The organism is Cellulomonas sp. P4_H12 (assembly GCF_056400905.1).
The window spans coordinates 1-56,029 of the sequence record NZ_JBFUKJ010000024.1 but is presented as its reverse complement, the minus strand read 5'-3'; the positions used below and the strand labels follow the sequence as shown (position 1 = coordinate 56,029).

Genomic DNA, 56,029 nt, shown 5'->3' with positions numbered 1-56,029 from the left:
CGGCCGAGCTCACCCGCGGCACGCACGTGCCGCTGCTCGGGGTGAACCTCGGCCATGTCGGGTTCCTGGCGGAGAGCGAGCGCGACGACGTGGGCGAGGCGGTCCGCCGGCTGACCGCCGGCGACTTCGACGTCGAGGAGCGCGTGACGCTGGACGTCCGCGTGATCCGGCCCGACGGTAGCGTCGGCACCGGGTGGGCCCTCAACGAGGCCGCGCTGGAGAAGGTGGACCGGTCGCGCATGCTCGAGGTGCTGCTCGAGGTGGACGGGCGCCCGCTGTCCTCGTTCKGGTGCGACGGGATCGTCGCGGCCACCGCCACCGGCTCGACCGCGCACGCGTTCTCCGCGGGCGGCCCCGTCGTGTGGCCGGACGTCGACGGCATGATCCTGGTGCCCCTGTCCGCGCACGCGCTCTTCGCGCGCCCGCTCGTCGTCGGCCCGCGCAGCCGGCTCGCGGTCGAGGTGCTCGAGCGGTCGCCTGCGGCGGGCCTGGTCACGCTCGACGGCCGACGCCGGCTCGAGGTGCCGCACGGCTCGCGCGTCGAGGTCACGCGGAGCGCGATCCCGGTGCGCCTGGCACGCCTGTCGCCGGCGCCGTTCACCACGCGGCTGGTCAACAAGTTCGACCTGCCCGTCGACGGGTGGCGCGGTCGGCCGAGCGCGCCGCGTCCCACGTTCCCGCGCAGCCCGGAGGTGACGCCGTGATCGAGGAGATCCGGATCCAGAACCTCGGGGTGATCGGCACCGCGCACGTGGAGCTCGGGCCGGGCCTCACGGTGCTGACCGGCGAGACCGGCGCCGGCAAGACGATGGTGCTGACGGCGCTCAACCTGCTGCTCGGCGGCAAGGCGGACCCCGCGACCGTTCGCGTCGGCGCGGCGTCGTCGGCGGTCGAGGGTCGCGTCGTGCTGACGACCGGCGCACCGGCGCTCGGGCGGGCGCTGGAGGCCGGCGCGGAGCTCGACGAGGACGGCTCTCTGGTGCTGCTGCGCACGGTCGGGGCGAGCACCGACGGCGCGGCCGGGCGCTCGCGCGCCTACGTAGGCGGTCGGTMGGTGCCGCAGGGTCTGCTGGCGGAGCTGGCCGACGAGCTCGTCACGGTGCACGGGCAGGCGGACCAGGCACGCCTGCGCTCGCCGGCGGTCCAGCGGGAGGCGCTCGACGAGTTCGTCGGACCCGACCACGGTGGGCTCCTCGCGCGGTACCGGACGGCGTGGGCCGACCGCGCGCGGGTCGACGCGGAGCTGACGGACCTGGTGGACCGGGCGCGCGACCGGACCCGCGAGGCGGAACTGCTGCGGCTCGGGCTGGCGGAGGTCGAGCGGGTCGACCCGCAGCCCGACGAGGACGTCACGCTGGCCGAGGAGGTGGACCGGCTCTCGCACGCCGAGGACCTCCGGACGGCCGCGGCAGGGGCCCACGCCGCGCTCGTCGGCGGCGACGACGCGACGGACGACTCTGCCGCGATCGGGGCCATCGAGCACGCGCGGCGCCTGCTCGAGCACGAGGGCGCGCACGACCCGGCCCTCGCCTCGCTCGCGACGCGCGTCGCCGAGGCGGGCTACCTGCTGGCGGACACGTCGACCGACCTCGCCGCGTACCTCGAAGATCTCCAGGCCGACCCGCTGCGGCTCGACGCCGCGCAGCGTCGCCGCGCCGAGCTGGGCAGCCTCACCCGGAGCTACGGCTCGACCGTCGCCGAGGTGCTCGCCTGGGCGGACGCCGCGGGACGGCGCCTGCTCGACCTCGACGGTGGCGACGAGCGGATCGAGGCCCTGCGCGCGGAGCGGTCGCGGCTGGACGACGAGCTCGTCGGGCTGGGGCAGCAGCTGTCGTCCGGTCGGCAGGAGGGCGCCCGACGGCTCTCGACCGTGGTGTCCGACGAGCTGGCCGGGCTGGCGATGGGCGGAGCCGAGCTCCGGGTCGTCGTCGAGCCCGCCGACGAGCCGGGACCGCACGGCGTGGACCGGGTCGAGATGCTGCTGGCCTCGCACGCCGGTGCGCCTGCGCGCCCGCTGGGCAAGGGTGCGTCGGGCGGCGAGCTCTCCCGCGTGATGCTGGCCATCGAGGTGGCACTCGCGACGGCGCCCGGCGCCACGCGACCGGGGACGTTCGTCTTCGACGAGGTGGACGCGGGCGTGGGAGGTCGGGCGGCGATCGAGGTCGGACGGCGCTTGTCGGCGCTCGCGCAAGGGAGCCAGGTGCTCGTCGTGACACACCTCGCGCAGGTCGCAGCCTTCGCCGACCGGCACCTCGTGGTGACCAAATCCACCGCCGACGGGGTCGACGTGGTCACCGAGTCCGACGTGCGCTTGGTCACGCAGGACGACCGCGTGCGCGAGCTCGCCCGCATGCTGTCCGGTCAGGAGGACTCGGACGCCGCGCGGACGCACGCCGCAGAACTGCTCGAGCTCTCGTCCGTGGGACGATGAGCGGCGATGAGAGCCTCCCTGCGCAAACGCACCGCCCTGCCCGAAGCCGGCGCCGTGGCCGGTCCGGCACGTGTCGACCCCCGGACCAAGGCGCTGACCAAGCGGCTGCGCCCGGGTGACGTCGCGGTCATCGACCACCTGGACCTCGACCGTGTCTCGGCGGAGGCCCTCGTCGCCTGCCAGCCGGCCGCCGTGCTCAACTCTGCGCGGTCCACGTCGGGGCGCTACCCCAACCTCGGCCCCGAGATCCTCGTCGCGGCGGGCATCCCGCTGATCGACGACCTCGGTGCCGACGTCATGGCCGTCACCGAGGGGCACCGGCTCCGCATCGTCGACGGCGCGGTCTACGACGGCGACACCCTCGTCGCGGAGGGCGTGCTGCAGACCGCCACGACCGTCGAGGCCGCGATGGAGGAGGCCCGCGCCGGCCTCTCGGTGCAGCTGGAGTCGTTCGCCGCGAACACGATGGACTACCTGCGTCGCGAGCGGGACCTGCTTCTCGACGGGGTCGGCGTGCCCGACATCTCGACGGTGATCGACGGTCGCCAGGTGCTGATCGTGGTCCGCGGGTACCACTACAAGGAAGACCTCGTCACGCTGCGCCCGTACATCCGCGAGTACCGCCCGGTGCTCATCGGTGTCGACGGCGGGGCGGACGCGATCCTCGACGCGGGCTGGAAGCCGGACCTCATCGTCGGCGACATGGACTCGGTCTCGGACCGCGCCCTCACGTGCGGCGCCGAGGTGGTCGTGCACGCGTACCGCGACGGGCGCGCGCCGGGCCTCGCGCGCGTCGAGCAGCTGGACGTCAAGCACGTGGTGTTCCCGGCGACGGGCACCAGCGAGGACGTCGCGATGCTCCTGGCCGACGACAAGGGCGCCGAGCTCATCGTGGCGGTCGGCACGCACGCCACGCTCGTCGAGTTCCTGGACAAGGGACGGTCGGGCATGGCGAGCACGTTCCTGACGCGCCTGCGGGTGGGGAGCAAGCTGGTCGACGCCAAGGGCGTCTCGCGGCTCTACCGGAACCGGATCTCCAACGTCCAGCTCACGCTCCTCGTCCTCGCCGGCCTGCTGGCCCTCGGCGTCGCCCTCGCCTCGACGGCGGCCGGGCAGACCCTCATCGGCCTGCTCGGCGCCCGCCTCGACGACATCACTTCCTGGGTGAGCGGTCTCTTCGGATGACCGCCGCCCGCACCCTGCACCCGGTCCCGGCTCCCGCCGGTGACGTACCCGACGGAGACCTCGCACCGTGATCGACTTCCGCTACCACATCGTCTCGCTCATCTCGGTCTTCCTGGCGCTGGCCGTCGGCATCGCCCTAGGCGCCGGACCGCTCAAGGAGACGATCGGTGACACCCTCACCGGTMAGGTCGAGCAGCTGCGCGGGGAGAAGGACGCGCTGCGCGCGGAGCTCGACGCCACGTCGGGCGGCCTCCAGGACGCCGAGACGTACATCGACGCGGCCGGTCCGCAGCTGCTCGACGGCAGCCTTCGGGACCGCCGGGTCGCGGTGATCACGCTCGGCGAGGTCGACGAGTCCACCCGGACCGCGATCGACACCCGCCTCGGCCAGTCGGGCGCGTCGGTCACCGCACACGTCACGCTCACCGACACCTGGTCCGACCCGGACGCGCGCACGTTCCGGCAGGCGCTCGTCGGGCAGCTCCTCACCTACCTGGACCCGGTGCCCGCGGACGACGCCGGCGTCGAGGGAGAGCTCGCGTCCGCGCTGGTGCAGGGCCTGGTCACCTCGGACCCGACCAACCCCGACGCCCTCTCGGACGACGCGTCGGTGCTCCTGGAGCTGCTGTCGTCGAGCGAGAGCGACAGCCCGCTGGTCACGGTGGCCGACCCGGTCACGGTCCCCGCGGACGCGATCGTCGTGATCGGTGTGCCGCTCGAGGTGGCCGCCGACAACGCGACCCCGAGCCCCGAGCCGTCGGCCTCCGTGGTGGCGTCGCAGCTGGCCGTGCTCACGGCGGCGCAGCAGCTCTCGTCCGGCGCGGTGCTGGCCGACGGCCCGCGCGGCAAGGGCAGCCTGACGGACGCCGTGCTCGCGGACCAGGACCTGGCGTCGACCGTCACCACGGTCTCCGGCACCGAGCTCGTCACCGGACAGGTGAACGTGCCGTTGGCCCTCGCCGGCCGGATCGCGGGCACCAACGGCCACTACGGGTTCGGCGACGGCGAGACCCCGATCCCGGCCGCTGTCGTGCTGCCGCCCGTCGACCGCACGCCCCGTGCGCCTGACAGCGCGGATACGTCGGGTGGGACCGAGGGATGACGGTCGGGCTGCTGCGACGCGCCCTGGCCGCGACCGTGGCGGGCGCAGTGACGGCCGTCGTGCGCGGCGCGCTCGACCACCAGGCGCCGGGCGGGCAGGCGCGTTGGGTGCGGACGAACCACCGCGGTGAGCCGATCAGCCTGCTCGAGGGACCTGCGGTCGCCGCAGGGTTGCTGGCCGGGGGGCTCGTCGGTGCTCCGTCGTCGCGCGGCGCCGTGGCGCTGACCGTCGCGACGGCGTCGGGCGCGGCGTTCGGGCTGGTCGACGACCTCGGCGAGGACACGTCGTCGCGGCGCAAGGGTCTGCGCGGCCACCTCGGTGCCCTCGCCCGTGGCGAGCTGACGACCGGTGGCCTCAAGGTGCTCGGCATCGGCGCCGGCGCGCTCGTCGCCGCCGCCGTGGCCACGCCGACGCACCGGGCCGACGGCAGCCGGCGGTCCACGTTCGGCTGGCTCGCCGACGTCACCGCGTCCGGGGCGCTCGTCGCGTCGAGCGCCAACCTGGTGAACCTGCTCGACCTGCGCCCGGGCCGCGCGCTCAAGGCGGCCACCGTCGTCGCGGCGCCGCTGGCGCTGGGACCGGGTGGTGCCGGGGGAGCGTCCGCAGTGCTCGGCGTGGTCGGCGCTGCCCTGGACCAGGACCTGGCCGAGGCCGACATGCTCGGCGACGGGGGAGCCAACGCCCTCGGCGCCACGCTCGGCACGGCGGTCGTGCTGAGCGCGCCCCGGCCGGTGCGGCTCGCCGTGCTCGCGGTCGTGCTCGGCCTCACCGTCGCCAGCGAGAAGGTCAGCTTCACGCGCGTGATCGAGCGCACCCCCGTGCTGCGCGAGGTGGACGCGTGGGGCCGGCGGCCCGTCGGGACCCCGGTGGACCGGTCCGCGTGAGCCCCGCCGCGCGGCGCACCCTCGCCGGGCTCGGCGGCGCAGCCGCCATGATCGCGGCCGTGACCGTCCTGAGCCGCGTGCTCGGGTTCGCGCGCTACCTGGTCCAGGCGCACGCGTTCCAGGCGGGGAGCATCGGCGGCGTCTACAACACGGCCAACACGCTGCCGAACGTCCTCTTCGAGGTCGCCGCCGGCGGTGCCCTCGCCGGCGCGCTCGTCCCCGTGCTCGCCCTGCCGGTGTCCCGCGCGCTGCGCAAGGACGTGGACGCGATCACGTCGGCCACCTTCGGCTGGACCCTGCTGGTCCTCGTCCCGCTGGGCGCAGGGCTGGCCGCTTGCAGCGGGCTGATCGCCGCGGCATGGCCCGGGCAGCTCGGCGACGCCGAGCGTGACCTCCTGCAGTACTTCATCGCGGTCTTCGCGGTCCAGGTGCCGATGTACGGCGTCGCGGTGCTGCTCTACGCCGTGCTTCAGGCGCACAAGAGGTTCTTCTGGCCGGCCTTCGCGCCGGTGCTGTCGTCGCTGGTCGTCATCGCGACATACCTCGTCTACGCGTCGCTGGCCGACGGCGAGCTCGACGACCCGGCGGCCGTCACCAGCGGGGCGCTCGCCGTCCTCGGGTGGGGCACCACGCTCGGGGTCGCCGCGATGTGCTTCCCGATGTTCGTGCCGGTCCACCGCCTCGGCGTCCGCATCCGGCCGACCCTGCGGTTCCCGGTCGGCGTCGGCCGTCGCCTGGCCGTCCTCGCGTTCGCCGGGGTCGGCTCGCTTGTCGCCCAGCAGCTCTCCGTGCTGGTCAGCCTCGTGGTCGCGAGCGCCCGGGGGAGCGTCGGCACCTGGTCGGTCTTCCTCTGGTCGCAGCAGGTGTACCTGCTGCCCTACGCGGTCCTCGTAGTCCCGCTGGCCACCTCGACGTTCCCCCGGCTCGCGGCCCGCGCCGCGGCCGGTGAGCACGAGGGGTTCGCGCGCATGGCCTCGGGGACCACCCGTGCGGTGCTCGCGGCGGCGGCGCTGGGCAGCGCGGCCCTGGTCGCGGCGGCACCGGCAGTCACGGACATCTTCGTGGGGATCGCGGACGGCGGCGCGGGCATGCGTGCCATGAGCACGACGATCACGTGGTTGATGCCCGGCCTGCTCGGCTTCGCGCTCATGTTCCACGCGTCGCGCGCCCTGTACGCCCTCGAGCGCGGCCGGTCGGCGATCGCCGCCAATGTCGCCGGGTGGGGCACCGTCGCGGTGGCGACCCCCGTGATCGCGGCCGCGCTGGCCCCGGCCCGCCACGACCCGGACGCGACGCTGCTCGCGCTCGCGCAGGCCAGCTCGCTCGGCATGCTCGTCGGCGGCACCGTGGCGGTCGTCCTGCTGCGGCGTGCCGCCGGCCGGGCCGCCACCGCCGGTCTGCCGCGAGCCGCGGTCGTCCTCGTGCTCGGCGCCGGCCTCGGCGCCCTCACGGGCCGCTGGGTGGTGGACGCCGTCGCCCAGGTGGCCGGCCACGGCGTGCTCACGGCGATCGGTGCGGCGGCGGGCGGCGGGATCATCGCCGCGCTCGTCGTCGCCGGTGCCGTGCTCGTCGGGGACCGCGGGACGCTGCGCGACTTCCGGAGCCTCGAGGCGCAGCCGCGGCCGCTCGTCGACGCCCGCGTCACGGACCCCGCCAACCCGAACGCGCCGCTGACCTGACCTCCGACGTGTCCCGACTCACCCCGCGGGCCCCTCCGGCTCAACGGGTTCGTCGGGTAGGCTGGAATCCCGTGACAGAGCGCGCGCATCGACTCTCCGGGCGGTCGGATTCCACGACCCGGCACATCTTCGTCACCGGGGGTGTCGCCTCCTCCCTCGGTAAGGGTCTGACGGCGAGCAGCCTCGGCCGACTCCTCCGCTCCCGTGGCCTCCGCGTCACGATGCAAAAGCTGGACCCGTACCTCAACGTGGACCCGGGCACCATGAACCCGTTCCAGCACGGCGAGGTCTTCGTCACCGAGGACGGCGCCGAGACGGACTTGGACGTCGGCCACTACGAGCGGTTCCTCGACGTGAACCTCGTGGGCTCGGCCAACGTGACCACCGGGCAGGTGTACTCGCAGGTCATCGCCAAGGAGCGGCGCGGCGAGTACCTGGGCGACACGGTGCAGGTCATCCCGCACATCACCGACGAGATCAAGACCCGCATGCGCCAGCAGGCGGAGTCCGACATCGACGTGATCATCACCGAGATCGGCGGCACGGTCGGTGACATCGAGTCGCTGCCGTTCCTCGAGGCCGCGCGTCAGGTGCGCCACGACCTCGGCCGCGACAACGTGTTCTTCCTGCACGTGTCGCTGGTGCCGTACATCGGCCCGTCGGGCGAGCTGAAGACGAAGCCGACGCAGCACTCGGTGGCCGCGCTGCGCAGCATCGGCATCCAGCCCGACGCGATCGTCCTGCGCGCGGACCGCGACGTCCCGGACGCCACCAAGCGCAAGATCGCGCTGATGTGCGACGTGGACGTCGAGGGCGTCGTCACCGCCAAGGACGCCCCGAGCATCTACGACATCCCGCGCGTGCTGCACTCCGAAGGGCTCGACGCCTACGTCGTGCAGCGGCTGAGCCTCCCGTTCCGGGACGTCGAGTGGAAGGGCTGGGACGAGCTGCTGCACCGCGTGCACCAGCCCGCCCACCGCGTCGAGGTCGCGCTCGTCGGCAAGTACATCGACCTGCCGGACGCGTACCTGTCCGTCACCGAGGCCCTGCGCGCCGGCGGCTTCCACCACGACACCAAGGTCGTCATCCGCTGGGTCACGTCGGACGACTGCCAGACGCCCGAGGGTGCGCGGCTCGCGCTCGAGGGCGTCGACGCCGTGCTGGTGCCCGGCGGCTTCGGCGTGCGCGGCATCGAGGGCAAGCTCGGCGCGCTGCGCTGGGCGCGCGAGAACCTCGTCCCCACGCTGGGCATCTGCCTGGGCCTGCAGTGCATGGTCATCGAGTACTCGCGCACGGTCCTGGGCCTCGACGGCGCGTCGTCGTCCGAGTTCGACGCCGACCCGTCGCACCCGGTGATCGCGACGATGGCCGAGCAGCTGGCGATCGTCGGTGGCGAGGGCGACCTCGGCGGGACCATGCGCCTGGGTGCCTACGAGGCCGTCCTGACGCCCGGGTCCGTCGTCGCCGAGGCGTACGGCGCCACCCGCGTGTCCGAGCGGCACCGCCACCGCTACGAGGTCAACAACGCGTACCGCGACAAGCTCGAGGACGCCGGCCTGGTGATCTCCGGCGTCTCGCCCGACACCTCGCTGGTCGAGTTCGTCGAGCTGCCGAAGGACGTCCACCCGTATTACGTGTCCACGCAGGCGCACCCCGAGTTCAAGTCGCGCCCCACGCGGGCGCACCCCTTGTTCGCGGGCCTCGTCGAGGCTGCGCTGGCTCAGCGCGGCGACGAGTCCTGATGGGGGAGCCGCTCGCCGACGTGTCGGCGCTGCGGTCCGTCCTCTCGCACGACGTCATCCACGAGGGCAAGATCTTCGACCTCGTGGGCGACGTGGTGGATCTCGGGGACACGCAGGTTCTGCGGGAGTACGTGGCGCACCCGGGAGCCGTCGCCGTGATCGCCCTCGACGACGACGACCGCGTGCTGCTGCTGTCGCAGTACCGGCACCCGGTGCGCTCGGAGCTCTGGGAGCCGCCGGCGGGCCTGCGGGACGTCCCCGGCGAGGAGCTCGTCGTCGCGGCCGCTCGCGAGCTGGCCGAGGAGGCCGACCTGGTCGCGGGATCGTGGTGGCGGCTGGTCGACTTCTTCACCAGCCCGGGCGGGTCGAACGAGGGGATCCGGGTCTTCCTCGCGCGGGACCTGCGCCCCGTCGCCGACGCCGAGCGGTACACCCGCACGGACGAGGAGGCGTCGATGGTCCCCGTGTGGGTGCCGCTGGACGAGGCCGTCGACGCGGTCTTCGCCGGTCGCCTGCACAGCCCGACCGCGGTGACCGGCGTCCTGGCCGCCGCGGCGGCGCGGGCGCGCGGCTGGTCCACCCTGGAGCCCGTGCAGGTCTGAGCCGTACGACGAGGCCGCCCCCCGTGCTCGGAGGGCGGCCTCGTCGTCTCGAGGCTCAGCGGCTGGTCGAGCGCCGGTACTGCAGGTTGGCGAGCGGCACGAACACCAGGATGAAGATCGCCGCCCAGATCAGCGTGTAGAGCTCCGCGTGCTGCAGGGGCCACGCGGTCGGCGGCGGGACCTCCGGCGGGATGTTGCCGAAGAGCTCGCGGGACGCCTGGGTCACCGCGGACACCGGGTTCCACTCGGCGAACGTCTGCAGCGGCGCCGGGAGCGTCTCCAGGGGCACGAACGTGTTGGCGACGAACGTCAGCGGGAAGATCACGATGAACGTCGCGTTGTTGAACACCTCGGGGCTCGGGACCAGCATGCCGAGCCACGCCATGATCCACGAGATGGCGTAGGCGAACACGATGAGCAACAGGTAGCCGAGCGCCGCCTCGGCGACCGAGCTGTGGATGCCCCAGCCGACCAGGAGGCCCGTCAGGGACATCACGATCAGCACGAGCACGTTGTTGGCGACGTCGGAGACCGTCCTGCCCGTCAGCACCGCCGACGGCGCCATCGGCAGCGACCGGAACCGGTCGATGATCCCCTTCTTCAGGTCGTCCGCCAGACCCGCGCCCGTGATGGTGGCGCCGAAGATCACCGTCTGGGCGAAGATCCCGGCCATGAGGAACTCGCGGTACGCGTCAGGGTCGCCGCCGCCGGGCACCGCGATCGCCCCGCCGAACACGTAGGCGAACAGCAGGACGAACATGATGGGCGACAGCGTGGTGAAGACCAGGAGGTCCGGGACGCGCTTGATCTTGATGATGTTGCGCTTGGCGACGACGTAGGAGTCGGAGAAGACGGTCGGCGCGGCCATCAGGCACCTCCGTGGGGAGCGTCGGCGGTCGCTGCGTGACGGCCGGGGGCGGGCGGTGAGGGCGGTGATTCCTCCGCGTCCTCCTCGGCGGCGCGTCCGGTGAGGGACAGGAACACGTCGTCCAGCGTCGGGCGGCGCAGTCCGACGTCGTCGATCACGATCCCGGCGTCGTCGAGGACGCGCAGCGCCTCGGTGAGCACCTGCGCGCCGCCGCTGATGGGCATGAGCAGCGTCCGCCGACCCTCGTCGAGACCGGCCTTGCCGACGCCGAGAGGCTCGAGGAGGTCCCGTGCGTCCAGCAGCCGCGCCGGGTCCCGCACGGTGAGCTCGAGCCGCTCGCCACCGACCTGCGTCTTGAGCTGGTCGGCCGTGCCCTGCGCGATGATCTTCCCGTGGTCGATGACCACGATGTCGTCGGCCAGGAGGTCGGCCTCCTCCAGGTACTGCGTGGTGAGCAGCAGCGTGGTGCCGCCCGCGACCAGCCCCTGGATCACCTCCCACATCTCCGTGCGGCCGCGAGGGTCCAGGCCCGTCGTCGGCTCGTCGAGGAAGATGATCGGCGGGTCCGCCACCAGCGCGCCCGCCAGGTCGAGCCTGCGGCGCATGCCGCCGGAGTAGGTCTTCGAGGGCCGGTCGGCGGCGTCCTCCAGCCGGAACGAGGCGAGCAGCTCACGGGCCCGCTCGCGGGAGCGCTTGACGCCCAGGTGGTAGAGCCGGCCGATCATGTCGAGGTTCTCGAACCCCGTCAGGTACTCGTCCACCGCCGCGTACTGGCCCGAGAGCCCGATGCGCCGCCGGACGTCGCGGGGCCGCGCCAGGACGTCGACGCCGGCCACCGTCGCCGAGCCCTCGTCGGGCTGCAGCAGGGTGGTGAGGATGCGGACGATCGTGGTCTTGCCGGCCCCGTTGGGACCGAGCAGACCGAGCACCGAGCCGGTGGGCACGGCGAGATCGACCCCCGCGAGGGCCGTGACGTTCTTGTAGCGCTTGACGAGCCCGTGGGCCGTGATCGCGTCTGCCATGTACCGAGGCTAGATGTGACCTCCGACACACACCCGGACAATTCGTCTCAGAGTGCGGTGGCCGCCCGCTCGCCGGCGTCGGCCGGCACCGTGGCCGGGCCGCGGGTCCGGGTGGACCAGACGAACGACGCCACGCCGGCGGTCAGCAGAGCGGCGCCGAGCATGTGCAGGTTGACCAGGCCGATCGGCAGGCCGGTGACCAGCTGCACGTACCCGATCGCGCCCTGGGCGAGCGCCACGCCGAGGAGCAGCAGCGCGGTCCGCCACAGGCGTCCGGTCGTGCCGGCGCGGCGCAGCCGCACGAGCAGGACGACCAGCACCAGCAGGAACGCCCACACGGCCGCGGCGTGCACCTTGGCCATGAGCCACGGGTCGACCGCGAACCGGTAGCCGACGTTCTCGTCGCCGGAGTGCGGTCCGGCTCCGGTGACCACGACGCCGAGCGCCAGCACGATCGCGGTGAGCGCCACGAGGACGCGGACGAGCACCCGGTCCGTCGCGTCGACGAGCGAGGACGCCGGCGCGTCGCCCTCCCGGAACCGGAGCACGAGCCACGTCGAGAGCGCCACGAGCGTCATCGAGATCAGCAGGTGGATCCCGACGAACGCAGGGTTCAGGTCGAAGATCACGATGATCCCGCCGAGCACCGCCTGCGCGAGGACCAGCAGCAGGGGAGCCATCGCGAGCCACCGGTACGAGCGCGGCCGCCGACGGTCCGTCGCGACGAGCAGCGCCACCACGACCGCGATGACGAGCAGGACGCCCGTGAGCGTCCGGTTGCCGAACTCGATCAGCGGGTTGATGGCCATGGCGGCGTGGATCTGCGGCGTGAAGTGGCCCGGCTCGCACTGCGGCCAGGTCGAGCAGCCGAGGCCCGAGCCCGTCAGCCGGACCGCCCCGCCGGTCACGACGATCCCGATCTGCGCGACCAGGTTGGCCACCACGACCGGCCAGCCCCACCGCGCGCGCAGCCGGTCGAGGACGTCGAGGACGGAGGACAGGCTCACGTGGACCAGCCTAAGGTCCGGCCGTCGGCCGCCCCGCCTCCTGCGCGGCGAGACGCGTCACACGCGGTCGCCTCAGTGCCAGCGGAACAGCCGGCCCGCGCCCCAGCCGAGCGCGGCGGTCCACCCGACGAGGATCACGACGGACCACGGCGGCAGGGTCCCGTGCAGGAGCGACTCGCGCATCGCCTCGCCCAGGGCACCGGACGGCAGCAGCAGGGCGACGTGCGACATCGGCCCGGGCAGCTGGCTCGCCGGGATCACGACGCCGCCGGCCACGGCCAGCACGAGCAGCAGCAGGTTGGCGACGGCCAGCACGGCCTCGGCGCGCAGCGTGCCGGCGACGAGCAGCGCGAGCGACGTGAACGCCGCGGTGCCCAGCACCACCGCGACCAGCGCGAGCGGGATGCCCGCGGGCACCGGGTGCCAGCCGAGCAGGAGGGCGGTCAGGCCGATGACGGCGATCTGCACCACCTCGACGACGAGCACGCCGAGCACCTTGCCGGCGAGCAGCCCGCCGCGCCCGAGCGGCGTCGTCGACAGGAGCCGGAGCACCCCGTTGCGCCGGTCGAACGACGACGCGATCGCCTGGGAGGTGAACGACGTGGTCATGACGGCGAGGGCGAGGATGCCCGGCGTGAGGAAGTCGATCCGGGTCGCGCCACCGGTGTCGAGGTCGATGGCGGTCGCCTTGGTCAGCCCGATCAGCACGAGGACCGGCACGACGATCGTCACGAGCAGCTGCTCGCCGTTGCGGAGGATGGCGCGCGCCTCGAACGACGTCTGGGCGGCGACGCGCTGCCTGGCGGGGGCAGAGGCGCTCATCGCAGGTTCCGTCCGGTGAGGTCGAGGAAGACGTCCTCGAGCGTGCGACGACCGACGGACAGCTGCGTGACCAGGACGTCCTGGTCGGCGAGCCATGCGGTCAGGGCGGCGACGGACCGCGCGTCGACGGCGCCGGTCACCGTGTAGACGCCGTCGCGCGGCTCGGTCACCACGAACCCGGCACCGAGCGCCGGGGCGAGGTCGAGGCCGCCGGCGGCCTCGAGGCGCAGGGAGCGGTCGTCGGCCGAGGCGACGAGCGACGGCACGGAGCCCTGCGCGATCACCCGGCCGTGGTCGACGACGACGACCTGGTCGGCCAGGTCCTCGGCCTCGTCCATCAGGTGCGTGGTGAGCAGCACCGCGACGCCCTCGTCGCGAAGCTCCCGCACCAGGTCCCACACGGCGTGCCGGGACTGCGGGTCCATCCCCGCGCTCGGCTCGTCGAGGAACACGACCTCGGGCCGGCCGACGATCGCGGCGGCGAGGGCGAGGCGCTGGCGCTGGCCGCCGGACAGGCGGCGGACGGTGGTGCGGGCGAAGGATCCCAGCCCGAGCCGCTCGGTGAGCTCGCCGAGGTCCCGCGGCTCCGCGTACATCTTGGCGACGTGCGCGAGCATGTCGTGCGCGCGGACGCCGGTGGGCAGGCCGCCGTCCTGCAGCATGACCCCGACGCGGGGGCGCAGGTCGCGGGCCTGCGTGAGCGGGTCCTGACCCAGCACCCGGACCGTGCCGCCGTCGGGCGCGCGCAGCCCCTCGCAGCACTCGATGGTCGTGGTCTTGCCCGCGCCGTTCGGGCCGAGGACCGCGGTCACCTGGCCGCGGTGGGCGACGAGGTCGAGCCCGTCGACCACGGCGCGATCGCCGTAGCGCTTGACGAGCCCGGAGATCTCGAGCGCGGGGGAGTCGGGCACGAGAGGGAAGTCTAGGGCGCCCGCGCGGCCCCTCCGGTGTGAGGGACGCGACGCCCAGCGAAGGGTCTCCTTGCTTGCAGGGATGGATATTGGCAACAAGGATGTTGCCAATATCGCGGCCACTCCCACGTGCCTTCCCGGCGCGGTCGGTCGCTCGATCCGGACCAGTCCCGACGGAGGTGTGGCATGAGCGCGACGCTGCCCTCGGTCGAGCACCCTTCCGTCGCGGCGGGCCACGAGTCCGACGCGGGCACCCGCCAGCGGGTGCTGCAGATCGTCGCGACCGCGGGCCCCGTGTCCGCCGCCGAGCTCGCGGCGCAGCTCGACCTCGCGCCCGCCGGGATCCGTCGGCACCTCGGGGTCCTCGAGGCCACCGACCAGATCGCGGTGCACGAGGCGGCTCGCGGCCCGCAGGGCCGAGGCCGTCCAGCGCGCCGCTACGTCGTCACGAGCCGCGGCCAGGCCGCCCTGTCGCACCGCTACTCGGAGATCGCGGCGCAGGCGCTGCGCTTCCTTGCCGAGACGGCGGGGCCGGAGGCGGTCGAGGGATTCGCGGAGCGGCGGGTGCGTGACCTCGAGGAGCGGCACTCCGCGGCGGTCCGTGCGGCCGGCGACGACGTCGCCACCCGCGTCCGGGTGCTCGCCGACGGCCTGGCCGCCGACGGGTACGCCGCCTCCGCGCGGCCCGCACCGGGCGGCGCGGCCATGCAGCTCTGCCAGGGGCACTGCCCCGTGCAGGACGTCGCCCACGAGTTCCCCCAGCTCTGCGAGGCCGAGGCGCGGGCGTTCTCCCGCATGCTCGGCGTGCACGTGCAGCGCCTCTCGACGCTGGCCGGGGGCGGCCACGTCTGCACCACGAACATCCCGATCTCGACCACGACCCCTGCCCACCCCGTGCCCTCCGTGGAAGGACATTCAGCATGAGTGCACAGACCGACAGCACTGCGGCGGCCACGCCGCAGGCGACGACACCGCTGACCCAGGACGAGGCCATCGCCTCCATCGGGAACTACAACTACGGCTGGCACGACGCCGACACCGCCGGGTCCGTCGCGACGCGCGGTCTGTCGGAGGCCAAGGTCCGGGAGATCTCCGCGCTCAAGAACGAGCCCGAGTGGATGCTCAAGACGCGCCTCAAGTCGCTGCGCCTGTTCGACAAGAAGCCCATGCCCTGGTGGGGCTCGGACCTGTCGGGCATCGACTTCGACAACATCAAGTACTTCGTGCGGTCCACCGAGAAGCAGGCCACCAGCTGGGAGGACCTGCCCGAGGACATCAAGAGCACGTACGACCGCCTGGGCATCCCGGAGGCCGAGAAGCAACGCCTCGTCGCCGGCGTCGCCGCGCAGTACGAGTCCGAGGTGGTCTACCACCAGATCCAGGAGTCGCTCGAGGAGCAGGGCGTCATCTTCCTCGACACCGACACCGCGCTGCGCGAGCACCCGGAGATCTTCGAGCAGTACTTCGGCTCGGTCATCCCGCCCGGGGACAACAAGTTCGCCTCGCTCAACACGGCCGTCTGGTCGGGCGGCTCGTTTGTCTACGTGCCGCCGGGCGTCCACGTCGAGATCCCGCTGCAGGCCTACTTCCGGATCAACACCGAGAACATGGGCCAGTTCGAGCGGACGCTGATCATCGCCGACGAGGGCTCGTACGTGCACTACGTCGAGGGCTGCACCGCGCCGGTGTACTCGAGCGACTCGCTGCACTCCGCGGTGGTCGAGATCATCGTCAAGAAGAACGCGCGCGTCCGGTACACGACCATCCAGAACTGGTCGAACAACGTGTACAACCTGGTCACCAAGCGGGCGACCGCGGCCGAGGGCGCCACCATGGAGTGGGTCGACGGCAACATCGGCTCCAAGGTCACCATGAAGTACCCGGCCATCTACCTGCTGGGCGAGCACGCGCGCGGCGAGACGCTGTCGATCGCGTTCGCCGGGGCGGGCCAGCACCAGGACGCCGGCGCCAAGATGGTGCACGCCGCGCCGCACACCTCCAGCTCGATCGTCTCCAAGTCGGTCGCGCGCGGCGGTGGCCGCACGTCGTACCGCGGCCTGGTGCAGGTGCTCGAGGGCGCCCACCACTCCGCGTCGAACGTGCTCTGCGACGCCCTGCTGGTCGACCAGATCTCCCGCTCCGACACGTACCCGTACGTCGACGTCCGCGAGGACGACGTGTCGATGGGCCACGAGGCGACCGTGTCGCGCGTGAGCGAGGACCAGCTGTTCTACCTGATGTCCCGAGGCATGCCCGAGACCGAGGCCATGGCCATGATCGTGCGCGGGTTCGTCGAGCCCATCGCGCGCGAGCTGCCCATGGAGTACGCCCTCGAGCTGAACCGCCTCATCGAGCTGCAGATGGAAGGGGCCGTCGGCTGATGACGACCACCACAGAGCCCACCAACCCAGTCTCCCTGGCCACAGATCATTCGCGGGCGGTCGCCGACGGGAGCCACACCCACGGCGTCGGACCGGCGCCCGAGGCGTCCCGCGCCTCGCGGCCCACGTCGTTCGACGTCGCCGACTTCCCCGTGCCGAACGGTCGCGAGGAGGAGTGGCGCTTCGCCCCGGTGTCGCGCCTGGCTCCGCTGTTCGCGGCGGACACCGACGGCGTGCTCGACGGCCACGGCGTCCTCACGACGGTCGTCGAGGCACCCGAGGTGCAGGTCGAGATCGTCGAGCGCGACGACGCCCGGCTCGGGAAGGCCGGCACGCCCGGCGACCGCGCCGCCGCCGTGGCGTGGGCGTCGTTCCCGCGGGCCACGATCGTCACGATCCCGCAGGAGGCCGTCGCCTCCGAGGTGACGTCGATCCGCATCGAGGGCGTCGAGGGTGCCGGCACGCACGAGGCCGCGCTCGAGCCCAGCGCCACGCACCTGCTGGTGCACGCGAAGCCCCTGTCGCAGGCCGTCGTCGTCATCGACCACGTCGGTCACGCCGCGCTCACCGAGACGGTCGAGATCGTCGCCGACGAGGGCGCGCACCTGACGGTCGTCACCGTGCACGACTGGGCCGAGGGCTCCGTGCACGCGTCGTCGCACCGCCTGCGGATCGGTCGCGACGCGACGGTCAAGCACATCGCGGTCACGCTCGGCGGCGACGTCGTGCGGATCACCCCGGACGCCGAGTTCGTCGGCGAGGGTGCGAACGTCAAGATGCTCGGCCTCTACTTCGCCGACGCGGGCCAGCACCAGGAGCAGCGCCTCTTCGTCGACCACGCGGTGCCCAACTGCATCTCGCGCGTCACGTACAAGGGCGCCCTGCAGGGCGAGGGCGCGCACACGGTGTGGGTCGGCGACGTGCTCATCCGGGCCGAGGCCGAGGGCACCGACACGTACGAGCTGAACCGCAACCTCGTGCTCTCCGACGGCGCGCGCGCCGACTCGGTGCCGAACCTCGAGATCGAGACCGGTCTCATCGAGGGCGCCGGCCACGCGAGCGCGACCGGCCGGTTCGACGACGAGCAGCTGTTCTACCTGCGCGCTCGCGGCATCCCGGAGCCGGACGCCCGTCGGCTCGTGGTGCGTGGCTTCTTCGCCGAGCTCATCCACGAGATCGGCGTCCCGTCGGTCGAGGAGCGGCTCATCGCGTCCATCGAGGCCGAGCTGGAGAAGTCCATGTCGGTCCTCGGCGCCACGCCTGCCGTCCCCGGTTCCGAGGCGACGGAGCTCGCATGACCGCGCAGCTCGCCTGCTACGACGAGGACGTGCCCGTCGAGGGAACGTTCCGCGTCGAGCTGGAGGCTGAGCACGGCACCGTCGAGGTCGCGCTGGTGCGCGACGAGGACGGCGAGCTGCACGCCATCAGCGACATCTGCTCCCACGGCGCCGTCTCGTTGTCGGACGGCGAGGTGGAGGGCTGCACGATCGAGTGCTGGCTCCACGGCTCGCGGTTCGACCTGCGCACCGGCAAGCCCACGGGCCCGCCCGCCGTCCAGCCCGTCCCTGTCTACCCCGTGACCGTCGACGGCCAGCGCGTGCTGGTCGACGTCGACGCCCCGCTCTGAAGAAGTCTGGAAGGAACAGCATGTCCACCCTGGAGATCCGCGACCTGCACGTCAGCGTCGAGACCAAGGAAGGCCCGAAGCAGATCCTGCGCGGCGTCGACCTGACCGTCGCGAGCGGCGAGACGCACGCCATCATGGGCCCGAACGGCTCCGGCAAGTCCACGCTCGCGTACTCGCTGGCCGGCCACCCGAAGTACCAGGTCACCAGCGGCACCGTGACCCTCGACGGCGAGGACGTCCTCGCGCTCTCCGTCGACGCCCGCGCCCGTGCGGGCCTGTTCCTCGCCATGCAGTACCCGGTCGAGGTCCCCGGCGTCAGCGTGAGCAACTTCCTGCGCACCGCGAAGACGGCGATCGACGGGCAGGCCCCGCCGCTGCGCACGTGGGTCAAGGACGTCCGCAAGGCGATGGACGACCTGCGCATGGACCCGGCGTTCGCCGAGCGCTCCGTCAACGAGGGCTTCTCCGGCGGCGAGAAGAAGCGCCACGAGATCCTGCAGATGGAGCTCCTCAAGCCGAAGTTCGCGATCCTCGACGAGACCGACTCGGGCCTCGACGTCGACGCGCTGCGCGTCGTGTCCGAGGGCGTCAACCGCGTCAAGGAGAACCCGGACGTCGGCGTCCTGCTGATCACGCACTACACGCGGATCCTGCGCTACATCACGCCCGACTTCGTGCACGTCTTCGTCGACGGCAAGGTTGCCGAGGAGGGTGGCCCGGAGCTGGCCGACCGCCTCGAGAACGAGGGCTACGACCGCTTCCTGTCGAGCGCCACGGTCCTCTGAGGCGATCATGACCAGCACCCTCGACACCGCGGCCCGGACGCTCGACGCGTCCGAGCTCGCGGCGGTGCGCGCCGACTTCCCGCTGCTGTCGCGGACCCTGCGCGGCGGGCGGCCGTTGGTGTACCTCGACTCGGGGGCCACCTCGCAGAAGCCCGAGGTCGTCCTCGACGCCGAGCAGGACTTCTATGTCCAGCGCAACGCCGCGGTGCACCGCGGGGCGCACCAGCTCGCGGAGGAGGCCACCGAGGCGTTCGAGGACGCGCGGGACCGCGTCGCCTCGTTCGTCGGGGTGTCGCCGGGGTCGCTGGTCTGGACGTCGAACGCGACGGCCGGCATCAACCTGGTGGCGTACGCGATGTCGAACGCGTCGCTGGGTCGCGGGGGAGCGGCCGCGCGGCCGCTCGCGCTCGGTCCCGGCGACGAGATCGTGGTCACCGAGGCGGAGCACCACGCGAACCTCGTGCCGTGGCAGGAGCTCGCGCTCCGCACCGGGGCTTCCTTGAGGTGGCTCGGGGTCGACGACGACGGCCGCATCCGGCTGGACGACCTCGGCACCGTGGTCACCGACCGCACCAAGGTGCTGGCGTTCACGCACGCGTCGAACGTCACGGGCGCGATCACGCCGGTCGCCCCCTTCGTCGCCCGGGCCCGTGCGGTCGGGGCGCTGACGGTCCTGGACGCCTGCCAGTCGGTGCCGCACCTGCCGGTGGACCTCACGGCCCTCGGCGTCGACTTCGCGGCGTTCTCCGGGCACAAGATGCTCGGCCCCACCGGCGTCGGCGCGCTCTACGGGCGGCGCGAGCTGCTCGAGGCCATGCCTCCGGTGACCACCGGCGGCTCGATGGTCGAGGTGGTCACCATGGAGTCGACCACCTACGCGCCGCCGCCGCAGCGGTTCGAGGCGGGCACACAGATGGTGTCCCAGGCCGTCGGCATGGGCGCGGCCGCGTCGTACCTGGCCGAGCTGGGGATGGACGCGGTCGCCGCGCACGAGGCGCACCTCGCCGGGCTGCTGCTCGACGCGGTCGCGTCGGTGCCCGGCGTGCGGGTGATCGGCCCGACCGACACCCGGGACCGCCTGGCGACCGTCTCGTTCGTGGTCGACGGCGTGCACGCGCACGACGTGGGCCAGGTGCTCGACGACGCCGGCGTGGCCGTCCGGGTGGGGCACCACTGCGCGCAGCCGCTGCACCGCCGGTTCGGGGTGGCGTCGACGTCGCGGGCCAGCGCCGCGGTCTACACGACCGACGAGGAGATCGAGGTCTTCCGGGAAGCACTGGCGGGGGTCCGGGCGTTCTTCGGTCTGGAGGTGTCATGAGCACGGGATCGATGGAACAGCTGTACCAGCAGGTCATCCTCGACCACGCGAAGTTCCCGCACGGCAAGGGGCTCGGCGCGGCGGGAGACCTGCACCTGCACACGGGCGAGTCGCACCAGGTGAACCCGACGTGCGGTGACGAGGTGACCCTGCAGGTGGACCTCGACGACGACGGCACGGTCCGGGACGTGCGCTGGGACGGACAGGGCTGCAGCATCTCGCAGGCCTCGGTCTCGGTGCTGCACGACCTGGTCGTCGGCAACGACCTCGCCACCGTCGACCAGATCGGCGGCACGTTCCGCGCGCTCATGCAGACGCGCGGCGCGGGGCTCGACGACGACGCCGAGGACACCCTCGGCGACGCCACGGCCTTCACCGGCGTGGCCAAGTACCCCGCACGGATCAAGTGCGCCCTGCTCGGCTGGGCGGCGCTGACCGACGCACTCATCAAGACCGGCGCACGGGAGAACTCATGAGCACGGACACGCCCGCACCCGTCACGGTGGCCGACGTCGAGGAGGCCATGCGCGACGTCATCGACCCCGAGCTGGGCATCAACGTGGTCGACCTCGGCCTGGTCTACGGGCTGACGATCGACCAGACCAACACGGCCGTCATCGACATGACGCTCACGTCGGCGGCCTGCCCGCTGACCGACGTCATCGAGGACCAGTCGGCGCAGGCCCTCGACGGGCTCGTCGACGGCTTCCGCATCAACTGGGTGTGGATGCCGCCGTGGGGCCCCGAGAAGATCACGCCCGACGGTCGCGAGCAGATGCGGGCCCTCGGCTTCAACATCTGAGCAGGACCCCGAGAGGCCCGCACTCGWCGWCGAGTGCGGGCCTCTCGTGGTCCGGGCGTCACTGCTTGATCAGGACGCCGATCTCCTTGTGGTCGTCGTTGTACACCGTCATCTCCTCGCCGTCGACGTTGGCCGACGTGGCTGCGGACAGCCAGGTGTTGACGTTCTCGCACGCCATCATGGTCGCGGCGAACGGACCGAGCTCGACCTCCGAGCCGTCGATCTTCCAGGGACCGTTCAGCTGGTTGCACCCGTCGGTGCCGCTGACTGTGCCGCCCTCGGCGAGCTCGAGGTTGACCGGAGGCTCGGAGTCCGTCTGCGACCACGTCCCGACGACGTCGCTGGACTCGAGGGCGGCTCCGGTCGAGTCTTCGCTGCTGGAACAGGCGGCCAACACCGCACCGCTCAGCGCGACCAGGAGGGCGGTCCGAACCAGAGCCGAGCGCGGTGTGCTCATGCCGCCGACGCTAGCAGCACGAACGCGCTGCTCACAGGGGTGGACGACCGTGTGCTGCGGGAGTGCGCACGGCGCCCGCGCGTGACCACGTCGTCAGGCAGGCCGCACCGTCAGAGCTGGTCGGTGGCGAACGTGTCGCACGCCGCGAGCGTGCCCTGCTCGTAGCCGGTGGTGAACCACCGCTCGCGCTGCTCGCTGGAGCCGTGCGTCCAGGTGTCCGGGTTGACGCCGCCGCCGGACTGCTGCTGGATGTGGTCGTCACCCACCGCCGCTGCCGCGTTGAGGGCGTTCTGCAGCTGCTCCTGCGTGATCGGCGCCAGGTAGGGCTCATTGGTCTTCGGGTTGATCGTCTCGGTCGCGTCGCCTGCCCACATGCCGGCGTAGCAGTCGGCCTGCAGCTCGACCCGCACGGAGTCGGAGTCGGCGCCGGTGCCGCCGCGCTGGGCCTTGTCCATCACGCCCGTGATCTGCTGGATGTGGTGGCCGTACTCGTGCGCGGTCACGTACTCCTCGGCGAGCGGACCGTCCTGCCCGCCGAACTGGCTCTGCAGCTGGTCGTAGAAGCTGACGTCGATGTAGATCGTCGCGTCGGGTGGGCAGTAGAAGGGCCCCGTGGAGCTGCTCGCGGTCCCGCAGCCGGTGGACTGGGAGTCGCTGAACGAGACGATCGCCGGAGGGGCGAACTGGCCGCCCGCGGCGGCCACCTGCGCAGCCCAGTACGTGTCGAGCGCGTACGCGGTGGCGCTGAGCCGGCACTCGCGGTCGGTGTTGGCCTGCTCGACGCTGCACGCGCCGACGGTGCCCTGGGTCTGGGGTGCGGGGTCCTGGCCGCCGCCCGTCAGCCCACCGAGGTCCACACCGGTGAACACGTAGATGAGCACGGCGAGCAGGCCGACGGCCCCGCCGCCCACGGCGATCTTGCCGCCGCCGCCGCGCTGGACGCGCCCGCCCTCGAATCCGCCATCACCCTGGAACGTCACGGAACGGAACCGTAGTCGCGCCGCGACGCCTTCGCCTGTCGAGACGTGGACGCCGGTCCATGTCCACCCGGTCAGCCTTCGCCGAGGCCCCGGGCGGCCAGCGCGTCGCCCGTCGCGCGGGCGTGCGCGACCATCCGGACGGCGGCCGGCACGAGGATCGCGCGCGGCTCGCGGTCCAGGCCGCGGGCGCGGGCGGCGTCGCGCGTCTCCATCGACATGCGGGCGAGGACGGGGACGGTACGCAGGAACAGGCCGACGACCATGGCGAACGTCTCGGGCGCGAGCCCGACGTGCCGCAGGGGGCGGGCGAGCCGGGCGAGCACGTCGAGGAGGCTGTCGGCCCGGGTAGTCGCGGTGACGACGGCGGCCATGAGCACGAGGGCGAMCAGGTCGACCGCGACCTCGACGGCCGTCGCCCAGCCGCGGGCCCACCACTGGTAGGCGCCCACGAGGGCCGCGGTCACCAGCGCCGGCACCAGGCCGCGGGTGGTTCGATGCCACGGGATGCGCGCGACGAGCTGGGCGACGAGGGCGACCCCGAGGGCGAGCACCGCCGACAGCGGCCCGCGCAGCGCCACCACGGCCACGGCGAAGACGGTGAGGAACGCGAGCTTGAGGCCGGCCGGGGCGCGGTGCAGGACGGTCGTGCCCGGGTGGTAGAGGCCGAGCGGCCCGGCCCACGGCGGCCGCAGCGGGCCGCTCACGTGCGGACCTCCATGAGCGCCCGGTACGTCGCCACGGCCACGGCCGGGTCCCCGTCGAACACCACGGCGCCGTCGTCGACGACGAGCACGCGGTCGGCGCGCAGCGCGGCGTCGAGGTCGTGCGTCACGACGATCACCTGCTGCTCGAGGTCGTCCAGCAGGCCGTCGACGACGCGGCGCCAGCGCAGGTCGAGCAGGGTGGTCGGCTCGTCGCACACCAGGACCGCGGGTTCCGTCGCGAGCACCGACGCGAGCGCGAGCAGCTGCCGCTGCCCGCCGGACAGGGCGTGCACCGGCACCTCAGCCCGGTCCGCCAGCCCGAACCGCTCGAGCGCCGCGCGCGCGGCGGCACCCCGCTCGTCGGCCGTCAGCGTCAGGCGACGCAGAGACAGGGCGACGTCCTCCACCGGCGTTGGCATGACCAGCTGTGCGTCGGGGTCCGTGAACATGAACCCGACCCGGCGGCGCACGGCAGCCCCGTCCCGCGCCGTGTCCAGGCCGTCCACCCGGACGGTGCCCGACGACGGCAGCACGAGGCCGTTGAGCAGGCGCGCGAGCGTCGACTTCCCCGAGCCGTTGGCCCCGACGACGGCGATTCGGCGCTCGGTGAGCTCGAGCGTCACCGGCCCGAGCAGGCGCACGACGCGCTCGGCGCCGCCCGCCGGGTCGGGGCTGTAGGCGGTGACGAGGACGTCGTCGAGGGTGATCATGAGCGGCCGGCTCGGTGCAGCGTCAGCGGCGGGTGCGCAGCATGTCGGGGAACGCCTTGAACACGGCGAGGGCGACGGCCGCGGCCGCGAGGTTCTTGAGCACGTCCCCGGTCCAGAAGACGACGTCGATGGCGAACGCCTCGTGGAAGCTGAGGCCCAGGCGCGCCATGAGCCCGACGATGCCGGCGGGGTGGATGGTCAGGAAGCTGGCGCCCAGGCCGGCCAGCACGAGCACCGGGTACCGCCAGGTGGAGGTGACGCGCAGGGCCAGGCCGCCGAAGACGCCGGCGAGCGCGGCGGCGAACGGGAACGCCAGCAGGTAGCCGACGGACGGCTTGCTCAGCACGGCGACGCCGCCGGTGCCGTCGGCGAAGATGGGCAGCCCCGCCAGGCCCAGCGCGAGGTAGAGCAGCACCGCGAGGGCGCCGCGCCGCCAGCCGAGGACGAGGCCGGCCAGGATGACGCCGAAGGTCTGCAGCGTGATGGGCACGCCGGACGGGGTGGGGATGCCGGGCAGGATGGCGCACACCGCGATAAAGGCCGCGAACGTGGCGATGAGCGCGACGTCGGTGGCGACGGAGGCCCGGTCGACCGGCACGGGGAGTGCGGGGTCGGCGGCGGTGGTCTCGTTCTCGGGTGCAGGGGTCATGGCTGTCCCTCGATCGTCGTGGCGGGTGCGGGCGATCCCGCGGGGTGCGGCGCGCACGTCACAGCCGTGCGCCGGGCCCAGCGGCCGGTCGCCACGCTAGCCGGTCGTAGACTTGCTGGCGTTTGTGCCCGCGGCCAACGCCAGCGCGGCGAACTCGGAGGAAACCGTCAAGTGATCACTGCCCAGGCTGTCGAGCTGCGCATCGGCGCACGCGTGCTGCTCGAGGAGTCGTCGTTCCGCATCGCGGCCGGCGACCGGATCGGTCTGGTCGGTCGCAACGGCGCCGGCAAGACCACGCTCACCAAGACGCTGGCGGGGGAGACGCAGCCGACGGGCGGCCAGATCGTCCGCGGCGGCGACGTGGGATACCTCCCGCAGGACCCCCGCACCGGCGATCTCGAGCAGCTCGCGATGGACCGGGTGCTGTCGGCTCGCGGCCTCGACGAGGTCGTCCGCGCCATGCGCGCCACCGAGGTCGCGATGGCCAGCGAGGACGACGGCGTCCGCGAGAAGGCGATGGACCGGTACTCCCGGCTCGACTCGCGGTTCAACGCCGCCGGCGGGTACGCCGCCGAGAGCGAGGCTCACCGGATCGCGTCGAACCTCGGGCTCGACGAGCGGGTGCTCGGCCAGACCATCGGCACGCTCTCCGGCGGTCAGCGACGCCGCGTCGAGCTGGCCCGCATCCTGTTCTCGGGCGTCGAGACGCTGCTGCTCGACGAGCCGACCAACCACCTCGACGCCGACTCGATCAYSTGGCTGCGCGACTACCTGAAGTCCTACTCGGGCGGCCTGATCGTCATCTCGCACGACGCCGACCTGCTGCGGGCCGTGGTGAACAAGGTCTTCCACCTGGACGCCAACCGCTCGCAGCTGGACCAGTACGCCCTCGGCTGGGACGCGTACCTGCAGCAGCGCGAGACGGACGAGAAGCGTCGCCGCCGCGAGCGGGCCAACGCCGAGAAGAAGGCGTCGGCGCTCATGGCGCAGGCCGACAAGATGCGCGCCAAGGCGACCAAGACCGTCGCGGCGCAGAACATGGCGCGGCGCGCCGAGCGGCTGCTGTCCGGCCTCGAGGAGGTCCGCGCGTCGGACAAGGTCGCGCGCCTGCGCTTCCCCGAGCCGGCGGCCTGCGGCAAGACGCCGCTCACCGCCGCGGGCCTGTCGAAGACGTACGGGTCGCAGGAGGTCTTCACGGACGTCGACCTGGCGATCGACCGGGGCAGCAAGGTCGTCGTGCTGGGCCTCAACGGCGCCGGCAAGACCACGCTGCTGCGCATCCTCGGGGGCATCGAGAAATCCGACACCGGCGAGGTGCGTCCGGGGCACGGGCTCAAGCTCGGCTACTACGCGCAGGAGCACGAGACGCTCGACATGGACCGGACGGTCGTCGAGAACCTCAAGTCGTCCGCGCCGGACCTCACCGAGACCCAGGTGCGCTCGGTGCTGGGCTCGTTCCTGTTCTCGGGCGACGACGCCGACAAGCCCGCCCGCGTGCTGTCGGGTGGCGAGAAGACGCGCCTCGCGCTGGCGTCCCTCGTCGTCTCCAGCGCGAACGTGCTGCTGCTCGACGAGCCGACGAACAACCTCGACCCGGCGTCGCGCGAGGAGATCCTCGCGGCCCTGCGCGGCTATGCCGGCGCCGTCGTCCTGGTGTCGCACGACGAGGGCGCCGTCGCCGCGCTCGACCCCGAGCGCGTCCTGCTGCTGCCCGACGGAGACGAGGACCTGTGGAGCCCGGCGTACCTGGACCTCATCGCCCTGGCCTGACCCCCGACGCACGCGACGCCCCGGACCGAGCAGGTCTGGGGCGTCGCGCGTCGGTCAGAGGCCGAACGTGGCCAGCCAGTCCTGGACGACGGCGATGTCGACCCGCTGGTAGCCGCCGAGGTACCGGCAGTTGTCGGTGTAGCCGTAGCTGGTGACCGCGACGATGCTGCCGTTGAGGAAGACCGGACCACCCGAGTCGCCGAAGCAGGTGCCGCCGGTGCCGCGGTTGTCCTTCTCGTTCCCGTTGGTCTGCAGGATCTGCGCGGTGAGCTTCTGGCCCGGCATGTCCACGTACCGACGGATCAGCGGGTAGCTCATCGGCTGCGGCTTCTGCGGCCCGGAGTCGGGCTTGCGGACCTCGGTGCCGTAGCCGACGGCGGTGAACAGCGTCTTGTTGAGCACCGGCTGCGCGTACGCGTCGAGGTAGTTGAGGGTGGCGAGCGGGGCCGGCTTGATGTCCGTCACCGGGCGGTCGAGCACGATGACGCCGACGTCGTTCCAGTTGTCGAGGTCGGTGAAGTCGGAGTACTCGGGGTGCGTGTACGCGGTCCCGGACAGGTAGCCGGCGGCCTCGATCTCGGCCCGCGTGTATCCGGCGCTCGGGTTGGCGGCGACAGGGAACGGCGTCGGGGGCTGCTCGGCGATGACGGAGTCGAAGGTGACCAGCGTCTTGCCCAGCGTCCCGTCGGTGCAGTGCGCAGCGGTGAGCACGACCGTGGGGGAGACGAGGGTGGCGCTGCAGCGGAAGCGTCCGTCGGCGCTGTAGAAGAGGATCAGTCCGACGTTGGGGTGGGTGTTCCCGTCGGGAGTCCCGCCGGTGCTGGCGAAGGCGGGGGCGGCGCCGAGGGCGGTCAGCCCGAACGCCATGGCGAGAGCGACGACGAGCTTGGTGAGTCTGGGTCGCATGGGTCATACCTCCTGGTTGGACGTGTGACCCACACCACACCACGAAGGTCCCGGGCGCGCGCGGCGAGCGGGGTCAGCGCGCGCGGTCCTCGCGCGCCGACGTCTCGGCGAGCTGCGCGTCGATGAGCGCGTCCTCGGCGTCCTCGTCGCGCCCACCGCGCCGGCGGGGCGCGTCGGGAGCGGGCTGCGCCGCACGCCGGGGCCGCGGGGTGTCGCGTGTCGGCCACAGCTCGACACCCGACGGCGAGACCTGGACCGGCGCCGGCTCGGGTGCGGGCCCCTCGGCCTCGCGCAGCGCGCGCTCGTCCTGGAGCTCGCGCCGCGCGCCCAGGCTGAACGCGATCAGCCCGCCGAGCGCGAACGTCCACCACTGGAACGCGTAGGACAGGTGCGACCCGGGGTCGGTGCTGGGCGGCGGGAGCTGTCCGGGGACGGGGGAGACCGACGGGTCCTCGGCGGTCATGGCGACGTAGGCGTCGTAGGACTCGCCCTCGACGCCGCCGGCGGCGAGGACCTGCTCGGCGGAGATGGCCTGGACCTGACCGGGCGGCGCGGTCCGGCTGGATGTCGGCTCGTCGTGGCGCAGCCGGGCCGTCAGCGTCACGCTGCCTTCGGGCGGGGCAGGGGCGGCGACGTCGGCGCTCGCGTCGGCGCCGGGGTCCACCCAGCCGCGGTCGACGACGAGCACGGCGCCCGCACCCGTCGGCGCCGACGAGGTCCCCGCGGAGGCGTCCTCCACGACGAACGGGACGAGCACGTGGTAGGCGGGTGCGCCGTCGACCGGTCGGTTGCGCAGCAGCACGGTCGCGTCCGGCTCGTAGTGGCCGACCACCGTCACGCGCCGCCAGACGTCGTCGTCGGTGAGCGGGGTGTCGGTGGCGGGCAGCACGGTGTCGAGCGGCACGGGGTCCGCCGACCAGTTGGTCTCCACCACGGCGATCGCCGCGTCGCGCCAGACGTGCCGGTTCCACTGCCACCGGCCGAGGAACGTGCAGGCCACCGCGACGACGACGCCGAGGAGCACGAGCCCGGTCGCCCGGCGCGCCGCGGGGCTCATGATCCGGAGGCGGGCTCGAGCTGCGCCGCGGGGACGACGTCGCGCAGGAACCCGCGGGTGTCGAGGAACTGGCTCAGGTGCTCGCGGTGGTCGTCGCAGGCCAGCCACACCTTGCGGCGGTCCGGGGTGTGCAGCTTGGGGTTGTTCCAGAGCAGGCCCCAGGTCGCCTCGGCCCGGCAGCCGCGGCTGCTGCAGACCAGCTCGTCCACGGCGTCCGGGACAGGGCCGAACAGGCTCACGCGCGGCCGTCCGGGTGGTCGTCCGAGGAGCCCAGGCCACGCGGTGCGCCCGAGCCCGGGCCGATCTCGCGCGTCGTCATGAAGGTGCCGTCGCCGTCGCGGCGCTCGCGGCCCGCGTTGGCGAACAGGACGGCGGAGTAGGGCAGGACGACGGCGGCGACGATGAGGATCAGCGAGGCCCACAGCGGGATGTGGCCCCATGAGAAGACGGCCCCGGCGAAGCAGACGACACGGATCCCCATCTGCACGAGGTAGCGCTTCTGCCGGCGGGCCAGGTCGTCCGTGAGCGCCTCGGGCGCGGAGGTGATGCTGTGGACCTCCTCGGCGGGGACCTCAGGGTGCCGACGGCTGCTGCTCACTACCTGATCGTAGTCCGGCGCCGCTGAGACGGCGCTGAGGAGCGGTGTTGTGTAGGTCCCACAACGGGGCGCGACGAACATGGGCGCGGACCCTGCCGTGGCGTGCGGCGGACGTCGGATAGCGTCGTGTCCCGTGCCAGAGACTTCCGACAACGACACCACCACCGCCGCGCCGCGCAGCGTCCTCGTCACCGGCGCCAACCGGGGCATCGGCCGGGCGATCGCCGAGCGGTTCGTGGCGAACGGCGACAAGGTCGCCACGATCTACCGCGCGGGCGAGCTGCCCGCCGGTGTCCTCGGCGTCGTGGGCGACGTGCGGGACACCGCCAGCGTCGACGCGGCGTTCGCCGAGATCGAGGCCGCGCACGGTCCCGTCGAGGTGCTCGTCGCCAACGCGGGCGTCACGCGCGACCAGCTGCTCATGCGGATGACCGACGAGGAGTTCTCCGAGGTCCTCGACGTCAACCTCACGGGCGCGTTCCGCTGCGCGCGCCGCGCCAGCAAGGGCATGATCCGGCTGCGCCGCGGTCGGATCATCTTCATCTCGTCGGTGGTCGGGCTCTACGGCTCCGCCGGCCAGGTCAACTACGCGGCGTCCAAGTCCGCCCTCGTCGGGATGGCTCGCTCGATCACCCGCGAGCTCGGCGGACGGGCGATCACCGCGAACGTCGTCGCGCCGGGCTTCATCGACACCGACATGACGCGCGCCCTGCCCGAGGACAAGCAGAAGGCCTACCGCGAGTCCATCCCGCTGGGCCGGTTCGCGGAGCCCGAGGAGGTCGCCGGCGTGGTCGAGTTCGTCGCGTCGGACGCCGCGGGCTACATCTCCGGCGCCGTGATCCCGGTCGACGGCGGCCTGGGCATGGGCCACTGACACTCCCCAGACGACACGAAGGACGGAACACACTCATGGGTCTGCTCGACGGCAAGAAGCTCCTGGTCACCGGCGTCCTCACGGACGGCTCGATCGCCTTCCACGTGGCGCGTCTGGCGCAGCAGGAGGGCGCCGAGGTGCTGCTCACCTCGTTCGGCCGTCAGTTCCGACTGACGCAGGCGATCGCGCGCCGGCTCCCGAAGGAGGCGCAGGTCCTCCAGCTCGACGTCACCGATGCCGACGACCTGGCGGCGCTCGAGGGCCGCGTGCGTGAGGCGGGCTTCGACGCGCTGGACGGTGTGGTGCACTCGATCGGGTTCGCGCCGCAGTCGGTCATGGGGGGCAACTTCCTCGCCGGCGAGTGGGCCGACGTCGCGACCGCGCTGCAGGTCAGCGCGTACTCGCTGAAGTCGCTCGCGGTCGCCACGCAGCCGCTGCTCAGCTCGGGGGGCTCGATCGTCGGGCTCACGTTCGACGCCCGGTACGCCTGGCCGGTCTACGACTGGATGGGCGTGGCCAAGGCGGCCTTCGAGTCGACCTCGCGCTACCTGGCCCGCGACCTGGGGCCGCACGGGATCCGCGTCAACCTGGTCTCGGCCGGCCCGATCCGCACGACGGCCGCCAAGTCGATCCCCGGCTTCGAGGCGATGGAGGGCGGCTGGCCGGAGCGCGCGCCGCTCGGCTGGGACGCGTTCGACCCCGAGCCGACGGCCCGTGCGGTCGCCGCGCTGCTGTCGGACTGGTTCCCGGCGACGACGGGCGAGATCGTGCACGTCGACGGCGGCTACCACGCGATGGGTCTGTGACCGCCGCCCGCGGGATGGGACGCTGAGCCGGTGACGCCCGAGACCGGCACCCGGCGACTGCTTCTGCTGCGCCACGCGAAGGCCGAGCACCAGGACGCCATCGCGGACATCCAGCGCCCGCTCTCGCTCGTGGGGCGCAAGCAGGCGGCGACGGTCGGCGCGGCGCTCGCGGCGGACGACCTGGTGCCCGACCTCGTGCTCTGCTCGTCGAGCGTGCGGACCCGACAGACGTGGGAGCTCGCGCGTGGCGTGCTCGGCGCGGACCCGGAGGTGCGCTTCCTCGAGGACCTCTACTACGCCGGGTCGAGCGCCCTGGTGGAGCTGGTCCGAGCCGTCCCCGCGGACGTCGGCACGGTGCTCGTGGTCGGCCACGAGCCGACGATGTCGCGGGCTGCCGCTCTCCTGGCCGGCCCGGCGTCGGACCCGACCACCCTCGCTCGGGTGCGGGTCGGCGTGCCCACCGCGAGCTGGTCGTTGCTCGAGGTCGATGGCTGGGACACGCTCGGCCCCGAGTCGGCGAGCCTGCGTCGGCTCGCGATCCCCGAGTGACCTCAGTAGAGGTCGCGTAGCGCCCGGGTGCGCCCGAGGTCCGTCGCCAGGTCGGTGCTCGCGCTGAGCAGGTCGACACCGCCGACGAGCGGTCGCCGGGCGATCTCGCGGACCTCCGGGTCGGTCAGGGCGCCGACGAGCAGGCGGGCGACGGAGCCGCCGTCGACGACCGCGAACGGACGGCCGTGGAACGGCGTCGTGCGCTCGGGCACCGGGGCGCCCAGGCCGAGGGTGTTGTGCCGGCGCAGCAGCTCGACCAGGACCTCGCCCAGCCGCTCCTGGCGCTCCTGCCAGCCGTCGGCCGCGAGCGTGGACGCCATCGCCGTGCGCAGCGGTCGCGTCGAGTCGATCCGGGCCAGGGCCGTGCCGAGCCACTTGTCGTAGGGTGCGTACCGGCGCTCCTGCAGAAGCGCCAGCAGCGCCGCCGTGCGGCAGACGCGCGCCGTGATCATCCGCGATCCGAGGTCGTCGCCGACCATGCCCGCGCGCGGGGCGAGGTGCTCGTCCTGCCCGATCGCCGACCAGGCCGCCGCCTGCTGGTAGAGCCACACGTCGTGCGGGTAGTAGCCGAGCCGCGCGCGGACGGCACCGAGCCCGAGGTCGTCGTGGAACACGGCACCCGCGGTGAGCGCGAGCAGCCGCTGCTGCGGGACGACGAGCCAGTCCGCGGCCGTCGTCGGGTCGACCGGACCGAGCACGCGTCCGAGCAGCGCGTCGAGCGTGCCGATCTCGATCCGGTGGTCCACGGGGCCGGCGGCCGCGGTGTCTCCCAGCCCGCGCGTGCCGTCCGGTGCGGACGGCGCGGCGCGCGTGATCCAGCCGGCGATCTCCGGCGGCACGCGGTGGCGCAGCTCCTCGTGCAGGTCGTCGCCGTGGGCCGCCAGCTCGGCGGCCTGCAGCAGCAGCTGCAGCCGCGGTCCCCAGTCGTGGTCGGTCGACGTCGCGTCGTCGAACCCCAGCACGTCCGAGCCGGGTCCGACGAGCGCCGCCGTGTGCGCCAGGCCGTGGGCGACCAGCGCGGGCCGCACGGCGGCGTAGAGCGCGCGTGCCAGGTCGGTGCCGGGCACGAATGCGGTCACCGCGCGAACACCGGCAGCTCGAGCACGGCGTCGAGCCGGTCGCGGACCACGGCGTCGGCGGCCGCGCACACCAGCGGCTTGGCGTTGTACGCGATGCCGAAGCCGGCCGCCGCGAGCATGTCGAGGTCGTTGGCGCCGTCGCCGATGGCGATGGTGCGCTCCATCGGGATGCTGACGGTCGCCGCGTACTCCCGCAGGGTGGCCGCCTTGGCCGCACGGTCCACCACGGCTCCGCTCACCCGGCCCGTGAGCCGCCCGTCGGCCACCTCGAGGGCGTTCGCCCTGGTCAGCATGATGCCGAGCGGAAGGGCGAGCGGTCCGACGATCTCGATGAAGCCGCCGGACACCAGCCCGACGGGCCAGCCCCGGGCGTGCAGCTCGGCGACGAGCTCGCGGGCGCCGGGGGAGAGCTCCACGGCGGCGAGGACGTCCCCGAGCACCGACTCCGGCAGCCCAGCCAGCGTCGCGACGCGCTCGTGCAGGGACGCCGCGAAGTCGATCTCGCCCCGCATGGCGCGCTCGGTGATCTCGGTGACCAGCTCCTCGGAGCCCGCGTGCGCGGCGAGCATCTCCACCACCTCACCGGTGATGAAGGTCGAGTCGACGTCCATGACGACGAGACGGGGCAGCGGTGGGCTCACGGGACCGCAGGGTAGCGGCGCGTGCGCACGGGTGTGCCCCCCGCTCAGTCCGTGATGACGGTGCCCTTGGGGATGACGGTGATGCCCGACTCCGTGACGGTGAACCCGCGCGCGCGGTCGTGGTCGTGGTCGAGGCCGATGCGGGCCCGCTCGGGCACGACGACGTTCTTGTCGATGATCGCGCGGTGGACCTGCGCGTACCGACCGATGTGGACGTCGTCGAAGAGCACCGAGTCCGTGACCTGCGCCCAGGAGTGCAGGCGGACGCCCGGCGAGAGGACGGAGCCCGACACCGTCGCACCGGAGACCAGGACGCCGGGGGAGACCACCGAGTCCACGGCGTGGCCGAGCCGCCCCGCACCGGCGTGGATGAACTTGGCCGGCGCCAGGCTGGTGTACCCGCTGTAGAGGGGCCACTCGTCGTTGTAGAGGTTGAACACCGGCTCGATCGAGATGAGGTCGATGTTCGCCTCGTAGAACGCGTCGATGGTGCCGACGTCACGCCAGTAGTCGCGGTCGCGCGGCGTCGATCCGGGCACGTCGTTGCGCAGGAAGTCGTACACGCCCGCGGTGCCGCGCTCGACGAAGTACGGGGCGATGTCGCCGCCCATGTCGTGCCGCGAGGTCACGTTCTCCGCGTCCGCGGTCACGGCGGCGACCAGCGCGTCCGCGTTGGCCACGTAGTTGCCCATCGACGCGAGGATCTCGCCGGGGGAGTCGGCCAGGCCGACGGGGTCGGTCGGCTTCTCGAGGAACGCCTTGATGCGCGTGGGGTCCGTGGGGTCGACCTCGATGACGCCGAACTGGTCGGCCTCCTCGATGGGCTGGCGGATGGCCGCGACCGTGAACTCGGCGCCCGACGTGATGTGTGCGTCGACCATCTGGGAGAAGTCCATGCGGTAGACGTGGTCCGCACCGACCACCACCACGATGTCCGGCCGCTCGTCCTCGATGATGTTGAGGCACTGGTAGATGGCGTCGGCGCTGCCCAGGTACCAGTGCTTGCCGACGCGCTGCTGCGCCGGGACCGCCGCGACGTAGTTGCCCAGCAGCGGCGACATGCGCCACGTCTTCGACACGTGCCGGTCGAGACTGTGGGACTTGTACTGCGTCAGGACGATGACGTGCAGGTACCGCGAGTTGATGACGTTCGACAGGGCGAAGTCGATGAGCCGGTACAGCCCCCCGAAGGGCACCGCCGGCTTGGCGCGGTCTGCGGTGAGGGGCATGAGGCGTTTGCCTTCCCCACCTGCGAGGACGATAGCGAGGACGCGCGGCGCTGCCATGGCTACGACCCTAGGCCCCCGACGTGCTCCCAGCGAGGCGTGTCGGCCGCCACGCGCTAGCGTGTCGGCGGGAGAGCCGGTCGTCGGGGCCGGAGGCGAGGGGATGGTTCGCGTGCGTGTCGACCTGTTGACCCGGGAGTACCCACCGTTCATCTACGGCGGTGCGGGCGTGCATGTCGCGGGGCTCTCCCGCGTGCTCGAGCGCACCATCGACGTGCGGGTGCACTGCTTCGACGGCCCGCGCGAGGACCCGAGGGTCAGCGGGTACAACGTGCCCACCGAGCTCGCCACGGCCAACGCGGCGCTGCAGACCTTCGGCATCGACCTCGAGATGGCCGACGCCGTGGGCCACGTCGGCGCGGACGGCGTCGCGTCGGACCTCGTCCACTCGCACACCTGGTACGCCAACCTCGGCGGCCACCTGGCCGGCCTGCTGCACGGCCTCCCGCACGTGGTGAGCGCCCACAGCCTCGAGCCCCTGCGCCCCTGGAAGGCCGAGCAGCTCGGCGGCGGCTACGCGCTGTCGGGCTGGGCCGAGAAGACCGCCTACGAGGGCGCCGCGGCCGTCATCGCGGTCAGCGGCGGCATGCGCGACGACATCCTGCGGGCCTACCCGAAGGTCGACCCGGAGCTGGTCAAGGTCGTGCACAACGGCATCGACCTCGACCAGTGGCAGCGGCCCACCGACGACGAGGCCGTCGCCCGGGCGGACGCGACGGTGCGTGCGCTCGGCATCGACCCGTCGCGCCCGGCCGTGGTGTTCGTCGGTCGGATCACCCGCCAGAAGGGCCTGCCGTACTTCCTGCGGGCGGCGGAGCAGCTCCCGCCGGACGTGCAGGTGGTGCTCTGCGCCGGCGCGCCCGACACCCCGGCGATCATGGCCGAGGTCACCGGCCTGGTCGACCTGCTGCGCACCAAGCGGTCGGGCGTCGTCTGGATCGAGCAGATGCTGCCGCGGGACGAGCTCATCGCGGTCCTCATGCACGGCACGGTGTTCGCCTGCCCGTCGATCTACGAGCCCCTCGGCATCGTGAACCTCGAGGCCATGGCCGTCGGGCTGCCGGTGGTGGGGACGGCCACGGGGGGCATCCCGGAGGTCATCGACGACGGTGTGACCGGGCGGCTCGTGCCGATCGACCAGCTGCAGGACGGCACGGGGACCCCGGTGGACCCGGACCGGTTCGTCGCCGACCTCGCCGCGGCGTTCACGGACGTGCTGGCCAACACCTCGCGGACCGCCGAGTGGGGGATCGCGTCCCGCCGGCGGGTCGAGGACCACTTCACGTGGGAGGCGATCGCCGAGCGCACCCTCGAGGTGTATCGGGGGGCGTTAGCCTGACGGGCTCAGCCGCCCTGGCCTAGGGGGTCAGCTGGGACGCTGCGGCCGACATCGCGCGGCGGGCCATCCGGTCGACGTCCCGCAGGGCCGTCGAGCGCTGGTCGGCCTGCCACAGGTTGACCGCGGCGCCGTCGTCCTGGGCGGCCAGCGCGACGATCGCGCGCAGCCGCGCCGCGCTCGCGAGCACCCGGAGGCGACGGCCGTCGAGCCCGTCGGGAAGCCGCCAGCCCGGCAGCTCGAGATCCCGCAGTGCGGCCACCTGCTCGGCCGCGTCGGGCCGCCACCGCGCGACGTCGAGCCGGACCAGCGCCTCGGTGGCCTGGAGCAGCCCCTGGCGCAGCTCGCGCTCGGCGTCCTGCAGCGACCCGGTCCTCGCGTGCGCGGCGTGCCGCCAGTCGGGCACGTCCGAGACCTCCCAGGTCACCAGGTGCCCCGGCTCGAGCGCCGACCCGAAGCGCTGCACGAGGGGGACCGCCACGAGGCACGACTGCGGGGTCCGCACCAGCACGGCCTCGCCGGCGTCGGTCGCCGCCGAGCTCACCGCCGCGGGGGTGGCGCCCGGGTCGCCCGGCACGGGCAGGACCGCGGCGACGTCCCGCGGCGACCCGGCGCACGCGTCGAGCAGCGTGCCGAGGGGCTCGTCCGTGAGGTCGTCGCGCAGGGGCTCGTCGGCGGCCGGTCGGCGCTGCACGGTGTGCGGCTCGTCGTCGGACTGCACGGCGTCCACCAGCACCGAGCGGTCGGCGCGGTCGTCGGCCAGCCACAGGGCGAGGAGCACGGAGCGCGGGAGCTCCAGGGTCAGGTCCACCGGACCACCGTAGGACGTGACCGAACCCACCGACGAGCGGCCCGTCGCGGGCCCCCGACGTGCGGCTCGACGGTTATGGTCATGCCCATGACCGACGTGCTCGACCTGCAGGCCGTGACGATCCGCCGGGGAACGACGACGATCCTCGACGAGGTGACCTGGACGGTCCGCGAGGGCGAACGGTGGGTGGTCCTCGGCCGCAACGGCGCGGGCAAGACCACGCTGCTGCAGGTCGCCGCGGGGCGCATGCACCCGACCAGCGGGACGGCCGACCTGCTCGGCTCCCGGCTCGGGCGCGTCGACGTCTTCGAGCTGCGGCCGCGGATCGGCCTGTCGAGCGCGTCCCTGGCGGACCGGATCCCCGCCGGCGAGCAGGTGCGGGACGTGGTCCTCACGGCCGCGTACGGCGTGACCGGCCGGTGGCGTKAGGAGTACGAGTCCCTCGACGAGTCGCGGGCCGGGGACCTGCTCGCGGCGTTCGGGGTCGCGCACCTGTCCGACCGCTACTTCGGCACCCTCTCCGAGGGGGAGCGCAAGCGCGTGCAGATCGCGCGGTCGCTGATGACCGACCCCGAGCTGCTGCTGCTCGACGAGCCCGCCGCCGGGCTGGACCTCGGGGGGCGCGAGGAGCTGGTCGCGGCGCTCGCCGAGCTGGCCGGCGACTCGCGCTCGCCGGTGCTGGTGCTGGTCACGCACCACGTCGAGGAGATCCCGCCGGGGTTCACGCACCTCCTCCTGCTGCGCGCGGGCAAGGCCTTCGCGGCCGGTCCGATCGACGAGGTGCTGACGGCGGAGACGCTGTCCGGGGCCTTCGACCTGCCGCTCGTCGTCGACAAGACCGAGGGGCGCTGGTCGGCCCGGGCAACTTCCTCTCAGGGCTGAGCGTTTCCCCAGGTTTTCGCAAAGAAGACGCCTAGTATCGGTTGGACAGCAGGAGCCGACGGCGGACCCTGCCCGACCGGAGGAGTGGGCCCCGATGGGTTGGCTGTGGTGGATCGGCGCGGCGCTCGCCTTCGGCATCCTCGAGATGCTGTCGCTCGACCTCGTGCTGGCCATGTTCGCGGGCGGAGCGATCGCGGGTGCCATCGCGTACTGGCTCGGGGCCCCGGTGCCGGCGCAGTTCGTCGTCGCCGCGCTCACGTCGGTCCTGCTGCTGGCGACGCTGCGCCCCTGGCTGCTGCGGCGCCTCAAGGCCCGGATGCCGCTGGTGGAGACCAACGCCGCGGCCCTGGTGGGGCGCGACGCGGTGGTCGTCTCCACGGTCACCGTCGAGGGCGGCCGCGTGAAGCTGAACGGCGAGGTGTGGAGCGCACGCGCCGACGCCTCCCAGGCCATCCCGCCCGGGACCGAGGTGCGGGTCGCGCGCATCGACGGGGCGACCGCGGTCGTCGTGCCGGTCCCCGGACCCTGACCCTGTTCTGAAACCCCCCGCGGGCACCTCGTCCGCGTGTACCTCCTGGAGGATCCATGGACGACCCGAGCGGTGGGCAGATCGCCCTCTACATCGTGCTGGGCCTGGTGCTGCTGTTCGTCATCATCGCGCTGGTGCGGGCGGTCAAGATCGTGCCGCAGGCGGTCGCGATCATCGTCGAGCGGCTCGGGCGCTACTCCCGCACGCTGGACGCCGGCCTGCACCTGCTCATCCCGTTCGTCGACCGTCCGCGGGCGAGCGTCGACCTGCGTGAGCAGGTCGTGTCCTTCCCGCCGCAGCCGGTGATCACCTCCGACAACCTCGTGGTCAGCATCGACACGGTCATCTACTTCCAGGTGACGGAGCCGAAGTCCGCGGTCTACGAGATCGCCAACTACATCCAGGGCATCGAGCAGCTCACGGTCACCACGCTGCGCAACGTCGTCGGGTCCATGGACCTCGAGCAGACCCTGACCAGCCGCGACCAGATCAACGGCCAGCTGCGCGGGGTGCTGGACGAGGCCACCGGGCGCTGGGGCGTGCGCGTCAACCGCGTCGAGCTCAAGTCGATCGACCCGCCGGAGAGCATCAAGGGCTCGATGGAGCAGCAGATGCGCGCGGAGCGTGACCGGCGTGCCGCGATCCTGACGGCCGAGGGGTTCAAGCAGTCGCAGATCCTCACCGCCGAGGGTGAGAAGCAGGCTGCGATCCTGCGGGCCGAGGGTGGCGCGCAGGCGGCGATCCTCACGGCCGAGGGCGAGGCCCGGGCCATCCTGCAGGTGTTCGACGCCGTGCACCGCGGCGACGCGGACCCCAAGCTGCTGGCCTACCAGTACCTGCAGATCCTGCCGAAGATCGCGGCGACGCCGTCGAACAAGATGTGGTTCCTGCCGTCGGAGCTCACCAGTGCGCTCGGCGTCTTCGCCAAGGGGTTCGGGGGCCCGTTCACGTCCGAGGACGACGACAGCGGCCGGCCGGCCGGGACGTCCCCGCTGGGCGACGACCTTCCGCCCACGACGCTGACCGACCCCGCCGAGGCACTGGCCGAGGCGCGCCGCGAGTCGGCCGCCGCGACCGCGGACGCCACGAGCTCGGGCACGCTGAGCGGTCTGCCCTTCGACCCGTCGGTCGAGCTGGGGCAGCGGCCGGGCGGGGGAGCGGTGCCGCCGCGGAGCGCGCAGCAGCCGCCGCCGGAGGACGCGCCGACCCGGTGACGCGACGAGGGCCGGACCCGTGCAGGGTCCGGCCCTCCCTCGTCCCCGGCGTGTTCGCCTGCAGCGAACAGGCTTCGGAGTGAGTGCTCACTCAGTTAGATTCGCCGCATGGATCTCACTGTCCGCGCCGGCCGGGCGGCGCCGCTGCCACCGGACGAGCGACGCGCCGCCATCCTCCTCGCCGTGCGCCCCGTCCTGCTCGAGCGCGGGGCGGCGGTCACCACCCGCGAGCTGGCGGAAGCCGCCGGGGTCGCCGAGGGAACGCTCTTTCGCGTGTTCACCGACAAGGTCACGCTGATCCGCGAGGCCGTGCTCGCGGCGATCGACCCCGCGGACGCCATCCCGGAGATCGCCGTCATCGACCGGACGCTTCCGCTGCGCGACAAGCTGCTCCTCCTGATGGACCAGGCGCAGGCCCACGTGGGGGAGTCCATGCGCTGGATGGGTCTCCTCCACGAGGTGGGGCGGCTGGAACCCGCGGGTCCGACCGCCGAGAACCGCGAGGCCGCCATCCGGCAGTGGGGGCTCCGTCAGCAGGCCGGGACCGCCGCGGTCACCGCGGTCGTGTCCGAGCTGCTGGAGCCCGACGCACAGCTGCTGCGCCTGCCGCTCCCCGACGTCATCGAGCTCTTTAACACGGTGCTCCTCGGCGCCACGATGCGTACCGTCGAGGCCGCTCGACGCGGGGTCGACACCGGTCCGCCGGACACCCGAGCGCTGGTCGACCTCCTCCTCCACGGCGTCCTCGCCCCCACCCCGACCGACAGGAGCTCGTGATGCTGGTCAAGCTGCTCAAGGAGCATCTCAAGCCGTACCAGGGTGCCGTGATCGCCGTCGTCGTGCTCCAGCTGATCCAGACGATGGCGACGCTCTACCTGCCCAGCCTGAACGCGCGGATCATCGACGACGGCGTGGTCAAGGGCGACACCGCCGAGATCATGCGCCTCGGCGGCGTCATGCTCGCGGTCAGCTTCGTGCAGATCGTCGCGGCGATCATCGCCGTGTACTACGGCTCGCGGACGGCCATGGCGTTCGGCCGCGACGTGCGCAAGCGCCTGTTCGGCCAGGTGCAGACGTTCTCGGCGCAGGAGGTGGCCAAGTTCGGGGCGCCGACGCTGATCACCCGCACGACGAACGACGTCCAGCAGGTGCAGATGGTCACGATGATGACCTTCACCATGATGATCATGGCGCCGATCATGCTGGTCGGCGGCGTGATCATGGCGATGCAGGAGGACGTGGTGCTCTCCGGCATCCTGCTCGTCTCCGTGCCGGTCCTCGGCCTGGTCATCGGCCTGATCATCTCGCGGATGGTGCCGTACTTCCGGTCGATGCAGAAGCGGATCGACGCCATCAACCGGGTGCTGCGCGAGCAGATCGCCGGCGTCCGCGTGGTCCGTGCGTTCGTCCGCGAGCGCCGCGAGTCGCAGCGGTTCGACGGCGCGAACACCGAGCTCTACGACACGTCCCTGCGCGTCGGCAAGCTCATGGCTCTGATGTTCCCGTCGGTCATGGTCGTGCTGAACCTCACGAGCGTCGCGGTGCTCTGGTTCGGTGCGTACCGCGTCGACTCGGGCGCCATGCAGATCGGTCAGCTCACGGCGTTCCTGTCCTACATCGCGTACATCCTCATCGCCGTCATGATGTCGACGATGATGTTCGTGATGGTTCCGCGGGCCGTGGTGTCGTCGGAGCGCATCGGGGAGATCCTCACCACCGACACGTCCGTGGTCCCGTCGCCGCACCCGCGGGCGCTGCCGGGCAACCGGCCCGGCCTCCTGGAGCTGCGGGGCGTCGAGTTCCGCTACCCGGGCGCCGAGCGCTCCGTCCTGCACGGCATCGACCTGGTGGCCGAGCCGGGCAGGACGACGGCCATCATCGGCTCCACGGGTTCCGGCAAGACGACGCTGGTGAACCTCATCCCGCGGCTGTTCGACGTGACCGGCGGCGCGGTGCTGCTCGACGGCGTCGACGTGCGCGACCTCGACCCGGACCAGCTCTGGACGCAGATCGGGCTCGTCCCGCAGAAGCCGTACCTGTTCGCCGGGACCGTCCGGTCGAACCTGGAGTACGGCAAGCCGGGGGCGTCCGACGAGGAGCTGTGGCACGCGCTCGAGGTGGCCCAGGCGAGGCCGTTCGTCGAGGCGCTGCCCGAGGGGCTGGACGCCCCGATCTCGCAGGGTGGCACCAACGTGTCGGGCGGCCAGAGACAACGGCTCGCCATCGCCCGGGCGCTGGTGCGCAAGCCGTCGGTCTTCCTGTTCGACGACTCGTTCTCGGCGCTCGACTACGGCACGGACGCCGCGTTGCGCTCGGCCCTCGTCCCCGAGACGCAGGACGCGACCGTGCTGGTCGTCGCGCAGCGGGTGGCCACCATCCGCCACGCCGACTCCATCGTCGTGATGGAGGACGGCCTCGTCGTCGGCGTCGGCACGCACAGCGAGCTGCTGGAGTCGTCCGAGACGTACCGGGAGATCGTGTACTCGCAGGTCAGCGTGGAGGAGGCGGCATGAGCACCGACGAGCGACCAGCACCCGCGCAGCGGATGCCCCCGCAGCGCCGCGGACCAGGCGGCGGCGGTCCCATGATGAACATGGGCATGCCCGGCGAGAAGTCGATGAACTTCCGCGGGTCGGCCCGGCGGTTCCTGGGCGAGATGCGCGGCGAGCGCTGGCCCCTGGTCGCCATCGTCGCGATGGGCACCGCGTCCGTCGTCCTGGCGGTCACCGGGCCGAAGCTTCTGGGCAACGCGACCAACGTCATCTTCGCCGGCGTCATCGGCAAGCAGCTGCCCGCCGGCACGACGAACGCCCAGGCGGTCGAGTTCCTGCGCTCCCGCGGGGAGACGACGCAGGCCAACATCGTCGAGTCGTCGGGCGCGATCCCCGGCGTCGGCATCGACTTCACGCACCTGCGCAACATCCTGCTCGTGGTGCTGGCGATCTACCTGGGGTCGTTCCTGTTCGGCTGGCTGCAGGGCCGCATGACGGCCGTCGTCGTGCAGCGGGTCGTCTACCAGATGCGGCAGCGGGTCGAGGCGAAGCTGTCGCGGCTGCCGCTGAAGTACCACGACGGCCAGCCGCGCGGCGAGCTGCTCAGCCGGGTGACCAACGACATCGACAACGTCGCCCAGACGTTGCAGCAGACCCTGTCGCAGCTGATCACGTCGGTGCTCACCGTCATCGGCGTGCTCGCCATGATGTTCTTCATCTCGCCGCTGCTCGCGGTCATCGCCCTGATCACGGTCCCGCTGTCGATGTGGATCGCGGGGATGATCGCCAAGCGGTCGCGCCCGCAGTTCATGCAGCAGTGGGCGGTGACCGGGCAGCTGAACGCCCACATCGAGGAGATGTACACCGGGCACTCCCTGGTCACCGTGTTCGGTCGGCAGAAGGAGGCCGCCGAGGTGTTCGCGGAGCGCAACGAGCGGCTGTACGAGTCGAGCTTCAAGGCGCAGTTCATCTCCGGGATCATCCAGCCGGCGCTCGGCTTCGTCGCCAACCTCAACTACGTGATCGTCGCGGTGGTCGGCGGCCTGCAGGTAGCGTCCGGAGCCCTCACGCTGGGCAGCGTCCAGGCGTTCATCCAGTACAGCCGGCAGTTCACGCAGCCGATCACGGCCATCGCGTCCATGGCGAACCTGCTCCAGTCGGGCGTCGCGTCCGTGGAGCGGGTGTTCGAGCTGCTCGACGCCGAGGAGCAGGAGCCCGACCCGGTCGACGCGGTGCAGCCGGACCAGCCCATCCAGGGCCGGGTCGCGTTCGAGAACGTGGCGTTCAGCTACTCGCCGGAGAAGCCGCTCATCCGGGACCTGTCCCTGGTGGCGGAGCCGGGCCAGACCATCGCGATCGTCGGACCCACGGGCGCCGGCAAGACGACGCTGGTGAACCTGCTCATGCGGTTCTATGAGGTCGATGCCGGCCGGATCACCCTGGACGGTGTCGACGTGCGGGACATGACCCGTGACGCGCTGCGCTCGCAGATGGGCATGGTCCTGCAGGACACCTGGCTCTTCGGCGGCACGCTCGCCGAGAACATCGCGTACGGCGTCGAGCACGCGACCCAGGAGGAGATCGTCGAGGCGGCCGTGGCCACCCACGTGGACCGGTTCGTGCGCACGCTCCCCGACGGCTACGAGACGAAGGTCGACGACGAGGGCTCGAACGTCTCGGCGGGGGAGAAGCAGCTGCTCACCATCGCCCGTGCGTTCCTGGCCGACCCCGCGATCCTCATCCTCGACGAGGCGACGTCGTCCGTGGACACCCGCACCGAGGTGCTGGTGCAGCAGGCGATGAACGCGCTGCGGCACGGCCGGACGTCCTTCGTCATCGCGCACCGGCTGTCCACCATCCGCGACGCCGACACCATCCTCGTCATGGAGGACGGCGCCATCGTGGAGCAGGGGTCGCACGACCAGCTGCTCGCCGCGGACGGCGCGTACGCGCGGCTGTACGCCAGCCAGTTCGCGGCGGCGGTGGCCCCCGTGGAGTGACGCGCGATCGCCCGACGGGCGTAATGTCCGCAATGTCGCGTGCGAGCGAGGGTGCGGGGGGAACGCCATGGCAGCGGAACGAGCACGACGCCCGCCCGCGCCCGTCGGGCCGACGGTCCTCGAGCTGAGGATCCACGGGATCGGCAACACGCCGCCGCAGGGCATGCTCGGGGTGGACGCCGACAAGATCACGCGCACCAACGGCGACCGGTCCGCCAGCTTCTGGACCACCACCGACCCCCACGCCGCCGGCGGCTCGGACCGGCGCCGGGTCGAGGCGTACTCCTGGGGCGCCCTCGCCCGCGCGAGCTCGCTGCCCGGCCTGGGGTTCGTCGCGGGTCTCGGTCAGGCGCTCATCCGCGCCGGGTGGACCTTCCTGATCCCGTTCGGCGTGGCCAACGCGGCGTACTGGGCGCGCCGGCTCCCCGAGGACGTGCGGCTGCGCCGGCCCACGGGTGCGCCGGGGCCGTTCGGGGCAGCGGCCGTCCGCCTGTTCTGCCTGCTGCTCAGCCTGCTGCTCGTCGCCACCTTCGCGGTCGCGTCGGTCGACGTCGTCGCGACGCAGTGCTTCGGTCCGCTGAGCACGACCACGGCGACGCTCGTCGACAGCGCCGGACACACCGTGCAGCGCAGCACGACGTCCCGGCTCGTCTGCTCCCACCTGCCGTCGGGGATCCGTGCGATGGCCGGCATGACCGACGGGCAGCGGGTCGCGCTCGCGGGCGTCGTCCCTGCGCTCCTGCTCGTGCTCCTCGTGCTCATCGCGTGGAGCGGCAGCGTCCGCTTCGACCAGCGGGTGTCCGTCACCCGCGCGACCACCCCGGGGAGCGCCGAGGTGCACGCGTGGGACGTCCCCGTGCTTGCCCGAACCGGGTTCTGGCGCACCTCCTCGCAGGCCCGCGCCGACGCGTCCCTGCACGTCGCGGGCGGGCTCGCCCTGGTGGCCGCCCTGCTGGCCCAGCAGCGCATGGCGGCCCCGCCGGCGGGTGCGGCCCTGGGGCCGTGGCGKGTGCTGTTCGCGCTGGCCGTGGTGCTGCTGCTCGCCGTGGCGGTGCGGGTGGTCGGGCAGACGTCGGGGTACCCGGACGTCGACGGCGACGGGCCCCCCTCCCAGCGCCCACCGACCCCGCCACCGATCCCACCTCGGCTGCTCCGCCTGCCGTGGGGGGCGATCCTCCTCTCCGCCTCGATCGTCCTGCTCGTCGCCGTCCAGCTCGGGCTCGCCGGTGCCGGCGACTACCTGCCGGGAGCCGACCCGGGCCGGCTCTCGCCGACGTCGATCGCCTCGGACGCGGCGGTCACCGGGCTGGTCGGGCTGCTGGTGCTGCTCTGCGTGGTCGGCGTGGGGCTGCGGCGCGGCGTGCCCGGGCGGACGTGGATGGTGCTCGGGTCTGCGGTGGTCGTGGCGGCGCTGTGCTCGGCGCTGCTCGCGCACGGCGGGTCGCGGGGCGCCGCGGTGGTCGCCGCGTGCGTCGCGGGCGTCCTGGTCGTGGTGCTGTGCACGATCGTGCTCACGGCCCGGGGCGACGCGCACGAGCGCCCCTACACGGGCTGGGCGGGCACGGGGCCGGCGGTCTTCATGACCCTGGCGGCCGGTCTCGCGGTGCTCCTGAGCAGCCTCGTCGTCGTGGGACTCGCCGCTGTGCTGGACGCCCCGGACGCGCCGACGCCCGTCACCGGGGCGGCGCCGGGAGACACGCTCACCACCCCGCGCGGCCTCCAGACGACCGTCAGCGGGCTGCACCACGTGCTCGCGGTGCCCACGGTGTACACCGCCGCCGGGTACGCGACCCTGGCCGTCCTGATCGGCCTGGCGCTGACGGCGGGCGCCGCGATCGTGCGCGGGCTGACGGCCGGGCGGATCCCCGTCCGTCCGGGCGGCAAGTTCGAGGCCGTCGCCGGCCTGAGCCCCGTCGGCCAGGAGGTCGTCTTCGGCGCACGCCGTGCGGCCGCCCTGGTGCAGCGCGCCGAGATCGTCGTCGGCGCGCTGGCCGCGCTGCTCGGTGCCGCGCTCGTCGCGGTCCTCGTCACCGCGATGGCCGTCGCCGCGGACCTGCGCGCGCAGGAGTTTCCGCCCACCTGCCGCATCGCGTGCGACAGCATCTCGCTGCGGACCGTGGTGGCGGCTCTGCTGGCCGGTGTCGTGGCGGTCATGGCCGGGAAYGTCGTGGCCGGCAGCCAGACCGCCGCGGCACGCCCGTGGGGGTTCCTGTGGGACCTGCAGTGCTTCCTGCCGCGCGCCGCCCACCCGTTCGGGCCGCCCTGCTACTCGGAGCGCGTCGTGCCGGAGCTGCGGCGGCGCATCGACGACTGGCTCGAGCTGGAGGACCCCGGTGCCCCGCCGGGGACCCGGACGCAGGACCCCACGCGACGGGTGGTGCTCTCGGCGCACAGCATGGGCGCCGTGCTCGCGGTGTCGACGCTGTTCGCGCGCTGGGACGGCGGCGCGCAGCCGATGGGCGCCGCCAGCGTCGCGTCCTCGACCGACCCCCGCATCGCGCTGCTCACGTACGGCACCCAGCTGCGTCCGTTCTTCGGGCGGTTCTTCCCCGAGCTGTTCGGGCCCGCCGTGCTCGGCACACGCCCGTGCCTCGCTCCGCGGCTGGTCGCGCGGGACCCGTGGGCGGAGGACCGCCGGGTGCCGGTGGTCGGCGAGCCGGCGGTCGCGCCGGCGCGGAAGCGACCGACCGACCCGCCCCCGCTCACCCTGCTGGACTCCCTGGGCGGGCGCGCCGCGCCGCGCTGGCTGAGCCTGTGGCGGCGCACCGACTTCGCGGGGTTCCCCGTGGACGCGTACACCGTCGGACCGCCGCGCAACGTCGAGGAGCCCCAGCCGCCCGAGTGGCCCGAGCCGCCGCTCGACCCGCACGCCGACCCGGGTGGCCCGCCGCGGCCAGCGCGACCGCTCGACCGGATGGCCGGCGAGTACGACGAGGAGGCGTACATGTTCGTCGCCGCGCGCCACTCGGACTACCCGCGGTCGGCGGCGTACCGGCGGGCCGTGGACGACCTGATCGAATCGATGTGACCGGACCCGTACGCTCGGCCCCATGACCCTCCCCGACGCCGAGCCGCCGGGGTTCCAGCGCGACCGGATGACGATCGCGTTCTACGGCTGCTTCGCCGTGTGGGGCTGGCTCCTGTACAGCTTCAACCCGAGCGTGCCGCTGCTGGCCGACGAGCTGGGCATCAGCGACGCGCAGGCCGGCCTGCACGGGACGGCCATGGCCGCCGGCGGGATCCTCGCCGCGTTCGTCACCCCGCGGCTGGTCCGCAGCCGGGGACGCCGGGCGGCGATCCTGCTCGCGTCCGGGGTCGTCATGCTCGGGGCGTGCGGGCTGGTGGCGGCGCCCGCGCTCGCGTGGAGCCTGCTGGCCATGGTGGTCCTCGCGCTCGGCGGCAACGTCATGATCAGCGCGGCGCAGGCCGGGCTCGCGCTGCGGCACGGCGCCAAGGCGTCGGCCGCCCTGACCGAGGGCAACGGCGTCGGCTCCTCCGTCGGGCTCGTCGGCCCGCTGGCCGTCGGCGCGTGCGTGGCGGTCGGCTGGGGCTGGCGGCCCGCGGTCCTCGTGACGGTCGCCCTGGCGCTGGTCACGGCGGTTCTTCTCTCTCGCGTCCCCGTCGGTGGGGCGATGACCCCCGCGCACGTCGCCGGCGCGGGGTCCGTCGTCGCCCCGGTACCGGTCCACGCCGGCAGCCGGCTGCCCGCCGCGTGCTTCCTGGTCACGCTCGTGGCCGGCATCTCGCTCGAGTTCGCCACCACCTACTGGTCGACCAGCCTGATCCTCCAGCAGACCAGCGCCGGCGCCGGGATGGCCGCCGCGGCGACGGCCGGGCTCGTCGCTGGCATGTCCGCCGTGCGGTTCGTCGTCAGCCCGCTCTCGCTGCGCATCGCGCCGACCCTGCTGCTCGCCGTCGCGTTCCTCGTGGCCATCGGCGGCTGGGCGCTCCTGTGGACCGCGACCACTCCCGCGGCCGCGATGGTCGGGCTCGTGGTCGCCGGGTTCGGGTACGGCGCGCAGTACCCCCTGTCCATCGCCCTGCTCCTGGCCACCGCGCCCGGGCGGCCCGACGCGACGCAGGCCCGCGCGACCTTCGTCGGCAGCCTCGCCGTGGGGATGGCGCCCTTCGCGCTGGGCGCGCTGTCCGACGCCGTCGGCACGCACCAGGCGTTCCTCGTCGTGCCGATGGTCGCGCTCGTCGGCGCGGCGGCCGCGGTGCTCGGCGGACGCGCGCTGCGGGCGGCCCGCGCGCCGGCCGGGCAGCCTGTCCCGGACGTGGCGGCGCATCGATAGCGTGACGGCATGCCTCCGTTCGCTCACCGCCGCGCCGACGCGGTCGTCACCGTCCTCGGTCCCGACGGCCGCCCGCTGGTCCACACCGACGTGCTCGTCGCGCAGGAGCGGCACGCGTTCCTCTTCGGCAACATCGGCTTCGACTTCCTCGACCCGGACCGCGCGTCCGCGTCCCTGGCCGACCTCTGGTTCGACGTGTTCAACGCCGCCACGCTCCCGTTCTACTGGGGGACCTTCGAGCCCGTCCGCGGGCGGCCCGACACCGCGCGGCTGCTGCGTGCGGCGCGCTGGTTCGCCGAGCGCGGCGTCATCGTCAAGGGCCACCCGCTCGCGTGGCACACCGTCGGCGCGCCCTGGCTGCTCGACCTGACCACGGACGAGATCGCCGACGCCCAGGACGCGCGGATCCGTCGCGACGTCGCCGACTTCGCCGGCGTGATCGACACCTGGGACGTGATCAACGAGGTCGTCATCATGCCGGTGTTCGACAAGGAGCCGAACGGCCTGACCCGGCTGGCGTGGGACCGCGGGCGCATCCCGACCGTCCGGCTCGCCTTCGACGCGGCGCGGCAGACCAACCCGTCGGCCACCCTGCTGCTCAACGACTTCGACATGTCCACCGCCTACGAGTGTCTGATCGAGGGCGTCCTCGAGGTCGGGATCCCGGTCGATGCGATCGGCCTGCAGAGCCACATGCACCAGGGCTACTGGGGCGAGGAGAAGACGCTGGCGATCCTGGACCGGTTCGCGCGGTTCGGCCTCCCGCTGCACCTCACCGAGACCACCCTGGTGTCCGGTGAGCTCATGCCCGCGCACATCGAGGACCTCAATGACCACCAGGTCGCCTCCTGGCCCTCGACCCCGGAGGGCGAGGCGCGGCAGGCCGACGAGATCGAGCGCCACTACCGCACGCTCGTCGGGCACCCCGCCGTGCAGGCGGCGACGTACTGGGGGATCACCGACGAGGGCGCGTGGCTCGGTGCGCCGGGCGGGCTGGTCCGCGCCGACGGGACCCCGAAGCCCGCGTACGACGCGCTGCGGCGGCTGGTGAAGGACGAGTGGTGGCTGGCACCGACGACCGTTCGGACCTCCTCGTCCGGGCAGCTGCCGGTCAGCGGGTTCCGCGGCACGTACTCCGTCGACGGGGTGCCGTTCGACCTCGGCCAGGACGGGGAGGTCGTCGTCCGGCTGGAAGGATGAGCGCGTGCCCGTCGCCTCCCTGCAGCCCGTCACCGACCCCGCCGACGACCGCCTCGCCGACTACGTCTCGCTGACCGACGTCGCGCTGCGCTCGCGGCAGGAGCCCGCCAAGGGGCTCTACATCGCGGAGAGCTCGACCGTCCTGGGCCGCGCGCTCGCCGCCGGCCACCGCCCGCGCTCCGTCCTGCTGTCGCCGCGCTGGCTGCCGGACCTCGAGCAGCTGCTGGCCGGCCTGCCTGCCGACGACACCGAGATCCCGGTCTACGTCGCCGAGGAGCCCGTGCTCGAGGCCATCACGGGGTTCCACGTGCACCGAGGTGCGCTCGCCGCCATGCACCGGCCGCCGCTCGCGCCGGTGTCGTCGCTGCTGGCCGGCGCGCGCCGGGTCGCGGTGCTCGAGGACATCGTCGACCACACGAACGTCGGTGCGGCGTTCCGCTCGGCGGCCGCCCTCGGCGTCGACGCCGTGCTGGTGACCCCGCGCTGCGCCGACCCGCTGTACCGACGGTCCGTGCGGGTCTCGATGGGGACCGTGTTCCAGGTGCCGTGGACGCGCATCGACCCGTGGCCGGAGGGCATCGACGTGCTGCGCGAGGCGGGCTTCGTCACCGCCGCCCTCGCGCTGTCCGACGACTCGATCACCCTCGACGCCCTCGTCGCGGACCCGCCGGAGCGCCTGGCGCTGGTGCTGGGCGCCGAGGGGCACGGGCTCAAGCCGGTGACCGTCGCCGGGTCCGACCTGGTGGTGCGGATCCCCATGGCCGGCGGGGTGGACTCGCTCAACGTCGCGGCGGCCGCCGCTGTCGCGTTCTGGGCCACGCGGGTGCCGGACGCCGGCTAGCGGTGCTGGCCGCGGTGGCCGCGGGGCAGGCGGCAGGTGCGTCCGGCGCGGGGGAGCCACGCGCCGCACGTCGTCCCGGCCCGGTCGTCGACGGCGGCCACGGGCACGTCGACGGCCGACGGCGGGTCGACGTCCGCCGTCGCGCCCGGTTCCGCGACGAGGTCCAGCAGCTCGGTGGCGACCCAGACGGTGCGCGTGCGGTCCGCCTTCCGGTCGGGGCGCAGCACGCCGGCGGCGGCCAGGGCCTCGAGCGCGCTGCGCGCGGCCGGTCCGGTGACCTCGAACCGGGCGGCCACCGACGCGGCGTCCAGCACCGGGTGGCTGGGGAGGTCGGCGACGAGGCGGTGGGCGACCCCACGGCGCACCCGGCCCGTCGGCGAGCGTCCGCGCAGGTAGGCGTCGAGCGCCGCGGTCTGCCGGTCCTGCCAGGACGTCACCTGGCCCGAGAGCCGGAGCGCGTCGGCGGCGGCCGCGGTGACGGCCTCGGCGATCACGGTCGCGATGGCGACGCCGCGGTCGCCCCGACGGTAGGCGTCCAGCGCGGCGTAGTATCGCTCGCGGTCGCGGAACAGCGCCGTGCTGATCGGCAGCGTGACCTGCGGGGCGACGCCGTACCGGGCCAGCACGGTGCCGATGAGCACGCGTCCCGCGCGGCCGTTCCCGTCGGCGAACGGGTGGATGGTCTCCAGCTGCACGTGCGCGAGGGCCGCGGCGAGCACCGGCCGGTGCCGTCGCGACGCGAGGTACGCGTCGAGGTCGTCCAGCAGCGCGGGTACGAGCTCGTGCGGGGGCGCGTTGTAGTGCGCCTCCAGAGGCGTGCGCCCGCCGATCCACACCGGCTCGTGGCGGACGCCCGCGTGCCGGGGCGCGATCAGCCGCTGCAGCTCGACGACGTCCCACACGAGCGACACCTGCGGGTCGCGGGCGCGCTCGACCGAGGCGCGCACGGCGTGCAGCGTGCGGGCGACGGTCACGGCCGCCTCCCGACCGCGGGCGACGAAGTCGGCGACCGCGACGGCCCGGGGGGTCGGCTCGTACCCCTCGATCAGGGAGGACGCCGCTGCCTCGGAGCGCACCAGCAGGTCGCCGACCTGCCCGAGGCCCGCCGGCCCCGCGAGCTCGGCGGCCTCGCGCGCGCGGACCTCCGCCTCGTCGAGCAGCGCCTCGAGGTCCCGGGCGACGGGGACGTCGAGGTCGAACAGCGAGCCGGGGACGAACGCCTGGTAGGTGCCGGCGCGCGTGAACCGGCGCGGCACGCCGTCGGTCACGGCCGGCGTCCACTGCTGCGTGACGTAGCGGCTCATGCTCACCTCCCCGGTAGCGCCGTAAAGTTGCCTCCGATGCTACTCGAGGAAAGTTTATCTAGTCGTCGTGGGGCAGCGTGTACCTCAGGAAGCCGGTGGTCCGGGCCCACGTCTCGGAGCGCACCCGCGCCGTGATCACCGGGTCCCCGCCGTGCCGGAAGGTGACGCCCGGTCCCGGGCCGAGGCTGGTCGAGGCGGCCCCCGGCGGGCCGGCGATCATGTGCCCGACATGGTCCACGACGACGTTCGCCCACGGGTACGGGTGGTCCGCCCGGCGCAGGCGGTCGGCGGCGACCTGGTGGTAGCCGGGGGAGTCCCACATCTGGTCGTCGCCACCGGCCACGAGCAGGACGCCGCCGCGGATGCGCTCGACCGGGATGCTGATGCGGTCGAGCGCGTCGGGGTCCGTCGGCAGCGCGGCGAAGCCGTCCCGCAGCGCGACGGGCTCGTGGCGCTCGATGGCGTCCACCAGCTCGGGCGTGACCTCGTACGGGAGGAACGGTAGCGCCTCGCCGTCGACGGTCCAGGCGGGTCCGGACGTGCGCAGGATCGCGTCCAGCCGGCCGGCGCGGTAGTCGATGCCCTGCGTGACGACCCCGCTGCCGACGACGCTGACCACGGACCCGACGCGCTCGTCGCGGCTGCCCACGAGCAGCGCGGCCTCGCCGCCCCGCGAGCCGCCGAGCAGCCCGATCGCACCCGGGACGAACCCCTCGGACTCGAGCAGGTCGAGCGCGCGGGTGAAGTACTCGAGCGGCACGTCGACGAGCACCGGCGGGACGCCGGGCGCGCCGAAGTACGCGACGGCGAGCGCGGCGAAGCCCTCCTCGGCGAGCGCGACGGCGTCCCGCTCGTGCAGCCCGCCCTCCGACCCGCCGATCACCACGACGGCGCGCTCGGCCCCGGCGGCGGGTCGGGCCAGGACGCCCGCGATCCCGTGCGCGCGGCAGACGGCCCGGTCCCGGATGACGCGGCTGGTCGTCCGGCTCATGCGGGCACCCTAGCGATCAGGCCAGCGCCAGACCCTCGATCAGCTCGACACCGGGCGCCCGCGCGAGCAGCGCACCGGGCAGGGCGATCTTCGAGCGACGGACCCCGCTGCCGATGATGACCGTCGCCCCGGAGCCGGGGTCGTCCTGCGCGACGCGGGCGTCGACCAGCACGCGGTAGCGCGCGGGGAGGCCGAGCGGCGTGATGCCGCCGTACTCCATGCCCGACTCCTCGACCGCGCGGTCCATCGGCAGGAACGACGCCTTGCGCACGTCGAGCAACCGCTTGACGGCGTTGTTGACGTCGGCGCGCGTGGTGGCCCGCACGACGGCCGCCGCGACACGCTCCTCGCCCTCCCGGCGACCCGCGACCAGCACGCAGTTGGCCGAGGCCGCCGGCGGCAGCGCGTACGCCGTGGTGAGGGAGGCGGTGTCCGCCAGGTCCGGGTCGATCTCGGTCACCAGGACGGCGTCGGCGACGTCGGCGTCCTGCGCGGACCAGGTGGTGACCGCGGCCAGGGTGGACGGGGCGAGCAGGTCCGGGCGGTCGAGCGCGCGCACCCAGGTCAGCGTGCCGGGGCTCACCGCGGGGCTCACCTCTGGGCTCACCGCTGGTAGGTCCCGACCAGGACCGCGCGCGCGAGGGTGTGGAAGACGACCGCGGTGTTCGCGGCTCCCGGCATCATGTCCGGCCCGAACCCGAGGGACGGCACGTCGAGGGCGTGCACGACGAAGAAGTACCGGTGCACCTGGTCGCCCGGCGGGGGAGCAGCGCCGCGGTACGCGGCCTCGCCGTCGTCGCCGCGCAGCGCGAACGCGCCCGCGGGCAGGTCGGCACCCGTGGCCAGGGACGTGGTGGTCGCGGGGACGTCGACGACGGTCCAGTGCCACCAGCCGGCCGGGCCCGGGGCGTCCGGGTCGAAGCAGCTGACCAGGAACGACTGTGTGCCCTCGGGGAAGCCCTCCCACGACAGCTGGGGCGACACGTTGCGGCCGGCGTCGGTGTTGGTGTGCACGTCGGACAGGCGCTCGCCGTGCCGGAAGTCGTCGCTGGTCAGCGTGAAGTCGGGGACCGGCGGGAGCAGCGAGTAGGGGTCGGGGGCGACGGGACGGGTCAGGTTGACGGCCATGCCGACATCATTCCGCGGGGACCAGCGGCGCGCGCGGGGTCGGCTCGGGCACGCGTCGCCCGAGGATCGGCTGCGCGGGCAGGAGCCGGTCGATGCCGACGAGCGCGAGGCCCAGGACGAAGAAGCCGACGCCGTAGATCAGCACGTTGAGCAGCAGACCGCCGTACCCGAGCTCCGAGACGTCGATGAACCCGTACGGGTAGTCGCTGCCGGGGCTCAGCACGCCGCGGACCGTGGTGAAGGCGCAGTAGGCGACGGGGTAGAGCAGCCAGTAGGCCGCGTTGCGGATGCGCAGGCGGCGGTGCGGGACCATCAGCAGGTAGTGCACGAACGCGGCGATGGGCGTCAGCCGGTGCACCAGCTGGTCGTGCGTGAGGCCGAGCGCGACGACCTCCTCCCCGGGCGGGGCGGGGTCGAGGATGAGGTACGAGACGAGCCCGGTGATGAGGATGAAGAGCGTCACCGCGCCGAACAGCCAGGGCGCGGGCTCCGTGCGCCGGGCGAGCACGGCGATGCCGCCCCAGAGCATGACGACCGCCAGCAGCAGGTTCGACTGGTTGGTGAAGTAGACGTAGTCCTCGAGGTCGAACGTCACCCCGGTGCTCGGGGCCCAGAACAGGGCGAGGAACGTGATCGCCGCCAGTGCGAGGCGGTAGATCCCGACGACGAGTCCCATGACGTGCCTCCGGCTGATGGTGTGCCACACCGGCCACGCTGCCGGGCGACGAGAACATAGCCGAGACCTGCGACGTCGCGCCCGGGGCACGCCGCCCGGCGAGCAGCCGGGTGACGGCGGATTGACACCGTCGGGGATGTCAGCGTGTACTGAGATACTTCGAACAGATGTTCGATGGAGGTCTCGAGAGCACCCTCTCATCGGCCCACGAGGGGAGGTCAGCATGACGGTCGACACCATGTCCCGGGAGGACCGCGTCATGCTCGCACGGGCCGCCCTCGCCCGCGCCGAGCAGCGCACCGGGGCGCGCAGCGTCCTGMCGCTGGGTGGCCTCGCGCGCGAGGCTCCGGAGGTCGCCGCGGTCCCGGTGGCGGCGGTCGCGGCGGTGCCGGACCTGCCCGACGGACCGGCCGAGCAGCCGACCACGGGGATCATCACCAGCGAGCGACCGCCGATGGCGGTGCCGCCGCCGCTGGTGCCGATCCTGCCCGAGGGCCTGCGCCGCGGCGGCACCACGGTGGTCACCGGGTCGACGTCGCTGGTGCTGGCCATGCTCGCGCACGCGTGCGCCGGTGGGGCGTGGGCGGCCGTCGTCGGTCAGCCGACCATCGGCCTGCTCGCGGCGTCCCAGGCGGGTGTGTCGCTGGACCGGCTGGCGGTGGTGCCGCGGCCCGGCCTCGAGGCGCCGACGGTGGTGGCGGCGCTGCTCGACGGGGTGGACGTGGTGGTCGTCGGTCCGGAGGTCGCCCTGTCCGACGCCGAGCGGCGCACGCTGTCCGCGCGGGCACGGGACCGCGGGTCCGTGCTGCTGTCGACCACCGACTGGCCCGGCGCCGGCGTCGTGCTGACGGTCGAGTCCGGCCGCTGGACGGGGATCGACGCGGGCGAGGGGCGGCTGCGCACGCACGAGATCCGGCTGGTGCGCACCGGCCGGGGGAGCGCCGCCGTGCCGCGCGCGCTCGACCTGACCCTGCCGATCGGGTCGTCGCCGGTACCGCAGGTCGCGGCCGAGGCGCCGGCACCCGGCCTGAGGCTCGTCGGATGAGCACGCGCACGACCGTCCTGTGGGTCCCCGACTGGCCCGTGGTCGCGGCGGCGACCGCCGAGGAGGTCCCGGCGCACCAGCCGACCGCCGTGCACGACGGCCGGCAGCTCACCGCGGTGTCCGCCCTCGCCCGGGCGGAGGGCGTGCGCCGGGGGATGCGCCGTCGGCAGGCGCAGGGGGTCTGCCCCGAGCTGGTGCTGCTGGCGGCGGACGACGCCCGCGACGTGCGGCTGTTCGAGCCGGTCGCGGCGGCGGCCGAGACCGTGGTGGCGGGCATCGAGGTGGTCCGCGCCGGGATGCTGCTGCTGCCCGCGGGCGGCGCGAGCCGGTACCACGGCTCCGAGGACGCCCTGGCGGAGAAGCTCATCGACGCGGTCGCGGCGGGGTCGGGGCACGAGTGCGCGGTCGGCACGGCGGACGGGCTGCTGGCGGCCGTGCTGGCCACCCGGACCGGTGCGGTGGTGCAGCCAGGGGCGTCGGCGGCGTACCTGGCACCGCGCGGCGTGAGCGAGCTGGTGCACGCGGCGGTCACGGACGAGGCCGCCTCCGCGGTGGCGGAGCTGGTCGACCTGCTGCACCGCCTGGGGCTGCGGACGCTCGGGCAGCTCGCCGCGCTCCCGCCCACCGACGTGCACGCCCGCTTCGGGCGGCTCGGCGCGTGGGCGCAGCTGCTCGCCCGCGGGGACGACGAGCGGCCGCCCGCGCGGCGGCGGCCCGAGGCGGACCTGGAGGTGGCCGCCGACCTCGACCCGCCGCTCGACCGGGTCGACTCCGCGACGTTCGCGGGCCGGCGCCTGGCCGAGGAGCTGCACGCCCTGCTGGTCCAGCACTCGGTGACCTGCGGGCGGCTGCAGATCGCCGCGCGCACCGACGAGGGCACCGACCTGGTGCGGACGTGGCGCACCGACCTGGGCGGGTGGGGCGGGCTGACCCCGGCGCGGATCACCGACCGGATCCGCTGGCAGCTCGAGGGCTGGCTGGCGTCGAGCGCGGTGGAGACCGCCCGGGCGCGGGCGGCCGACGACCCCGCGGCGCGTGCCCGCGCGCGGGC

The 56,029-nt window shown here is 73.4% G+C and carries 56 protein-coding genes (1 of these 56 cut by a window edge); 33 read left to right on the top strand and 23 right to left on the bottom strand.

Translation table 11 applies throughout. From position 1 onward, the window contains the following. The 8 genes from AC1DQC_RS14610 to AC1DQC_RS14575 form a co-directional block, all read left to right on the top strand. Window positions 1–704, top strand: the 3' portion of a protein-coding gene (locus AC1DQC_RS14610; RefSeq protein WP_477051973.1) for an NAD kinase. It extends 190 nt beyond the left edge of the window; the window shows 704 of its 894 coding nt (coding positions 191–894); its start codon lies beyond the left edge, outside the window; it ends in the stop codon at window positions 702–704. Next, window positions 701–2,431, top strand: a complete 1,731-nt coding sequence (gene recN / locus AC1DQC_RS14605; protein WP_477051972.1) for a DNA repair protein RecN — start codon at window positions 701–703, stop codon at window positions 2,429–2,431. The genes AC1DQC_RS14610 and recN overlap by 4 nt, the downstream gene beginning before the upstream one ends. Before the next feature lie 6 nt (window positions 2,432–2,437). Next, on the top strand, window positions 2,438–3,616 hold the full coding sequence (gene steA, locus AC1DQC_RS14600; RefSeq protein ID WP_477051971.1) for a putative cytokinetic ring protein SteA: 1,179 nt from the start codon (window positions 2,438–2,440) through the stop codon (window positions 3,614–3,616). 67 nt (window positions 3,617–3,683) lie between these two features. Then, window positions 3,684–4,718 carry a copper transporter gene (locus AC1DQC_RS14595; RefSeq protein WP_477051970.1) on the top strand — a complete coding sequence of 345 codons (1,035 nt, stop codon included), beginning with the start codon at window positions 3,684–3,686 and terminating at the stop codon, window positions 4,716–4,718. Further along, window positions 4,715–5,602 carry a hypothetical protein gene (locus AC1DQC_RS14590; protein ID WP_477051969.1) on the top strand — a complete coding sequence of 296 codons (888 nt, stop codon included), beginning with the start codon at window positions 4,715–4,717 and terminating at the stop codon, window positions 5,600–5,602. Before AC1DQC_RS14595 ends, AC1DQC_RS14590 begins: the two co-directional genes overlap by 4 nt. Next, the gene (murJ, locus tag AC1DQC_RS14585) at window positions 5,599–7,281 is read left to right on the top strand and encodes a murein biosynthesis integral membrane protein MurJ (protein WP_477051968.1); all 1,683 of its coding nucleotides are present in this window, start codon (window positions 5,599–5,601) and stop codon (window positions 7,279–7,281) included. Before AC1DQC_RS14590 ends, murJ begins: the two co-directional genes overlap by 4 nt. A gap of 71 nt (window positions 7,282–7,352) precedes the next feature. Then, a complete protein-coding gene (locus tag AC1DQC_RS14580) occupies window positions 7,353–9,023 on the top strand; it encodes a CTP synthase (RefSeq protein WP_477051967.1) in 1,671 nt (556 codons plus the stop codon). Then, window positions 9,023–9,625 carry an NUDIX domain-containing protein gene (locus AC1DQC_RS14575; RefSeq protein ID WP_477051966.1) on the top strand — a complete coding sequence of 201 codons (603 nt, stop codon included), beginning with the start codon at window positions 9,023–9,025 and terminating at the stop codon, window positions 9,623–9,625. Before AC1DQC_RS14580 ends, AC1DQC_RS14575 begins: the two co-directional genes overlap by 1 nt. A gap of 55 nt (window positions 9,626–9,680) precedes the next feature. Here AC1DQC_RS14575 and AC1DQC_RS14570 read toward each other — a convergent pair whose 3' ends face one another. The 5 genes from AC1DQC_RS14570 to AC1DQC_RS14550 all read right to left on the bottom strand — a co-directional run bounded on the left by AC1DQC_RS14570 (window position 9,681) and on the right by AC1DQC_RS14550 (window position 14,255). Next, window positions 9,681–10,493 (bottom strand): ABC transporter permease, encoded by an 813-nt coding sequence (locus AC1DQC_RS14570; protein ID WP_477051965.1) that lies wholly within the window; start codon window positions 10,491–10,493, stop codon window positions 9,681–9,683. After that, window positions 10,493–11,515, bottom strand: coding sequence for an ATP-binding cassette domain-containing protein (locus AC1DQC_RS14565; protein ID WP_477051964.1), 1,023 nt, complete (start codon window positions 11,513–11,515; stop codon window positions 10,493–10,495). Before AC1DQC_RS14565 ends, AC1DQC_RS14570 begins: the two co-directional genes overlap by 1 nt. Before the next feature lie 47 nt (window positions 11,516–11,562). After that, window positions 11,563–12,522: a COX15/CtaA family protein gene (locus tag AC1DQC_RS14560; protein ID WP_477051963.1), complete on the bottom strand. Its 960-nt coding sequence runs from the start codon at window positions 12,520–12,522 to the stop codon at window positions 11,563–11,565. Between the two features lie 72 nt (window positions 12,523–12,594). Continuing rightward, window positions 12,595–13,344 carry an ABC transporter permease gene (locus AC1DQC_RS14555; protein WP_477051962.1) on the bottom strand — a complete coding sequence of 250 codons (750 nt, stop codon included), beginning with the start codon at window positions 13,342–13,344 and terminating at the stop codon, window positions 12,595–12,597. After that, a complete protein-coding gene (locus tag AC1DQC_RS14550) occupies window positions 13,341–14,255 on the bottom strand; it encodes an ABC transporter ATP-binding protein (protein WP_477051961.1) in 915 nt (304 codons plus the stop codon). Before AC1DQC_RS14550 ends, AC1DQC_RS14555 begins: the two co-directional genes overlap by 4 nt. Before the next feature lie 186 nt (window positions 14,256–14,441). Between AC1DQC_RS14550 and AC1DQC_RS14545 the strand changes: the two genes are divergently transcribed. From AC1DQC_RS14545 to AC1DQC_RS14510, 8 genes are read left to right on the top strand one after another with little or no spacing between them, the layout of a single operon-like run. Beyond that, the gene (locus AC1DQC_RS14545) at window positions 14,442–15,179 is read left to right on the top strand and encodes a helix-turn-helix transcriptional regulator (protein WP_477051960.1); all 738 of its coding nucleotides are present in this window, start codon (window positions 14,442–14,444) and stop codon (window positions 15,177–15,179) included. Then, on the top strand, window positions 15,176–16,636 hold the full coding sequence (gene sufB, locus AC1DQC_RS14540; protein ID WP_477051959.1) for a Fe-S cluster assembly protein SufB: 1,461 nt from the start codon (window positions 15,176–15,178) through the stop codon (window positions 16,634–16,636). Before AC1DQC_RS14545 ends, sufB begins: the two co-directional genes overlap by 4 nt. Continuing rightward, window positions 16,636–17,934, top strand: a complete 1,299-nt coding sequence (sufD, locus tag AC1DQC_RS14535) for a Fe-S cluster assembly protein SufD (protein WP_477051958.1) — start codon at window positions 16,636–16,638, stop codon at window positions 17,932–17,934. Before sufB ends, sufD begins: the two co-directional genes overlap by 1 nt. Further along, a complete protein-coding gene (locus tag AC1DQC_RS14530) occupies window positions 17,931–18,263 on the top strand; it encodes a non-heme iron oxygenase ferredoxin subunit (RefSeq protein ID WP_456826697.1) in 333 nt (110 codons plus the stop codon). The genes sufD and AC1DQC_RS14530 overlap by 4 nt, the downstream gene beginning before the upstream one ends. 20 nt (window positions 18,264–18,283) lie before the next feature. Continuing rightward, window positions 18,284–19,048, top strand: coding sequence for a Fe-S cluster assembly ATPase SufC (gene sufC, locus AC1DQC_RS14525; protein WP_477051957.1), 765 nt, complete (start codon window positions 18,284–18,286; stop codon window positions 19,046–19,048). A 7-nt stretch (window positions 19,049–19,055) separates the two neighbouring features. Further along, complete coding sequence (locus AC1DQC_RS14520; RefSeq protein WP_477051956.1) at window positions 19,056–20,366, top strand: SufS family cysteine desulfurase; 1,311 nt, start codon at window positions 19,056–19,058, stop codon at window positions 20,364–20,366. After that, on the top strand, window positions 20,363–20,842 hold the full coding sequence (gene sufU / locus AC1DQC_RS14515) for a Fe-S cluster assembly sulfur transfer protein SufU (protein WP_477051955.1): 480 nt from the start codon (window positions 20,363–20,365) through the stop codon (window positions 20,840–20,842). Before AC1DQC_RS14520 ends, sufU begins: the two co-directional genes overlap by 4 nt. Continuing rightward, entirely contained in the window at window positions 20,839–21,168 is a 330-nt protein-coding gene (locus AC1DQC_RS14510; RefSeq protein ID WP_456826693.1) for a metal-sulfur cluster assembly factor, read from the top strand. Before sufU ends, AC1DQC_RS14510 begins: the two co-directional genes overlap by 4 nt. A 58-nt stretch (window positions 21,169–21,226) precedes the next feature. On the opposite strand, the gene AC1DQC_RS14505 is transcribed toward AC1DQC_RS14510, so the two are convergent. The 5 genes from AC1DQC_RS14505 to AC1DQC_RS14485 all read right to left on the bottom strand — a co-directional run bounded on the left by AC1DQC_RS14505 (window position 21,227) and on the right by AC1DQC_RS14485 (window position 24,668). Further along, window positions 21,227–21,625, bottom strand: a complete 399-nt coding sequence (locus AC1DQC_RS14505; protein WP_477051954.1) for an META domain-containing protein — start codon at window positions 21,623–21,625, stop codon at window positions 21,227–21,229. Window positions 21,626–21,735: 110 nt separating this feature from the next. Beyond that, a complete protein-coding gene (gene ypfJ, locus AC1DQC_RS14500) occupies window positions 21,736–22,605 on the bottom strand; it encodes a KPN_02809 family neutral zinc metallopeptidase (RefSeq protein ID WP_477051953.1) in 870 nt (289 codons plus the stop codon). 71 nt (window positions 22,606–22,676) lie between these two features. After that, the gene (locus tag AC1DQC_RS14495) at window positions 22,677–23,309 is read right to left on the bottom strand and encodes an energy-coupling factor transporter transmembrane component T family protein (protein WP_477051952.1); all 633 of its coding nucleotides are present in this window, start codon (window positions 23,307–23,309) and stop codon (window positions 22,677–22,679) included. Further along, a complete protein-coding gene (locus tag AC1DQC_RS14490; protein WP_477051951.1) occupies window positions 23,306–24,019 on the bottom strand; it encodes an energy-coupling factor ABC transporter ATP-binding protein in 714 nt (237 codons plus the stop codon). The genes AC1DQC_RS14495 and AC1DQC_RS14490 overlap by 4 nt, the downstream gene beginning before the upstream one ends. A 22-nt stretch (window positions 24,020–24,041) precedes the next feature. Beyond that, window positions 24,042–24,668: a biotin transporter BioY gene (locus AC1DQC_RS14485; RefSeq protein WP_477051950.1), complete on the bottom strand. Its 627-nt coding sequence runs from the start codon at window positions 24,666–24,668 to the stop codon at window positions 24,042–24,044. A 171-nt stretch (window positions 24,669–24,839) separates the two neighbouring features. Here AC1DQC_RS14485 and abc-f point away from each other — a divergent pair, with 171 nt between their 5' ends. Then, window positions 24,840–26,438: a ribosomal protection-like ABC-F family protein gene (abc-f, locus tag AC1DQC_RS14480; RefSeq protein WP_477051949.1), complete on the top strand. Its 1,599-nt coding sequence runs from the start codon at window positions 24,840–24,842 to the stop codon at window positions 26,436–26,438. Between the two features lie 54 nt (window positions 26,439–26,492). Here abc-f and AC1DQC_RS14475 read toward each other — a convergent pair whose 3' ends face one another. The 4 genes from AC1DQC_RS14475 to AC1DQC_RS14460 all read right to left on the bottom strand — a co-directional run bounded on the left by AC1DQC_RS14475 (window position 26,493) and on the right by AC1DQC_RS14460 (window position 28,999). Then, complete coding sequence (locus AC1DQC_RS14475) at window positions 26,493–27,344, bottom strand: S1 family peptidase (protein WP_477051948.1); 852 nt, start codon at window positions 27,342–27,344, stop codon at window positions 26,493–26,495. A gap of 73 nt (window positions 27,345–27,417) precedes the next feature. Beyond that, window positions 27,418–28,401 carry an SURF1 family cytochrome oxidase biogenesis protein gene (locus tag AC1DQC_RS14470; protein ID WP_477051947.1) on the bottom strand — a complete coding sequence of 328 codons (984 nt, stop codon included), beginning with the start codon at window positions 28,399–28,401 and terminating at the stop codon, window positions 27,418–27,420. Then, window positions 28,398–28,640 carry a hypothetical protein gene (locus AC1DQC_RS14465; RefSeq protein ID WP_477051946.1) on the bottom strand — a complete coding sequence of 81 codons (243 nt, stop codon included), beginning with the start codon at window positions 28,638–28,640 and terminating at the stop codon, window positions 28,398–28,400. The genes AC1DQC_RS14470 and AC1DQC_RS14465 overlap by 4 nt, the downstream gene beginning before the upstream one ends. Next, complete coding sequence (locus tag AC1DQC_RS14460; protein ID WP_477051945.1) at window positions 28,637–28,999, bottom strand: DUF3099 domain-containing protein; 363 nt, start codon at window positions 28,997–28,999, stop codon at window positions 28,637–28,639. The genes AC1DQC_RS14465 and AC1DQC_RS14460 overlap by 4 nt, the downstream gene beginning before the upstream one ends. A 133-nt stretch (window positions 29,000–29,132) precedes the next feature. Between AC1DQC_RS14460 and fabG the strand changes: the two genes are divergently transcribed. From fabG to AC1DQC_RS14445, 3 genes are read left to right on the top strand one after another with little or no spacing between them, the layout of a single operon-like run. Further along, window positions 29,133–29,873, top strand: a complete 741-nt coding sequence (gene fabG, locus AC1DQC_RS14455; RefSeq protein ID WP_477051944.1) for a 3-oxoacyl-ACP reductase FabG — start codon at window positions 29,133–29,135, stop codon at window positions 29,871–29,873. 35 nt (window positions 29,874–29,908) lie between these two features. Then, window positions 29,909–30,679, top strand: coding sequence for an enoyl-ACP reductase FabI (fabI, locus tag AC1DQC_RS14450; protein ID WP_477051943.1), 771 nt, complete (start codon window positions 29,909–29,911; stop codon window positions 30,677–30,679). A 30-nt stretch (window positions 30,680–30,709) separates the two neighbouring features. Beyond that, entirely contained in the window at window positions 30,710–31,228 is a 519-nt protein-coding gene (locus AC1DQC_RS14445; RefSeq protein ID WP_477051942.1) for a SixA phosphatase family protein, read from the top strand. Window positions 31,229–31,230: 2 nt separating this feature from the next. Here AC1DQC_RS14445 and AC1DQC_RS14440 read toward each other — a convergent pair whose 3' ends face one another. The 3 genes from AC1DQC_RS14440 to glgC all read right to left on the bottom strand — a co-directional run bounded on the left by AC1DQC_RS14440 (window position 31,231) and on the right by glgC (window position 34,234). Next, window positions 31,231–32,307, bottom strand: coding sequence for a DUF4037 domain-containing protein (locus tag AC1DQC_RS14440; protein ID WP_477051941.1), 1,077 nt, complete (start codon window positions 32,305–32,307; stop codon window positions 31,231–31,233). Next, window positions 32,304–32,918: a phosphoserine phosphatase SerB gene (gene serB, locus AC1DQC_RS14435; protein WP_477051980.1), complete on the bottom strand. Its 615-nt coding sequence runs from the start codon at window positions 32,916–32,918 to the stop codon at window positions 32,304–32,306. The genes AC1DQC_RS14440 and serB overlap by 4 nt, the downstream gene beginning before the upstream one ends. Before the next feature lie 74 nt (window positions 32,919–32,992). Then, window positions 32,993–34,234 (bottom strand): glucose-1-phosphate adenylyltransferase, encoded by a 1,242-nt coding sequence (gene glgC / locus AC1DQC_RS14430; protein WP_477051940.1) that lies wholly within the window; start codon window positions 34,232–34,234, stop codon window positions 32,993–32,995. A 112-nt stretch (window positions 34,235–34,346) separates the two neighbouring features. Here glgC and glgA point away from each other — a divergent pair, with 112 nt between their 5' ends. Further along, on the top strand, window positions 34,347–35,573 hold the full coding sequence (gene glgA / locus AC1DQC_RS14425) for a glycogen synthase (protein ID WP_477051939.1): 1,227 nt from the start codon (window positions 34,347–34,349) through the stop codon (window positions 35,571–35,573). A 19-nt stretch (window positions 35,574–35,592) separates the two neighbouring features. Here the strand turns inward: glgA and AC1DQC_RS14420 are convergent, their stop codons facing one another. Beyond that, on the bottom strand, window positions 35,593–36,381 hold the full coding sequence (locus tag AC1DQC_RS14420; protein WP_477051938.1) for a hypothetical protein: 789 nt from the start codon (window positions 36,379–36,381) through the stop codon (window positions 35,593–35,595). Between the two features lie 87 nt (window positions 36,382–36,468). Here AC1DQC_RS14420 and AC1DQC_RS14415 point away from each other — a divergent pair, with 87 nt between their 5' ends. From AC1DQC_RS14415 to AC1DQC_RS14370, 10 genes are all read left to right on the top strand, one after another. Beyond that, window positions 36,469–37,263 (top strand): ABC transporter ATP-binding protein, encoded by a 795-nt coding sequence (locus AC1DQC_RS14415; RefSeq protein WP_477051937.1) that lies wholly within the window; start codon window positions 36,469–36,471, stop codon window positions 37,261–37,263. Between the two features lie 94 nt (window positions 37,264–37,357). Further along, a complete protein-coding gene (locus AC1DQC_RS14410) occupies window positions 37,358–37,792 on the top strand; it encodes an NfeD family protein (RefSeq protein ID WP_477051936.1) in 435 nt (144 codons plus the stop codon). A 56-nt stretch (window positions 37,793–37,848) separates the two neighbouring features. Then, entirely contained in the window at window positions 37,849–39,006 is a 1,158-nt protein-coding gene (locus tag AC1DQC_RS14405; protein WP_477051935.1) for an SPFH domain-containing protein, read from the top strand. Between the two features lie 108 nt (window positions 39,007–39,114). Beyond that, window positions 39,115–39,783 (top strand): TetR/AcrR family transcriptional regulator, encoded by a 669-nt coding sequence (locus tag AC1DQC_RS14400; protein WP_477051934.1) that lies wholly within the window; start codon window positions 39,115–39,117, stop codon window positions 39,781–39,783. Beyond that, the gene (locus AC1DQC_RS14395) at window positions 39,783–41,519 is read left to right on the top strand and encodes an ABC transporter ATP-binding protein (protein ID WP_477051933.1); all 1,737 of its coding nucleotides are present in this window, start codon (window positions 39,783–39,785) and stop codon (window positions 41,517–41,519) included. Before AC1DQC_RS14400 ends, AC1DQC_RS14395 begins: the two co-directional genes overlap by 1 nt. Further along, entirely contained in the window at window positions 41,516–43,498 is a 1,983-nt protein-coding gene (locus tag AC1DQC_RS14390; protein ID WP_477051932.1) for an ABC transporter ATP-binding protein, read from the top strand. The genes AC1DQC_RS14395 and AC1DQC_RS14390 overlap by 4 nt, the downstream gene beginning before the upstream one ends. 67 nt (window positions 43,499–43,565) lie before the next feature. Beyond that, window positions 43,566–46,526, top strand: coding sequence for a hypothetical protein (locus tag AC1DQC_RS14385; RefSeq protein WP_477051931.1), 2,961 nt, complete (start codon window positions 43,566–43,568; stop codon window positions 46,524–46,526). Between the two features lie 22 nt (window positions 46,527–46,548). Further along, on the top strand, window positions 46,549–47,793 hold the full coding sequence (locus tag AC1DQC_RS14380) for an MFS transporter (RefSeq protein ID WP_477051930.1): 1,245 nt from the start codon (window positions 46,549–46,551) through the stop codon (window positions 47,791–47,793). Window positions 47,794–47,802: 9 nt separating this feature from the next. After that, entirely contained in the window at window positions 47,803–48,993 is a 1,191-nt protein-coding gene (locus AC1DQC_RS14375; protein WP_477051929.1) for an endo-1,4-beta-xylanase, read from the top strand. 4 nt (window positions 48,994–48,997) lie between these two features. Further along, the gene (locus tag AC1DQC_RS14370; protein ID WP_477051928.1) at window positions 48,998–49,834 is read left to right on the top strand and encodes a TrmH family RNA methyltransferase; all 837 of its coding nucleotides are present in this window, start codon (window positions 48,998–49,000) and stop codon (window positions 49,832–49,834) included. Here AC1DQC_RS14370 and AC1DQC_RS14365 read toward each other — a convergent pair. The 5 genes from AC1DQC_RS14365 to AC1DQC_RS14345 are packed head-to-tail and all read right to left on the bottom strand — an operon-like array spanning window position 49,831 to window position 53,933. Next, window positions 49,831–51,138: a Fic family protein gene (locus tag AC1DQC_RS14365; protein ID WP_477051927.1), complete on the bottom strand. Its 1,308-nt coding sequence runs from the start codon at window positions 51,136–51,138 to the stop codon at window positions 49,831–49,833. The two genes, AC1DQC_RS14370 and AC1DQC_RS14365, sit on opposite strands and share 4 nt — an antisense overlap. Before the next feature lie 58 nt (window positions 51,139–51,196). After that, on the bottom strand, window positions 51,197–52,129 hold the full coding sequence (locus AC1DQC_RS14360; RefSeq protein WP_477051926.1) for an alpha/beta hydrolase: 933 nt from the start codon (window positions 52,127–52,129) through the stop codon (window positions 51,197–51,199). A 16-nt stretch (window positions 52,130–52,145) separates the two neighbouring features. Next, a complete protein-coding gene (locus AC1DQC_RS14355; protein ID WP_477051925.1) occupies window positions 52,146–52,712 on the bottom strand; it encodes a YbaK/EbsC family protein in 567 nt (188 codons plus the stop codon). Between the two features lie 20 nt (window positions 52,713–52,732). After that, window positions 52,733–53,257, bottom strand: coding sequence for a YbhB/YbcL family Raf kinase inhibitor-like protein (locus AC1DQC_RS14350; protein WP_477051924.1), 525 nt, complete (start codon window positions 53,255–53,257; stop codon window positions 52,733–52,735). A 7-nt stretch (window positions 53,258–53,264) separates the two neighbouring features. After that, window positions 53,265–53,933 carry a Pr6Pr family membrane protein gene (locus tag AC1DQC_RS14345; protein WP_477051923.1) on the bottom strand — a complete coding sequence of 223 codons (669 nt, stop codon included), beginning with the start codon at window positions 53,931–53,933 and terminating at the stop codon, window positions 53,265–53,267. A gap of 223 nt (window positions 53,934–54,156) precedes the next feature. Here AC1DQC_RS14345 and AC1DQC_RS14340 point away from each other — a divergent pair, with 223 nt between their 5' ends. Further along, window positions 54,157–54,978 carry a hypothetical protein gene (locus AC1DQC_RS14340; RefSeq protein WP_477051922.1) on the top strand — a complete coding sequence of 274 codons (822 nt, stop codon included), beginning with the start codon at window positions 54,157–54,159 and terminating at the stop codon, window positions 54,976–54,978. Beyond that, window positions 54,975–56,029: DNA polymerase Y family protein (locus AC1DQC_RS14335; protein WP_477051921.1), on the top strand; the 1,055-nt coding region annotated here is incomplete at its 3' end. The genes AC1DQC_RS14340 and AC1DQC_RS14335, both read left to right, overlap by 4 nt.

Bases quoted from the DNA above. Each gene is read 5' to 3' on its own strand.
- sufU (WP_477051955.1), top strand. From the start codon at position 20,363: ATGAGCACGGGATCGATGGAACAGCTGTACCAGCAGGTCATCCTCGAC.
- AC1DQC_RS14400 (WP_477051934.1), top strand. From the start codon at position 39,115: ATGGATCTCACTGTCCGCGCCGGCCGGGCGGCGCCGCTGCCACCGGAC.
- AC1DQC_RS14490 (WP_477051951.1), bottom strand. From the start codon at position 24,019: ATGATCACCCTCGACGACGTCCTCGTCACCGCCTACAGCCCCGACCCG.
- AC1DQC_RS14575 (WP_477051966.1), top strand. From the start codon at position 9,023: ATGGGGGAGCCGCTCGCCGACGTGTCGGCGCTGCGGTCCGTCCTCTCG.
- AC1DQC_RS14360 (WP_477051926.1), bottom strand. From the start codon at position 52,129: ATGAGCCGGACGACCAGCCGCGTCATCCGGGACCGGGCCGTCTGCCGC.
- AC1DQC_RS14545 (WP_477051960.1), top strand. From the start codon at position 14,442: ATGAGCGCGACGCTGCCCTCGGTCGAGCACCCTTCCGTCGCGGCGGGC.
- AC1DQC_RS14520 (WP_477051956.1), top strand. From the start codon at position 19,056: ATGACCAGCACCCTCGACACCGCGGCCCGGACGCTCGACGCGTCCGAG.
- AC1DQC_RS14555 (WP_477051962.1), bottom strand. From the start codon at position 13,344: ATGAGCGCCTCTGCCCCCGCCAGGCAGCGCGTCGCCGCCCAGACGTCG.
- AC1DQC_RS14505 (WP_477051954.1), bottom strand. From the start codon at position 21,625: ATGAGCACACCGCGCTCGGCTCTGGTTCGGACCGCCCTCCTGGTCGCG.
- AC1DQC_RS14565 (WP_477051964.1), bottom strand. From the start codon at position 11,515: ATGGCAGACGCGATCACGGCCCACGGGCTCGTCAAGCGCTACAAGAAC.
- AC1DQC_RS14510 (WP_456826693.1), top strand. From the start codon at position 20,839: ATGAGCACGGACACGCCCGCACCCGTCACGGTGGCCGACGTCGAGGAG.
- AC1DQC_RS14345 (WP_477051923.1), bottom strand. From the start codon at position 53,933: ATGGGACTCGTCGTCGGGATCTACCGCCTCGCACTGGCGGCGATCACG.
- AC1DQC_RS14390 (WP_477051932.1), top strand. From the start codon at position 41,516: ATGAGCACCGACGAGCGACCAGCACCCGCGCAGCGGATGCCCCCGCAG.
- AC1DQC_RS14570 (WP_477051965.1), bottom strand. From the start codon at position 10,493: ATGGCCGCGCCGACCGTCTTCTCCGACTCCTACGTCGTCGCCAAGCGC.
- AC1DQC_RS14375 (WP_477051929.1), top strand. From the start codon at position 47,803: ATGCCTCCGTTCGCTCACCGCCGCGCCGACGCGGTCGTCACCGTCCTC.
- AC1DQC_RS14530 (WP_456826697.1), top strand. From the start codon at position 17,931: ATGACCGCGCAGCTCGCCTGCTACGACGAGGACGTGCCCGTCGAGGGA.
- serB (WP_477051980.1), bottom strand. From the start codon at position 32,918: ATGGACGTCGACTCGACCTTCATCACCGGTGAGGTGGTGGAGATGCTC.
- AC1DQC_RS14475 (WP_477051948.1), bottom strand. From the start codon at position 27,344: ATGCGACCCAGACTCACCAAGCTCGTCGTCGCTCTCGCCATGGCGTTC.
- AC1DQC_RS14380 (WP_477051930.1), top strand. From the start codon at position 46,549: ATGACCCTCCCCGACGCCGAGCCGCCGGGGTTCCAGCGCGACCGGATG.
- AC1DQC_RS14395 (WP_477051933.1), top strand. From the start codon at position 39,783: ATGCTGGTCAAGCTGCTCAAGGAGCATCTCAAGCCGTACCAGGGTGCC.
- steA (WP_477051971.1), top strand. From the start codon at position 2,438: ATGAGAGCCTCCCTGCGCAAACGCACCGCCCTGCCCGAAGCCGGCGCC.
- AC1DQC_RS14590 (WP_477051969.1), top strand. From the start codon at position 4,715: ATGACGGTCGGGCTGCTGCGACGCGCCCTGGCCGCGACCGTGGCGGGC.
- sufC (WP_477051957.1), top strand. From the start codon at position 18,284: ATGTCCACCCTGGAGATCCGCGACCTGCACGTCAGCGTCGAGACCAAG.
- sufB (WP_477051959.1), top strand. From the start codon at position 15,176: ATGAGTGCACAGACCGACAGCACTGCGGCGGCCACGCCGCAGGCGACG.
- AC1DQC_RS14405 (WP_477051935.1), top strand. From the start codon at position 37,849: ATGGACGACCCGAGCGGTGGGCAGATCGCCCTCTACATCGTGCTGGGC.
- glgC (WP_477051940.1), bottom strand. From the start codon at position 34,234: ATGGCAGCGCCGCGCGTCCTCGCTATCGTCCTCGCAGGTGGGGAAGGC.
- AC1DQC_RS14365 (WP_477051927.1), bottom strand. From the start codon at position 51,138: ATGAGCCGCTACGTCACGCAGCAGTGGACGCCGGCCGTGACCGACGGC.
- AC1DQC_RS14485 (WP_477051950.1), bottom strand. From the start codon at position 24,668: ATGACCCCTGCACCCGAGAACGAGACCACCGCCGCCGACCCCGCACTC.
- AC1DQC_RS14470 (WP_477051947.1), bottom strand. From the start codon at position 28,401: ATGAGCCCCGCGGCGCGCCGGGCGACCGGGCTCGTGCTCCTCGGCGTC.
- AC1DQC_RS14350 (WP_477051924.1), bottom strand. From the start codon at position 53,257: ATGGCCGTCAACCTGACCCGTCCCGTCGCCCCCGACCCCTACTCGCTG.
- fabI (WP_477051943.1), top strand. From the start codon at position 29,909: ATGGGTCTGCTCGACGGCAAGAAGCTCCTGGTCACCGGCGTCCTCACG.
- AC1DQC_RS14410 (WP_477051936.1), top strand. From the start codon at position 37,358: ATGGGTTGGCTGTGGTGGATCGGCGCGGCGCTCGCCTTCGGCATCCTC.
- sufD (WP_477051958.1), top strand. From the start codon at position 16,636: ATGACGACCACCACAGAGCCCACCAACCCAGTCTCCCTGGCCACAGAT.